Raw genomic sequence first — 42,421 nt, forward strand, 5'->3', positions numbered from 1 at the left:
CACGACTCGGCAAAACGCTGGCGCTCGGGCGCGACGGCCCGCTTCGTGGCTCAGGCCCTCGCCGCTCGCAATTCGGAGAACCGACCGGCGGTCAGGTCCTCGCTACTTCTCGACGGGCAACAGCGCCACCCGTTCACGGACGGCGTCGGCGAGCGTCCCGTCGGTCGCCGCGAGTTCGGCGTCGCTCACGTCGAAGAACGACCGCACCCGCTCGGGGTCGTACTCGTCGAGCGTCTCGCCGGATTCGAGGAGGGCCTGTAGCGCCTCGGCCGCCCCGGCCTCGTCGCCGCCGACGACGACGGCGACGACCGGGCACTCGCCCTCGCTGACGCCCATCGCCAGCGCGCGGTTTATCTGCCGGCGGCCGGCCGCGTACAGCAGTATCTCGACGCCGAAGTCGTCGGCGATGGTGTCGCCACGCTCTCGGGCCCGTTCGGCCAGCGCCACGGCCCGTTCGAGGTGGGAACGGTCGACGACGTAGCGCGCGTCGAACGCCTGTACGGTCGCGTCGTATCGCTCGCCGATAGCGTCCAGTTCCGTGACGAACTCGGCCACGTCCTCGATGGTCGCGATGCCGTCTACGACCTCCATCAGAAATCACCCAGACTGGACTGGTCTTCGCCCGTCTCGACGCCGTCCTCGTCGCGGTCCCGCGGGTCGTCGTCGAGGACGTCGACGTCCGAATCCGGTTCGACGCCCTCCATCGACGGGTCGCGGTGGCCCGCGTTCTCCAGCACGTTCTCGGCGGTCTTCCGACGGCCGCGGAGCGCCGCCAGCACGACTGGCTTGGCGGCGTCGCGCAGTTCGGCGCGGTCGCCGATGCCGGCCTCGAACAGGCGGCGAGCGCGTTTCCGTCCGACGCCGCGCACGCCCGCGAGGTCGACCAGTTCCTCGCGCACCCCGTGCTCGACGCGAATGCGGGCCTCGCTGACGGCGCGGGCGGCGTCCGTGTCGATTTCGCTGGCCAGCGACTCGGCGGCCCCCAGCAACCACTCGGCCGTCTCGACCTTCCCGCGGATGTCGCCCGGGCCGACGCCGTACCGTTCGGTGATGGTGTCCTCCTCGACCTCGTCGGCCCAGTCCTCCAGCAGGCGGGCGGTCTTCAGCGCCGACAGCCAATCCTCGAAGCGGTCGTCCTCGAACTCCGAGGGCGTCGGTCCGAGCAGTTCGTCCTCGCGTTCGTACAGTTCCATCTCGTACTCCTCGCGGTCGCCCGAGCGCAGGTAGAGCTGGTACATGTCCGGCGTCCGTGAGACGAGGTGGTACAGGCCCAGTGCGGAGATGTCGTCGGGATCGGCCTCGCCCGCGGCGGCCTGTTCGTCGGCGAGTTCGCTCGCGGTGGTGAACCCGCCGTCCGAATCTGCGGTCGTCGACTCGGCGGCCGACCGCTGCCAGTCCCGGAGGCCGTCGATGATTTCGGCGGCGCTCATCGGGTCCAGATAGAGGCTGGAGACGGTGTGGCCCAGCGACGTCGCATCCAGTTCGTCTCGCGGCTCATCGCCGCTCGACTTCGAGGCGCTCCGCGCCTCGCCATCCCCGCCGTCGATTTCGAGGAACTCGTTCCGTTCGAGGTAGGTCAGCATGTCGTCGACGACCCGCTCCAGCCGTCCCGTCTCGTCGGTCTGACTGGCATAGAGCGTCTCTTCGAGGAACTCAAGTAGGCCCGACCGGGAGCGAGCGAACCCGGAGGCGACGGTGGCGAGGATGTGGGTCCGCATCGCCGGCTCGGCCGCGAGTTTCGACCGCACCGGCTCCGGGTCGGCCCAGACGTAGCGCTCGAACAGTTCGTCCAGTTCGTCGTGGCTGTTGGCGACGAGGACGGCCTCACCGTAGGGGTCCATCCCCGGCCGCCCGGCCCGGCCCATCATCTGGTGGACTTCGAGAACCGACAGGGGTTGCATCCCGCCCGCAGTCCCGTCGTAGCGTCGCCAGTCCCGGACGACGACCCGGCGTGAGGGCGTGTTGACCCCGGCCGCGAGGGTCGGCGTCGCACAGACCACCTTGACGAGTCGGTCGCGAAACGCGTCCTCGACGAGTTCGCGGTGGCCCCGGGCGAGGCCGGCGTGGTGGAACGCCGCGCCCTGTTCGACGGCGTCGGCGAGGTCGTCGCTCGTCTCCGTATCGCTCACGCCCCGAATTTCGGCGGCGACGTCGGCGAGTTCGGCTTCCTCCTCACTCGTGAGGTGTGGTCGGACCGTACTCCCCAGTCGCCCGGCGGCCGCCTCGGCGTTGCGCCGGGAGTTGACGAACACGAGCGAGGATCCGCCCGCTTCCACGAGGTTACCGTCCTCGTCGTAGTCGTCTTGCAGGGTATCTCGGACGACGGCGGCGGTCGGTTTCTCGTTGTTCTGGACCGCCAGCCGTCGCTGACTCCCGTCTTCTACGTGCAAGGCCTGCCCGTAGTGGACGCCCTTCTGTAGCTCGATGGGGCGCCAGTCCGAGTCGACGAGTTCGGCGTCCAGCCACGTCGCCAGTTCGTCGGCGTTGCCGATGGTCGCCGACAGCGCCACCGTCTGTAAGTCGGGGTTCAGGCGGCGGAGTTTCGCGAGCGTCACTTCAAGCGTCGGGCCGCGCTGGCCATCGTCGACGAGGTGGACCTCGTCGCTGACGACGCAGGTCAGTTCTTCGAGCCACGGCGCGTCGTTTCGCACGAGGGAATCTACCTTCTCGCTGGTAGCGACGACGATGTCTTTGTCGCCCAGCCACCCGCCGTCGGACTCGTAGTTGCCCGTCGAGACACCGATTTCGAGGCCGTACTGCTCGAACTGTTCGAACTCGGCCTGCTTCTCGCTGGCGAGCGCCCGCAGGGGGACGATGTAGAGGGCCTTGCCGCCGCGGGCGACGGCCGAGAGCATCGCTAGCTCCGCCACGAGGGTCTTGCCGCTGGCGGTGGGTATCGCCGCCACGATGTTCTGTCCCTGAGTGACCCCCGCGTCGACGGCCTCGGCCTGTGGGGGGTACAGTTCCTCGATGCCGTCGTCGCGCAGGTGGTCGGGTAGCCAGTCGGGGACTCCCGGCAGGTCCGCAACGTCCATTACGCCCCCGTTGGGCCCCGCTCCGATTTAAACTGTCGTCATGGCCCCAACTGCTTTCAGGCGCGCGGTCTATGTGTGGGGGTATGGGTGACGTGGGTAAGGGGCCGGGCACTGGCGTCGAGACCGGTGTCCCCGAAACCATCCGGGTGGTACTCGTCGACGACGAACCGGACCTGGCGGAGGTAACCGCACTCCACCTCGACCGTCGCCGCGACGCGTTCGACGTAACTATCGTAACCAGCGGACAGGGCGCCCTTGAGGCCGTCGAACGCGGTGACGTCGACTGTCTCGTCAGCGATTACGAGATGCCCGAGATGGACGGGTTGGCGCTCCTGCGAGCGGTACAGGAGCGAGCGCCCTCGATTCCGTTCATCCTCTACACCGGGCGGGGCAGCGAAGAGATAGCGAGCGAGGCTATCTCCGCCGGCGTCACCGACTACCTACAGAAGCGAGTGACCAGCGACCAGTACGACGTGCTTGCCAACCGCATCGAGAACGCCGTCGCGCGTCGCCGCTCCGAGGAAGCGCGCAAGGAGACAGAATTCCGGTATCGGACGCTCGTCGAGGCCTCCCCGCACGCGATTCTGGTCCACTTCGGGGAGCGCGTGGTGTACGCCAACGACACCATGGCCCGACTGCTCGACTTCGACGACCGGACCGAGATATACGCCGCCTCGCCACTGGCGTACGTCCACCCCGAGGACCGCACGCGGGTCCGCGAACGGATGCGAACGGTCCTCGACGGCAGCCGAGAGAACACCGACTGGCTCCCGTGGCGCCTCCAGCGTGACGATGGGACGGTGCGACACGTCGAGAGCCGAGGGACGCCGGTCGTCTACGACGGGAAGCCGGCGGTACAGGTCGTCATCCGCGACGTGACCGAACAGCACCGCCACGAACGCCACCTCGAAGCCCTCAACGACGCGACGCGGGACCTCTTGACGGCGGACTCGCCGGAAGCCGTCGCACAGACCGCCGCCGACGTCGTCTCGGTGGTCCTCGACGAACCATTCGCCGGTATCTTCGAGTACGCCGACGAGACGCTCGTTCCGCTCGCTGCGACCGATGCCGCCACCGACCGGACGGCGGTCTCCCGGGACGAATTCGACCGCCTCCGCCTCGCCGATGGGACGGTCGAACTGGCCGCGTTCCACGAAGGGACACCGCGCGTCGTCGAGGACTACGGGTCGCGCGAGGACACGCTCACGGACGCCTTCGAGACGGTCTTTCTGTACCCGCTGAACGAACACGGCCTGCTCTCGGTCGCGTCGGTGGAGGCGAACACTTTCGACCAGAGCGACCGCGACCTGTTGGAGATTCTCGGTCAGTCCGTCACCGTCGCGCTGGACCGCCTCGCCGAAGAGTGACCGCGCGAGGGGAACGCCTTTGGCCGTCACGGGTCAACGCACGTGTATGTACGTCGAATACGACCGTGACACCTGTATCGGGATGTTCCAGTGTGTCGCGGAGTGGGACGCCTTCGAGCGAGACGAGGACGCCGGAAAAGCGGTGCTGGCGGACAGCGAGGAAGAATCTGCGGACCTGTTCGTGCGCGAGATACCCGAAGACGCGGAGTTCGACGCGAAGTTCGCGGCCCGTGCCTGCCCCGTCGAGGCCATCACCGTCTACGACGACGACGGCGAGCAGTTGGTTCCCTGACGACGAAACTGACAGGGGCCTGCCGCCCTCAGTCCCGGTAGATGGTCCGCCGTCTCTTCAGCCGACTCGTACAGGGGGTGCCGGCCGTGCTTGCCCGCGCCGGACTGGTCGACCGCCGGATGGCCACCGAGGCGACCGACCTCGCCGCGCCGGTGATGGTCACGGGCGGCCTCCGCATCCTCCTGCGACTGGCGGACTTCCTGATGGTCGGCATCGCACTCGGCGACGCCGCCATCGCCGGCCTCGAACTGGGCTTTCAGTACTACTTCGTCGGCTTCGGCCTCTCGCTGGCGGTGTCCTCGGGCACCATCAGCGTCGTCTCCCGGTTGCAGGGGAGCGACCAACCGGCCCGTGCGAACCTCGCGGTCAAGCAGTCGCTGTGGATCGCCCTCCTCCTGTCGGCGCCGCTGACGGCCGTCTCGTGGCTCTATCCGGACGTACTCGTCGGTGTCCTCGCCGACGACGCCGCCACTATCGACTTCGGGGCGGCGTACCTCTCTATCGTGATGCTGTCGATGGCACCCCGATTCTGGAGCATGGTCGCCTCGCGGGCGCTCGCGGGGAGTGCCGACACCCGGACCCCGATGTACGTCCGTCTCCTGACGCTGCCGACCAACGTCGTCCTCAACGCCGTCCTCATCTTCGGACTCGGCCCGTTCCCGCGGCTTGACATCGCCGGGGCGGCCATCGGGACGGCCGTCGCCAACACGCTGGCGGCGGCCATCTTCTTCGGACTGTTGGCCTCCGGGCGGTACGCGGTGCGGTTGCCCCTGCGAGGCCCGCAGTTCGATCTCAGTCTGTTGACCGAAATCGTCCGTGTGGCGCTGCCGCTGTCGGGGATGCGCCTGCTCCAGACGTTCGCGCGGTTCCCGTTCCTGTTCGTCCTCGGGGTGCTGGGGACGCCGACGCTCGCGGCCTACGCCATCGGCCGCCGGGTGATGTTGCTGGCGCTGATGCCCGCGTGGGGGTACGCGACGGCGGCGTCGACGCTCGTGGGCCAGCACCTCGGGTCGGGCGACGAGTCCTCGGCGGCCGAGTACGGCTGGCAGACTCTCCGGGTGGCACTCGCCGTCCAACTCGCCATCGGCGCCGTCCTCGTCGTCTTCGCCCGGCCCGTCGTCTCGCTGTTCGGCACCGAATACCCGGCACTCGCGGCGCAGTTCGTCCGGGTGTTCGGCCTCATCGTCGCCGGCTTCTCCGTCTCGCGGACGATGCGGGGGAGTCTCCGCGGGGCCGGCGACACGCGCTGGCCGCTGTACGGTGCGATTCTGGGCGGCTACTGTTTCCGGCTCCCGGTCGCGGCGCTCGCGCTCCCGGCGTCGTTCGTGGCGACGGTTCCGCTCGTCGGGGTGACCGTCTCGCCGGGTCTCGGCCTCGGTCTGCCCGCAATCTTCGTCGCCCTCGTCGGTGACTTCTACCTCAAGGCGGCGGTCAACACCGGCCGATTCTGGACGGGCAAGTGGCGCGACGTGGCCCGGCGGTCCGGCGTCGGCGTGGCCGACGATTGACTACTCCAGCACCGCTTCCGCTTCCACCTCGACGACGGCCCCCTCGGCCGCCAGCCCCGACACCTCGACCATCGTCGCCGCCGGCCGAACGTCGCCGAACACTTCCTCGTGAGCGCGGCCCACTTCCGTCTGGTGGTCCATCTCGGTGACGTACATCCGGGTGGCGACCACGTCGTCGGCGCTCGCACCGAGATCGTCCAGCGCGTCCGTGACGATGCCCAGCGCGTACCGCGTCTGCTCGTAGGGCTGGTCGGGCGCGACCACTGCCCCGTCGTCGTCCGTGGCGATGGTTCCGGCGACCCGGACGGTGTCGCCGGCCCGTATCGCCCGCGAGTAGCCGACCTGCGATTCCCATTCGGTCCCGGTCGAGACGCGCTGTCTATCCATACCGGCCGTGAGGTCCGGCAAGCCGATAGTCGTTTCTCAAGGTTTAATGCGGGGCCTGCGATAGAGTCTCACATGAGTACGGCAACGAAACTCGTCCTCGGAACTATCGCCGCATCGGCACTGCTGTCACTCGCCATCGTCGCCAACCTGATTCTGTTCTCGGCCTGATGTTCACCGAGCGCACGCTAGAGGGGGAGCTACCCGACGTTCGGGCCGAGTACGCCCCCGACGCGCTCGTGTTGAACTGCCAGCGGGACTTCGAGACGCTGGACTCGGCCGTCGCCGAGGAACTCCTGCTCGTCACCGACTCGGTCGACCCGCTCTCGTACGACTCGTCGTGGGTCCCCGAGAACGCCCCGGACCCGCTCCGTCGCTTCGCCGGGAGCGACCTCACTATCGGGATGCCCGGCGACGGCGGCGTCGCCTGGACTCACCAGACCGGGCCACCCTGCGTGTTCGTCAAACCGCGCCTCGAAACCTCGCCGTCGGCGTTCGTCGACTTCCTCGTCGCCGAGGCGCTCGTCGAAGTGGGGCTGGACGAACCCGAACACTTCCTCGGCTTCTTCGGCGAGCGCTATCCCGAGTTCGCCCGCGTCACCGACCCGCGACTCGGCCCCGCCGACACCTATCAACTCGCCACGGCGCTGTACGACGCCTACCTCGGTATCCAGACCCGCGCCGAGTTCAGCGGGTGGGCCGAGGATTACCCCGACCTGTACGACGCGTGGGCCGACGCCGGCGAGCGCCTCGAACCCCGCCTCTCGGACCTCGCGGGCGAGATCGCCCGCGGCCAGACCGGGTTCGCCGCGGCCGCGGAACTGGCTTGCAGCGGCGTCAAACACGGTCTCGACCTGCCCGCCCCGTTCGCTGCACTCGATACGGAGGCCTACCGCGAGTACGGCGCGGACTACGCGATTCAGTGGGTCGAGACGACCTTCGAGAAACTCGACTGACAGCGTCGGTTCGGAGTTGGAAGAGAGTCGATACAGATGCTACCCGAACTCGGCACAGAGTCGGCCCGAACTTCGAAAAACGGCCTTTTACTCCTCGCTCGTCGTCCCAGTCGGGAGGTACCCGCCTCCCGTGACTCCATGGACGAGCCAACACCGACCCGACGACGACTCCTCCGCACGACCGGGGCCCTCGCGATGGCCGCGGTGGGCGTGGGCGCTACCGACGCCGCGGCCGCCGGTAGCGGTACCGACCACGGTAGACAGTTCGGTCGCGTCTACGCCAACGACGTGCTGTGGCGGACGAACGTAGTGCGGGAACTCGACGAGCGACCCGACCCCGAGGACAAACTCTACTTCCTCCACGACGGCGACGTCCCCATCGTCGCTACCGAGGACGTGAGCGAGGACCAGTTGTCCCCCTTCGTCTCCGAATCTGGCCCCGGTGACCAGGACTGGAACGGCGGTATGTGGACCACCTACAGCGCGACGGTGACGGACGTCGACGCGTTCAACGACGACGCGCCGCTCTCGAACGACGAGGACATCCTCGCCGCCGACTACATCGAGACGAGTCTCGGAAACCCCGGCTTCGGCCCGCCGAACTACTTCATCTGCCCGCTGAACGGCCGCGCCTGAGGCCGTTCGGCGGCACTCGCCGCGGTGCGTGTACGCCGACCGACAGCGTATTACACCCGGTCCAGCACGGCGTCGGCGTCGTAGTTGAGCGTCAACTCGCGGGACCGACCGCGGCCCTCGACGTCGGTGTAGTCGGCGTCGATGATGCCTAACTGGTCGAGTTTGTTGATAATCTCGGAGTAGCGAGTGTACCCCAGTCCGCTCGCGTCGTTGAAGGCGTCGAAGATGTCGCCGGCGCGTTTGCCGTCGTGTTCGGCGATGACCTCGACGAGCGCCGTCTCAGAGTCGGAGAGTTCCTGCAACCGCCGCGAGAGGTGGACGTATTTGGACTTGTCGTAGGCCGACTCGACGTCCTCCAGTTCGACCGACCGGGACGCTCGCATCTCGGCGTTCATCCCGGCCCGTCGCAGGAGGTCGATGCCCACTCGCAGGTCACCGCCCTGTTCCTCGGTGAGTTCGGCGACGCGGTCCAGTACCGCCGGGCCGACGACCCCCTCGTTGAACCCGCGTTCGACCCGTTCGTCGAGGATGTCGACGATCTCGGTCTGGTCGTACTTGTTGAAGTACACTTCCTCGGGGCGAAACACCGACTGCACACGCGTATCGAGCGCCTCGATGACGTCGAGTTCGAGGTCCGAGGAGACGCAGATGACGCCGATTTTCGCGCCCGAGTGGGCCTCGTGCGCTCTGAGAAGGGAGTACAGCGTGTCGCTGGCCTCGGACTCGTAGAAGAGGTAGTTCACGTCGTCCAGCGCCACCGCCAGCACCTCGTCTTCCTCGACGAGTTTGTCGGTTATCTGTGAGAACAGCTTCTTGAAGGAGATACCCGAGGAGGGAGGTTCGTAGTCGAATATCTCGGCGAACAGCCGCGAGAAGACGGCGTAGCGCGTCGAGTCGACCTGACAGTTGACCCGCACGGCGCGCACGTCCGTCTGGGCGGACAGTTCGTCGAACAGAATCTGGGTCGCCGTCGTCTTGCCGGTGCCGGGCGGGCCGCGAGCGATGACGTTGAGCGGGCGCGACCCCCGGACGGCGGGGCGGAGCGAGTACTTCAGCGTCTCCATCTGACTCGACCGGTGTTTGAACGTCTCCGGGAGCCAGTCTATCTCGAAGACGTGCTCGTCCCGGAACACGGACTCGTCCCAGCCGAGCATCCCCTCCTCGGGGTCGTCGCTCATCACTTTCACCGAGCTTCCCGGACCACTTAACCATTTGCCACCGATAGTGAAAGTGGAACTGGCTGCGAGCACGTCTGATCTGCTCAAACGCCGGACGACTCAGGATACGGAAAACAGCGATCGAAGGACGTTGGCACTCAGCGACGTAATCCACCAGAGCGGGTTACGCGGTAAGATAGATGACCGTGCGGACGAGCGTGAAACTGACAGCGAGAACGATATAGCCTACGGAAAGGGCTGTTGGTGCGAACGAAACAAGAAGCCCCAATCCAATACCAACTGGGAGCGTTATACTGGCTCGAATCCATTTACTCTCTGGCCAGCGCTCTCGCAATCCGGGACGCATTAGAAGTGATAGGAGAGCTAAACTGAACACCAATCCGAGTACGATACCACTGAGATACTGTTCCATCGATAGCGTCGTTAGCGTCGGTTCTTCTGTGGCTATTCCAAACCAATAGAAGGCGATAGCGAACCCACTCACAGTGGACGAGGTAATTAGCAGACCGACTGTACTTTCTCGGCACCAGATTCGTTCACGAATCAGGTTCCTGAGTGACATATGGTCTCCGAGAGAACTCCTTCATCCCACTCCCAATTCGATAGAGGAAAACAATAAATCCATCTACAAAACAGAAAAATGCACGGTACTGATATGGATTTAAATATGGGATTTGTGCTATGATTGTACGATTATCACGTTGAGGCCGGATAGGCAGTCTGCTGTCTACCGGGCATTAGAACTTCTCCAACAACCCCGCGTAGAAGCCGTCCTCGCCGTCGTCGTCGGCCAGTTTCTCGACGATGAGTTCCGGCGTCGAGCGGGCGAGTTGCCCCTTCACGGGCGAGCGGTTCACCCGCAGTTCGCCGTCGACCAGCCCCGCCGCCTGGATGCCGTCGATAGCGAGGTCGGCGTCCGACGCTTCCAGGATGTCCTCGGCGAGGTGCGAGACGAAGACGCCGGTCGCCTCGCGCTCGGTCAGCGATTCGAGGATGCCGGCGATGATGGTCGCCGCCGCGCCGGGTTCCGTGATGGATTCGAGTTCGTCGACCAGCACCATCACCGGCCGGTCGGCCGTGATGTCGGTGACCAACGCCCCGAACTCCCGCAGGGTCGACTCGAAGGCGCCAGCGTCGAGTGTTCCCTGCGTTTTCGCGTGGTAGTGCAGTTCGGCGACGCGGCCGATGCGAGCGGACTCGGCGGGTACCGGCAGCCCCATGTGTGCCAGCGTCGTCACCAGCGCCACCAAATCGAGCGTGGAGGTCTTTCCGCCGCTGTTGACCCCCGAGAGGACGGTGACGCCGTCGACGCCGTAGTCGACCGGTTCGACGGCCTCGAAGGGGACGTCGAGTAGGGGCGAGCGTCCGCCCTCGATGTCGAACCCGCGGTCCTCGGTGATCTCGGGCAGCGTACAGTCGAAGTCGGCGGCAAAGCGGGCGACGGCCAGTTCCACGTCCAGTTCCAGCGCGTTGGCGACCAGTCGCTCGGCGTCGCCCCGCACGTCGGCTAAGTCGTCGGCCAACTCGCGCTTCTGTCGGGTCGCTCGCCGGTCCCGGGCGGCGGTCAGTTCCTCGCGCAGGCGACTCACCACGTCCTCCTGTCGCTCGACGGGGTAGGTCGGTTCGTCGGGGAACGCCCGGCGAGCCATCGTCTCGGTGTCTCGCAGGTCCAGCGCGTCGACGAGGTGGTCGCGGGCCTGTTCGACGGCGGCGGCGTACTCGTCGGCCAGTTCCCGACCCAGCAGCGAGTCGACGCCCGCGCCGCGTTCGACCAGCGAGAGGAGGTCCGTCCCCTCGATGGTCACGTCCCGCTCCTCGATGGCCTCCCGGAGGTGGTCGTTGGCGACGCTCTCGGCCGTGGAGACGGCCGCGTCTAAGTCGTCGACGGCCGTCGCCAGTCGGTCGAGTTCGTCGTCGCCGCGCACGCTCCCGTCTTCCTCCAGTCTGTCGAGTGCGTCGGCGAGCGCGTCGAGGTCACAGGGGGCGTCGAGGCCGGCGACGCGGTGGACCGCCGCGGCGGCGGCCACCCGGTCGCGATTGCGCGCGAAGAAGGTGAGGACGCGCTCGGGGACGACCGACGCGGGCTCTTCCAGCGCGTTCGGTTCGACGCGTACGTCGCCCTCGACGTCGACGCCGGCGAAGGCCTCGTCCAGCGCGACCACCGTCGAGTACGAGCGCGCCAGTTCGGCGAGTTGGCGGGCGTCGTCGACGACTTCGACGCTGACCTCGGGGACGGCCTCTTGGGCCTCGGCGTAGCGTTCGGCGTCGCTGGTCGCCAGACAGCGGTCACGGACCCGCACGTCGCCGGGGTCGGAGAGCGGTTCGACGCCGGAGAGTGCCGCTCGAACGTCGGGGTCCGGTTCTCGGTCCATCGCTCGCTCGGTGAACGCCCGGACCTCCTCGATGCGGCTTCGGACCCCGCTGGGGTACAGCGTCTCCAGTCGCTTCGCGGCGTAGTCGGTGACGGTCCGGGACTGGAGGAGGCCGAGCGCCTCGCGGAAGATCTCGCGGGCCCGCGGCGTCGCGGCGAACCCGCCGGGGTCGTCGTGGTCGGCCCGGATGGCGCCCCGAGCGATGCGGGCGGCCCGCCCCTCGCTGATGCCCGGTGCCTGCGAGAGGGTAGCGACGTCGCCATCGCGCAGGGCTCGTTTGGGGTCGTCGAGTTCCCGCAGCGCCGTGGCCGTCTTGGCCCCGACGCCCGGCACCGATTCGAGTTCCATCTGTCGGCTCATTCGACGCCGACGAGAAAAAACCCCGCGTCGCTCGCTCTCTTCGTCGACGCCGCCCCGCGGCGCGGGCCAAACGAGAAAGGTTATAGTGTTTAGGCAAACCTAAACGAACTGTCGAAGATGGAACCGCAGGCCACGACTGTCGCTGCCGACACGCCGGAGCGTGACGCCGACTCGTCGCCGCAGGTCACGGCGCAGGAGACCGTTCCGGGGCAAGTAGTGTTTACGGCGACCGACAACACGGACGGGTGGATCGCGACCGACCTGACGGTCGACCCCGCGGACGCCCGCTGACTCGAACAGTTCGACAGGCGCTCGACCATCCGAAAGCGAACGACTACCCATGACAGAGACGACAGACGATACGACGACCGACACGGAGAAGACCACGATTACGACCGGACGGAACTTCGAAGAGGAGTACCGACTGCGCGCGGCCGACGCAGGCGAGTTCCTCGTCGACCTCGGCGAGCAACTCCAGGAGAACGACGAACTCACCATCGAGGGCGACGAGTGGGAACTGCCCTTCGCCTTCGGCGAACCGGTGACCGTCGAAATCGACTTCGAGGGCGTCGACGACCCGGAACTCGAAATCGAGATCGAACTCCCCGGCAGCACCGACGAGACCGCGCCCGACGTCAGCTAACGACCGGTCGTCTTTTCGGCCGCTATCGCGTCGCGGATTCGAGGACGAGCGTGTCGTCTTCGAGGTAGTGGTCGATGACGTGAGCGTGTTCCTCTAAGTCGAGGAGTTGCTGCCGGAGCATCTCCCCCGTGGCGTGGTCGCCGAGGTTCTCGGCCAGTCCGATGTGGTCGCGGTAGCTCTCGATGATGTCGCCGTACATCTCCAGATCGTTCGCCAGCGACGTCCGGATGTCGTAGACGTCTTCGTCTTCGGCCTCGACGGTCGCGGCCTCCGCGAGGGCCGGCATGCCGGCGTGTGGGACGCCGCCGAGCGCCTGAATCCGTTCGGCCACGTCGTCGGCGGCCTCCTCGACGTCCTCGTAGGCCTCCTGTAGCCAGACGTGGATGTCGTGGTGTTCGGCACCCTCGACGTTCCAGTGATGCTTGTGCAGCTGGTGGTAGAGGACGTACGCGTCCGCGAGGTCCCGATTCAGCGCGCCGACGATCTGTTCGGCCTTATCGGTATCGAGGCGGACCGGGTTTTCCTCGACGGTGTCTGCGGTTCGACGGGTGAGTCGTTCCGTTGCCATGGCAAATGTCAACAACACACTCAGAACACTAAACAGTTCTGTGCGGCTCGCCTCGTGCGGTTTCTCCTTCGGGTCGGTTCCGTGCGGGAGACGTGCATTTGCTGGCCACGACCGCGGTCAGTGGTGCCCACGTCCGACCGGGCCGACGGGTGATGCAGAAAACATATGTCGGCGTTGGCCGCCTTGAGAGATAGATGGCGACAGACGCCACCGACGTTCGCGGCCCGGTCCGGACCTTCGCGGAGGACTACGGCCTGCTCGTCGTCGCAGGCCTCTTTGCCGTCCTCGGCGTCGCCGGCATCGCGCTGTACGTCTTCGGCGATACGGCCTACGCCCAGCGATTGCTGGAGCGCTACGGGTTACTGGCGCTGTTTTTCGTCTTCGTCCTCGAAGGCGCGATGTTGCTCTACTTCGCCCCCAGCGAGGGGCTCGTTCCGGCGGCCGTCGCCGTCCTCGCGCGGACCGCTGGCGGCTACGACTTCCCGGCCGTCGCGGCCATCCTCCTCGTGGCCGTTCTGGGCGCCACGGCCGGCCAGACCGCGCTCTTCCTGTTGGCGAAGCGCGGCGGCCGCGAGTGGCTCTTAGACCGGCCGTGGTTCCGCGTCGACGAGGCCCAGATGGACCGCTTCGGGGCGATGTTCGACCGCTTCGGCCTGCTTGCGGTGCCGCTGTCGAACACGCTCCTGTTCACGCGCGGGATGCTGACGGTGCCCGCCGGCGTCGCCGGGATGGAGACCAAGCGATTCGTCCCGCTGTCGGCGCTCGGCACACTCTCGTTCGAGATACTCCTCGCCGCGGCGGCGATGGGCGTGCTCGAACTGCTCTAATCGACCGTCTCGATGCGTTCGTAGAGCCACGCTGCCGCCCGTTCGACGCTCTCGGGGTCGTCGCCGGTCACTTTCACCCGGCCCGGCGTGTCGTCGTTCCGGGGGTAGCTCCCGACGGCGACGCCGAACCGCTCGCGGGCCTCTGTGACGACGCCGACGACGGCGCCCTCGGGGGCGGGCGTGTGGAGCGTCTCGGTGGTCCGGTCGCCGCCGAACTCCTCGGCGACGGTGGCGAACATCGCCTTCAGTTCCTCGGGGATGCCCGGCATGACGTAGACGCCGTCAAGCACACAGCCAGCGGCGAAGCTCTCGTCGGTCAACAGCGGTTCGGCCCCGTCGGGGACGCTCGCCCACGCGTCCAAATCGAGGTCCATGTCGTAGCGGTCGACCATCTCGGGATTCTCGTCGGCGAACCGCTCGGCCTTCGCTTCGAGGTGAGCGCGGACGTCCTCGGGGACGACCACCTCGCGGTCGAACGCCCGTGCGACCGCCGCCTTCGTCACGTCGTCGGGGGTCCCACCGATGCCGCCGGTGACGACGACGGCGTCGAAGGCGTCGTGATACCGGGCGACGGCGTCCGCGATGACAGCCTCCTCGTCGGGAACCGTAAGCACCCGCGTGACCGTCGCGCCCGCGTCGCTCAACTGCCGGGCCAGCCACGTCGCGTTCGTGTTCGCCGTATCGCCCGAGAGCAGTTCGTCGCCGACGGTGACCAGCGCTACGTCCATATCGGTCGGTGGTGCGCGAGCGAAGTAAGGGTTGGCTCGGGCGGCCGGCGTCGAGCGTTGTGTTCTGTCCGAGTGCGGTTAGTTTTTCCCCCCGGGCGAAAACGACAAACTTGAGATGGTCAGCGTCATCCTGCCGACCAGAGAGTGGACCGACGCCTGTGCGGACCTCGCCGACCAGGTCGGCCCCGACGACGAACTGCTCGTCGTCTGTGACCACGCTTCGGACCCGGTCGCCGAGCGGTCGACGCCCGCCAACACCGACGTGCTGATCGCCGGCGACCCGGAGGGCTGCTCGGGGAAGTGCAACGCCGTTGCGACCGGATTGGCGGCCGCGACGGACGACGTCATCGTCTGTACCGACGACGACTTCGACCACGGGCCGGGGTGGCTGGACCACGTTGTCGCGGGCGTCGAGGAGCACGGTGCGGTCACGTCCGTGCCAATGTTCGCGAGCGAGGGGTTGTTCGGGCAGTTCCTCGAAGGGCCGAGTCACCTCCTCCACCTCCCGGTGTTCCTGCTGGGAGCGGAACTGTGGGGCGGCACCGCCTGCTTCCACCGCGACGAGGTGGACGTACCGGCCCTCGTCGCGGACCTGCGCCGGACCGTCAGCGACGACGTCCTCATGGGCGAACACATAGACGCCGTCCACGGCGACCTCTCGCTGGCCCGCGAGATAACCGTCGAGGGGTCCGTTCGGAGTTCGCTCCACCGCTCGGTTCGCTTTACCCGGAACATGCTGTTTACCGATCCGCTGGCGCTCGTCGCGATGTTTCTGGTCGTGGCACTCGTCGCCGTCGGCACGGTGCTCGTGCCACTCCTGACGGGTGTGATCACGACTGCCGTCGTCGGGGCCGCCTACGCGGTCGCGGGGTTCGACCGCTGGACGTTCCTGCTCGCGTGGCCGGGCTTTCTCCTCCTCGGCGCCTGTCTCGCCTACGGCGTCGTGCAACCGGAGTTCGAGTGGGGCGGCCGGCGCTACCGCTGGACCGGCCAGTTCTCCGTCGACGTTCTCGATTGATACGCACCGGTACGGTTTAATACAACTCTATCGAATTATAACTGATGTCTGAGATCCCGTCCGACACGTCGGCGGCGGCAGTCGAGGACGCCGTCACGGCGGCACGTACGGCGCTGTTCGAGGCCTCGTCGTATCGGAGCGACCACTGGGAAGCGGACTGCTCGCTCGGCCCAGACGGTATCGGGGACGTCCGCTTTACGATTCACTACGCGCTTACGCTTACGCGACTCCGCGTCGACGCGGCGGCGCGTGACCGCGCCGTCGAGTACGCCCTGTCCCGACGGGCCGACGACGGCGGGTGGGGCGATGCGGCGGCGAACTTCGGCGGTCGGCTGTTACTGGACGTGCTACCGGGCGACTACGGGGACGAACGCGCGGCCGTCGAGGCCGAAATCGAACGCGAAGGGATGCGGCTGGTCCCCGAGGACCCCGACGACCTGACGTTCCCGCTGTTTCGGATGCAGCGGTTCTACGCCCTGATGAGCGACGAGTACGCCGTCGAGACGCTGTTCCCGAACGACGAACACCTCCAGATCGGTCGCATCCTCTGGCAGACGCCGGGCATCGACGACGGCGGCGTCGACTACGAGCGCCACACCGTCCACCCTCACGCCATCGACGCGTTGCTGGTGACGGCCGTCCTCGGCGGAGCCATCGAGTCCCAGCGCCCCGACGGCGAGGACGTCGACACCGACCTTCCGGTCGAGGTGCTACTCGACCGACGGCTCCGCTCGGGCAACTGGAAGACGAGTCCGGACAACGTCTTCGCGGTGCTGGCGCTGTCGGAGGCCGGCTACGACCCCGACGGCCCCGAACTCCGGCCGGCGCTTGACTGGCTTCGAGAGCAGCGACTCACCGACGAGGGATGCATCGTCCAGTACCGGCTCTCCGTCTGGGACACGGCGTGGGCGCTCCAGGCGTTGTTCGAGGCGGGCGCCGACCCCGAAACCCCCGAGGTGGCCGACGCACTGGACTGGCTCGAAGACGCCACATCGACCGACGAGGCTGTACTCGACCGCGACCCGGCGCAGTTCCGCGAACACTTCGGGTCCGGGTGGGGGTTCCGCCCGGCGATGTACGCCGACTGGGACGACACCGCGGCGGCGCTGACGGCCCTCGCCCGCGGCGACCGGCCCGTCGACGACGCGGCCGTCCAGTTCCTCGTCGAGGCCCAGCGGAGCGACGGCGCGTGGTCGGGGTTCCTCACGGACTTCGACCCGCTCCCCGACGCTATCGCCGAGGTGCTCCGTCAGCAGGCCGGCGAGGAGACGTACGAACTCCTCTTTGCCAGTCCGGCCTGTCCAGACGTCACTGGTCACGCGCTAGAGGCACTCGGCGAATACGGCTACACTGCCGCCGACGCCGTCGTCGCCGACGCCCTCGACTATCTGGAGCGGTCGGTCACCGACGCCGACATGTGGATGGGCGTCTGGGGTGACGGCTACACCTACGGGACGAGTCGCGTCCTCGTCGGACTGGACGCCGTGGGTGAGACCGACCGCGACGTGGTCGCCGACGCCGTCGACGCCCTCCTCGCCGCCCAGAACGACGACGGCGGGTGGGGCGAGCGGTCGAACTACTCGCTGACCGCCGACGTGGACGCCCTCGACTACCGCGTGGCACCGTCGACGGCGGAACAGACGGCGTGGGCGGTACAGGGCCTCCTCGCGGCAGGCGTCGACGCCGACCACTCTGCGGTCCGCGCCGGCGTCGAGTGGCTACTGTCTGCACAGGGCGAGGACGGGCGGTGGGAGCCGACACGAGTGATGTACAACAAGGGAGCGCCCCGCTATCTCGCGCCGGCGGTCACGCAGACGGCCGCGTTGCAGGCGCTCGCGGCGTACGACCGCGCCCGGTAGGTCACTGCTTCCGGACGTACCCGTGGGCCTGATTCTCGCCGCAGGCGAGGACGGCGACCTCCTCGGGTCTGTCGGCGAAGAACTCGTCACAGGCCTCCTTGACGCCCGGGAGGATGTCGTGGTGGTCGAGCACCGACGGGTCGACGTAGTCGTCGACGACGACGATGGCGCCCTCCGCCAGCCGCGGATAGACGGCCTCCAGACTCGTCAGCACGGAGTCGTAGAAGTCGCCGTCGAGGTGGGCGTAGGCGATGGTTTCGGGGAGTTCCTCGGGGAGCGTCTCCTCGAACCACCCCTCGTGGACCGTCGGGTGGGCGGCGTCGAACGCGTCGAACCGGTCGCGCAACTCCTCGACCGTCGCATAGCAGAACCCCTCTTCGAGCGGCGCGTCGCCGTCGGCCTCGCTTTTGGGCGGTAGCCCCTCGAAGGAGTCGTAGACGTGGAGGTCCCGGGCCGGCGCGTAGTGGGCCAGCACTCGCTGGAACAGGACGGCGCTCGTCCCGCGGAAGCAACCGAGTTCGACCACGTCCCCGGGCACGTCGGCGAGGAGGGTCTGCCGGAGCAGGTGGAAGTGGTTGCTGAGCTGGGCCTCGTTGGTCATCGCCATCTCGTCGGCGTCGGCCAGGTCTTTGACGACCACGCTGTCCATCGACGGTGCCGGCTCTGCGGCGGTCTTCATACGCCGTGGTAGTCGGTGACTCCCAGATAATTCCACCGGATACTGCCGGGGTACAACGTCTGGCTTCACGATCGAAAACTTTACTCTATCTAGAAAAAAGTTTAAAGTAACAATCACGACGACGTGGATATATGTTTGTCGGGATAGACCACTCTACGACCGGTATGAAGGTCGCTGTCGTCGACGAAGACGGCGAGCGGACAGGTTCGTTCAAGATAGAGCGCTCGGCGGACGACCCGTTCGACTGGTCGTTCCTCGACATCCTCGCCGACCACGTCGCCGTCGAGGACGTCGAGATGGCGGCTATCGGCTACAGTTACGGGGACGGGTTCTCCTCGATCACCGACATCGAGTCCATCGAGGGTCGCGGGGTGGTCGACCACATCGGCGCGGGCCACAGTTTCGGCACCGGGACGCTGGTCTACGACGAACTGAAACGCTCTGCCGTCCCGACGGTCTGTTTCCCGGGGGTCCACGACGACCTCCCCTCGCTCCATCCGTACTTCCGGCACTACTCGAACCTGACCGGTGCCGATAAGGTCGCGATGACGCGCTACGCGAAACGGCGTCTCGACGAATGGGAGGACGGCGCCGACCACTTCATCGCCGCCAACACGAGTTCCTCCTCGATGGCGACGCTGGTTCAGGACGGCGAGATTCGGGGCGCGTTCACGTGGCTGGCGCTCATCCACGCCCACCCGGACATGGAGATGCTGCGACGACTGCGCGACGGCGATCAGGACTACCACGACTGTTACATGCAGTCCGGGGTGTTGGCACAGCGTGACTACGACTTCGAGGCGGTGAAGGGGACGCCCGACCCGGAACTGCTGGAGATGGCCTACTGGGCGACGCTGAACCACGTCTACGCCTGCCTCCCGTTCGCCCGCCACGTCCACGACGACCCGCTCGAAGCCATCGTCCTCAGCGGCCGCCTCAGCCGAATCGAGGACCCGATAGACGTTCGTGGTCGTCTCACCGACGCCTTCGAGGACATCGCCCCGACCCACGTCTCCGAGCGGTTCGGCACGGCGACGGGGGCGGCGCTCATCGCTCGGGACGCTGCCGTCGGCGCCGACGACGTGCTGGGCATCCCCGTCGGCGAAGTCCCACGGCGGGCGGAGGTATCGGTATGACCGAGGTGTTCCTCGCCGGCCCCATCGACTTTCAGGACGTAGAGACCATCGTCGACTACCGCCTGACTATCCGCGACCGGTTGCGCGAGGCGGGGTTCGAACCGGTCGATCAGTACTCCGCGGCGCTGGAACTGGTCGCCGAGACGGACGGCGTGGCCGAGATCGGCGAGCGGTTGGACGAGTTGCCCGACGAGCCCTACCTCGACGCCGTCTCCCACGCTGTCGCCGCCACGTCGTTCGAGGACGTCCTCGCCGACCCGTCGCTCGTCCCCGAACACACGCCCCCCGAGGTGGTCACCGACATCGTCGAACGGGACCTCTCACTGGTCGCCGACAGCGACGCCTTCCTCGCGTATCTCCCCGACCCGTCCTGTGGCACGATGGCCGAACTGCTACACGCGGTCCGGTGTGACCATCCGACCGTCGTCGTCAGCGAGACGCCCCCGCACTTCGTCCAGTACTACGCCGATGCGACCTGTCCGACTGCCGAGGAGGCCATCGAGACGCTTTCGGAACGGCTCGCGACGGTCTGACTACGTGCCGGCGTCGACCGCCTCAGCCAGCAGTTCGGTGAGGCCGACGATTTCGATGTCGTCTTCGTAGCCGCCGGTCTTGCGGCCGTCCTCGTACATCGTCATGCACATCGGGCAGGCGACGACGAACTTCTCGACGCGCTCGCCGGCGTCCGTGTCTTCGAGCGCCTCGCGCAGGCGTTCCTCGCTGGGTTTGGTCTCCTCCTCGAAGTCCATCCACAGGCCGCCGCCACCGCCACCACAGCAAAACGAATCGGCGCGGTTGCGCGGCATCTCGTAGCGGTCGCATCCGGTGGCGTCCACGAGGTCACGCGGGGCCTCGAACACGTCGTTGTACCGTCCGAGGTGACAGGGGTCGTGGTAGGTGACGGTGTAGTCGAGTTCGTCGCCGCGGAGGCCCAGCGAGCCCGATTCCGCGAGGTCGGCGACGACCTGCGTGTAGTGGAACACGTCCGACTCGTCCCACTCGCAGGCCTCGAACTCGGGGTACTCGTTCGTGAAGGTGTTGTAGGAGTGCGGGTCAGTCGTCACGATGGACTCGAACTCGCAGTCACCGATGGCGGCGGCGTTGTCCTCGACGAGCATCTCGTAGAGACCCTCTTCGCCGACCCGTCGTACGTCGTTGCCGTCGGTCTGTTCGGCCTCGTAGAGGATGCCGTACTCGACGCCGGCCGCCTCGAAGACGCGGGCGAGCGCTTTCGCCACCTGCTGGTTGCGCTCGTCGTAACTCGGGTAGTCGCCGACGTACCAGAGGTACTCCACCGACTGGTCACGGGCGTCTGGCACGTCGAAGTCCAGGTCGTCGGTCCAGTCCGGGCGCTTGCGTTCGGGGTCGCCGAAGGTGTTGCCGTGCTGGAACACGTTCATCATGGCGTCCTGTACGTGTTCGTCCATCTCACCGGACTCGGTGAGCCGTCGGTTCATCTCGGTGAACTGCGTGACGTGTTCGATGTCCACCGGACAGGCGTCCATGCAGGCCATACAGGACATACAGGACTCCATCGTGTGGGCGTCGATGACGCTCGTCCCGCCGTCGGCGACGATGGGGACGTCCTCGCCGCCGGCGTCCCGGTCCTCGCGGTACCGTTTCAGGTCCAGAATCACGTTTCGGGGGTCCAGCGGCCGTCCCGCCTCCTTCGCGGGACAGACCGACGAACACCGGCCGCACTTCGTGCAGGCGTCGTGGTCCAACAACTGCTTCCACGAGAAGTCGTCTATCTCGCTGGGACCGATGTCCTCGGGGGCGGCGTCGGCGGGCACACCCGGCAGGCGGACGCCGGCCTTCTCGTCGCGGGCCACGAGATTCCCGAACGACGAGAGCATGTGGAACGGCTTGGCGTAGGGAATCCACGCGACGAACCACAGGGCGACCAGCGAGTGACTCCACCAGACGAAGGGGTAGGCCCCGGCGGCCATCTCGGGGGTCATGCCGGCCAGTAAGAGCACGTCTCTGACGAACCACCCGACGAAACTCACCGTCTCGAAGGAGACGTCACGCACCGTCGACGTCCCCAGTATTCGGACGCCCTCGGTGAGGTAGCCGCCGACGCCCAGCACGAACAGCGCCCCCAGAAACAGGTCGTCCTCGCGGGAGGTGTGCCGGTCGTGGAGTCGCTCCATCCGGCGGCCGTAGCGCCGCCAGAGGGCCACGCCGACGCCGACGACGAACAGCAGGCCCATCGCGTCCATCACGAAGGAGTACGAGAGATAGAACCGACCGACGAAGAACGAGTCGCCGGTCAGCGGCCGGTAGAGGTCCATGTCGATACCGAGAATCGTCGTCCCGATGAGCAGGGTCAGAAAGCCCCAGACGACGAAGGCGTGCATCACGCCCGCCACGGTGTCCCGGTCCAGTTGCTTGCGGTTCGAGAGCGCCAACCGGGCCGCCGTGAACACCCGGTCCGGGAGGTTGTCCACTCGGTCGAACGGGTCCTCGCTTCCGCGTGCGTATCGAGAGACGCGGCCGTAGACGCCGTACAGGAAGACGAGAATCGACAGCGCGGCCAGATAGTAAAAGAGGACCTTCCCCACGGGACCGATACGCCAGAACGTCGGCCGCGTGGTCGTCTGCAGCGCGAATGACATACCCTACCACGAGACACGCTGACACTTGAAACTTGGCACGAACCGCCGCCGTCTCCGAGAATTTATAAACGGTTGAAAGTTTCTGGCAGAATCCCGTCGCCCACCAAACAACTATATACCTCGGCGGTGGAAGGTACCGGTCCGATGGACGAGAAGACCGAAGAACTCCGTGACATCTTCATGGACGTCGCCGAGGAGGGGACGGTCACGGAGTCCCAAGAGGCCACACACGGGTCGCTGACCGACGTCGACGAGTCGACGGTCGCGGACCGACTCGCGGACGTGGTCGCCCGGATGCGGGACCGCTATGCGTTCCGCACCGACCTTGACGACGACGCGCTGGTATCGATCGTCCGGGGTTTCTACGACGGTGACGGGGACGACGACATCGCGGCGGACCTCGGCGTCGGCGAGTCGGCGGTGTTCGAGGCCCGTCTCGATCTCCACCTCCTGCGCGAGGCCGACGACGCCGACGTCGAGTTCGACATGGCGGCGTTCCGCCGGCAGGCCGTCGACGGCGCGACGGTGGACGAACTGGCCGAGACGTTCGCCGTCGACGCCGACACTGCCGCCCACTACCGCCGCATCGTCGAGACACAGGCCGCCAGTCGTCAGGTGAGTCACCGCTTCCAGAGCGAGTTCGAGGACGTCCTCACCGACGCCGGCCTCGCGACACAGATGACCGCCGCCGTCCGCGAGAGCGGCCTCGACGAGGCGACCGAGGACATCGACTCGCTGGACTCGGACGCCGACATCTCGATGTAGGCCGGCGAAGCTTTTTGACCGAACACGGGGCCAGCGGCGGCTATGGCCGACCACACCTTCCGTGAGTTGGAAACCGCGGCCTACTGCCCGCGAAAGCTCTACTACCGCCGCCGCGACGGTCCGCCGGACGTCCCCGAGGGCGTCGGCGCGATACGTGACCTCGCGTTCGACTACGACCGACTCCTGACCGACGACGCCGCACTGCTGACCGCGCCTATCGAGGTCGACCCGACCACCGTCCGGGAGCGTCTCCGTGCCGCTCGCGACCGTCTCGACGACTGGGACGCACTCGCCGACCCCGCCGACCGGGACGTCTACCTCTCGGGGACGGACGCTCGCGGCGTCGCGCACAAACTCGTCCGAACGGACGCCGGCCCGGTCCCGTCGCTCGTCTTCGCCGGGAAGCCGCCCGAACAGGGCGTCTGGGAGCCACAGACGGTTCGACTGGTCGCGGCGGCGAAGGCGCTCTCGTGGGGCTGTGAACGGCCCGTCGAGCGTGCGTACGCGGAGTACCCCGCCCACGGTATCGTCCGGGACGTCGAACTGACCGCTCGGCGAACGGGAATCTACCGACGGGCGCTTCGGACGGCCCAGAGCATCGATGGACCACCCGCCCGGACCGACAATGACGCGAAGTGTGGCCCCTGCGAGTACCGCGAGGACTGCGGGGTGCGGACGCGCTCGCTCCGCTCGCTGCTGTGAGTCAGTGCTCGGCCAGCCACGTCTCGACGGCGTCGGCGCGGACGCCTCGACGGTGAATGGTCCCGGCCGACACGTCCACGACGGTCGACCCGGTACCGCCGGGCGTCTCGCCCGCGTCGAGGACGACGGCGGCCTCGTCCCGAATCGCGTCTAACTCCTCGACGATGCGGGCGCTGGGGTTGCCAGAGACGTTCGCGCTGGTCGCCGTCAGCGGCGCCACTCGCTCCAGCAACGCCAGCGCGACCGGGTGGTCCGGCACGCGCACCCCGACCCGCGACTCGCCAGCGGTCAGCACGTCCGGCACCGCCTCGCGGCGCGCGACCACGACGGTGACGGGGCCGGGGAGGAACTCACGCATGAACCGTTCCTCGCGCTCGGTCGGGCGGGTGTACTCGAGTGCGGTGTCCACGTCGGGCACCGCCATAGAGACGGGCTTGTCCCGCGCCCGCCCCTTCGCCTCGAACACTCGCTCGACGGCATCGGAGTCGCTCGCGTCGGCGGCTAGCCCGTACACCGTCTCCGTCGGGTACACCACGAGGTCGCCGTCGCGGATAGCCGCCGCTGCGGCCTCGAAATCGTCCTCGTCTGGTTCCTCGGACATGTTACAACTGGGCTTCGACTGCGTCGTAGTCGGGGAAGGAGGGCCACTCCTCGCCGACCCACGCGTACTCGATTGTCCGATCCGAGTCGAGGACGAACACGGCCGGGCGCGGTTCCGCGAGGCCCGTCATCCCGTCTAAGTCCATGGCGATACCGTACTGCTCGGCGACGCCGTTGGCCGGGTCCGAATAGAGCCGATGGTCGCCCTCGATGTCGCGCTCTTCGAGCAGGTCCTTGTGGGCGTAGGGCGTCGAGATGGAGAGGCCGACGACGGTGGCCTGCTCGTGCCACCCGCGGTCGCGAATCTCGTTCCAGACGTACGTCGCCGGGAACGCGCCGTCCATCGCGTGGAACACGAGGACGACGGGCCCCTCGCTTTCGGCGCACAGCTCCGAGAGGGCGACGTCTTCCCAGAACTCGTCGTTGACCAGCGGCCGGGTGAACTCCGGCGCTTTCTCGCCTTCCGCGGGGTGGTCGGCTTCGCCCAGGCCGACGACGTCGAAGTCGAGGTCCATCTAGACACCCCCCTCCCCGCGCTCGCTTTGTGGCCGCTCCCCGTACGTCCGCTCCAGATACTCGACGATGTTGGCGCTCTCGCTCATCGTGACGCCCGTGTTCTCGTCGACGATGGCGGGGACCGTCCGTTTCCCCGAGAGGCGCTTGACCACGTCCCGTTCGGAGTGCATCGGCTCGATGAACCGCGAGCGATACTCCAGCCCGTGTTCGTGGAGTTTCCGTACGACGCGTTCACAGAACGGGCACGCCTGCAACCGGTAGAGCGTGATGGTGGGGTCGCTCATATGGCGCTGCTATGCCGGAGAGTCGGGTAAGGGCTTCGGCGAGTGGGCCATGACAAGCCTTAATCCCCGGGACTGACAATTTCGACCGTCGATGGCCCTGGACCCACCTGTGACGTTCGCGCTGTCCGATACGATGCTCCAGACCTACGAGGTCGCCGGCATCGGAATTCCGCAGAGTGCCGTATTGGTCGGTGGCGTCGTTTCGATCTTCTTCCTCATCTTGCTCTCGGCGTTCTTTTCGTCCTCGGAGATCGCCATGTTCTCGCTGCCCGCCCACCGGACGGAGGCGCTCGTCGAGGACGGCGTTCCCGGATCGAAGACGCTCAAACACCTCAAGTCCGACCCGCACCGACTGTTGGTGACCATCCTCGTCGGCAACAACATGGTCAACATCGCGATGTCTTCCATCGCCACGGGGCTGCTCGCGATGTATCTCACGCAGGGGCAGGCCGTCGCGGTCGCCACCTTCGGTATCACCGCCATCGTCCTCCTGTTCGGTGAGAGCGCCCCGAAGAGCTACGCCGTCGAGAACACGGAATCGTGGGCGCTGACCATCGCTCGCCCGCTGAAAGTTGCCGAGAAGGCGCTGCTCCCGCTCATCCTGCTGTTCGACTACCTGACTCGCGTCGTCAACAAGATCACCGGCGGCCGCTCGGCCATCGAGACCTCCTACGTCACCCGCGAGGAGATTCAGGACATCATCGAGACGGGCGAACGCGAAGGCGTCCTCGACGAGGAGGAACGAGAGATGCTCCAGCGCACCCTCCGGTTCAACGACACTATCGCCAAGGAGGTCATGACGCCACGACTCGACATGACCGCCGTCGCGAAAGACGACTCGGTGCGCGAGGCGCTAGAGACCTGTATCCAGAGCGGCCACGCACGCCTGCCGGTCTACGAGGGGAGTCTGGACAACGTCATCGGCGTCGTCCACATCCGCGACCTCGTTCGTGACCTCAACTACAGCGAGGCCATCCCCGAGGACATCGTCCTGGAGGACCTCATCGAACCAACGCTGCACGTCCCCGAGTCGAAGAACGTCGACGACCTCCTGACCGAGATGCGGGCCGAACGGATGCACATGGTCATCGTCATCGACGAGTTCGGGACCACCGAAGGCCTGGTCACGATGGAGGACCTCACCGAGGAGATCGTCGGCGAGATCCTCGAAGGCGAGGAAGAAGAGCCCATCGAGTACGTCGACGACGACACGGTGACGGTCAAAGGCGAGGTCAACATCGAGGAGGTCAACGAGGCGCTGGAACTGGACCTCCCGGAGGGCGAGGAGTTCGAGACCATCGCCGGCTTCATCTTCAACCGTGCCGGCCGCCTCGTCGAGGAGGGCGAGACCATCACCTACGACGGCGTCGAGATTCGCGTCGAACAGGTCGAGAACACGCGCATCATGAAGGCCCGCGTCGTCCGCCTCGACGAGGAGGAAGCCGACACAGACGTCGACGGCAACACCGAGGAAGCCCAGCCGGAGTAACTCAGAACAGCGCGGTGACGCCGACGAACACGCCGTAGCTCACACCGAACGCCAGCACGAGCGACCCGACCCACGCCAACACCGTCTTGGCCATCTTCTCGCGACTCACCTCGCCGCCGCCGGCGGCCGCACCCGACCCGACGATAGCCGAGACGATAATCTCGTTGAACGAGACGGGGATGCCGAAGAAGACGGCGGCCTGCGCGATGACGAAACTCGGGATGAGCGCCGCGATGGAGCGACGCGGCCCGAGCGAGGAGTAGTCCTGTGAGAGCGCCTTTATCATCCGCGGTGCGCCGGTCCAGGAGCCGATTAGCAGGCCGACGCCGCCGAACAGGAGCACCCCCGTAATCGGGATGGCCGCCGTCGGCCCCTCACCCAGCAGCGGGAGCAAGGGGCCGAGCGCCAGACCGACCTGACTCCCGCCTGCCGAGAACGCCACGAGGCCGCCCAGCACCAGCAGGAAGTGCCGTTGCCCGGCTGCGGCGTCGGCACGCACGTCTCGGTAGAGCAGGCCGCCGCCGAGGGCAGCCGCGACCAGCGTCAGGCCCACGACGGTCGGGAGCGGCGGCGTCCCCAGCGTCTCGGCGGCGGCGCCAGCGACCGACGCCTGCTGGGCGCCGGGCGCCAGCAACACGAACCGGACGTTTGCCAGTAACGCGGCCACGAGACCGCCCAGCACGGGCACGAGCAGTCGCTCGGGCGCGGCCTCGTGGCGAAGCAGCCACGCCGTGGCGAAGGCGATGCCGCCGCCGACGAACGGAGTGGCGACCCACAGCGCGACGATTTCGACGTACTTCGCCGTGGCCGGCTGGCCGCCCATCGCCAGCCCCACGCCGACGACGGCGCCCGTGACGGTAAACGCCGTCGCGATGGGGTAGCCGGTGAAGATACCGATTGCCACGAGGACGGCGGCGGTGAGCAACGCGACGATGGCGGCGATAGCGGAGAGACCGCCGCCGTCCGGGAAGAGGACGAGGCCGCCCCCGACCGTCTCGGTGACGTTTGCACCCTGTAACACCGCGCCGGCCAGTCCGAGAATCCCGACGAAGAAGCCGGCCCGCATCACCGAAATCGCGTTCGCCCCGACGGCGGGCGCGAACGGCGTCGATCCAGAGGACCCGGCACCGATAGCCCACGCCATGAACAGACTCGCCATCGACGCGACCACGAGGGTCACCAGCACATTCGTCGCTACCATCTACACCCGCGTTTGCCTTTGCCCCCAATGAGGCTACCGCTCGCGCCGTCGCGTATCTCCACCCGAAGTGAAGGGGTATGACAACGAACAACATGGGGGCCGGGTGCATCGCTTTCCGTGCGTACGCACCCTCTCGTCTCGACGATGCGACCGTTCGAACGACTCCCGTCGCGGGACGGTAGCAGTGGTCTGCGACGACGCTGCCGGCCCCAGAGGATAGTTCCCGAGCAGGCCGGTGTCGCCATACTATGGGGTGCCGTGTCGGTGAGAACGGTTAATTGACACCCGGTCGAACACCCGTCGATGCCCTCCACGCGATCCTCTCTCACAGCCGAGCGACTGCTCGTACTCGGCGTGTCGGTCCTGCTCGTGACGACGCTCTTCGCGGGGCCAGCATACGCACAGAGCGACGAGCGGTCGGCACCGTCGGTCGACACGTCACGCTACGGCACGCGGTGTGTACAGCCATCTGTGATGGAGACGCCGACCGCTCGCCGTGGCGCCACACCGCCCGCGTCGGTCCCGGTCGTAAACGAGACCGACGACCGTCGCGTCCCCCTCGGTGACGTCGCCGCGGTCCCGCTGTCGGTGCCGGCCGGCGCGAACGTCTCGGTTTCGGTCGGGGCGGATCGGACCGACTCGACAGCACTGGCGATTCGGGACGACGGCGACGGACAGGTCGTCCTCGTCGTGAACACGTACCTCGCCGCGCACGCAGGCACGGACGCCGGCACCTATCGTGTCCGTGGTAATGATACGGTGACGGTCACAAACTGGTCACGTGCGCCGCTCCAGCCCGGTGACTACGCCGTCCGTGCGACGCAGACGGGGACCGCGGTCGCCGAGCGCTCGCTCCGGGTGACGACGCCGGAGATCGGCGGTATCACCGTCCAACGCGCGGCGCCGCAGGTGTTCGAGTCGGCCACGGTCGCCGACGTTCGTGCGGCCAACCGGTCTGGCCTCCTCCGGTCGGGGACCGAGTCGCATTCGATTCCGACGGTCACCGAGGGCGAGACGGCCGTGCTCCGCATCGACGCGCCGAGCATTGTCGGCGCGGTAGCCGCCGCCAACGGTACGACGACCGACCGAGTACTCTCGCTCCGCGCGGACGACATCGAGCTAGAGATATTCGGTCCCTGTGGCGGCATCTTGCTCCGCGAGAGTGCGACCGAACGGGGGTCTGTTCGGGCCCTCGTCGACGCCGGCAACGGGACCCTCTATCTCCTCCTCGACACCGCTCGCCTCGAAGGAGTGCTCGCCGCCGAGCAGACTCTCGACCTCGAAATCGAGGAGACGTCGGTGATAGCGAACCGGGACGTCGAGGCCGAACAGTCGTTCGAGGTGGCGGACGCGTCGCTCAGTGTCGACGGCGTCCGTGCCGAGACAGTCGACGTGCAGGCCGGTAACTGGACCACGATCTCCGGACGGACGGCAATCATGCCGGGGTCGCGGTTCGGGATCTCGCTCGTCTCACGACAGGACCCGACCGTCTCGCGGCGGGCGACTGCGACTGTCCACGCGAACGGCACGTTCCAGACGACGCTCGACACGCGGTCCCTCTCGTCGCCCGGCCTGTACGACCTGACCGTGTTCCACCGCCAGTACCGGAGCGGGGCGGGGGACCCGCCGTCGATATGGTGGGACGCCCACCCCGGCTACCGAGGCGAGACCACGACCACCGTCTACCTCGACGACGTATCACTCCCGAAAGGCGGGTTCCTCGTCGCCTACGAGTACGACGAGACGCGGGACGCGTTCCACCCCGTCGGGACGGCTACCGAGATGGACGACTTCGAGTTGCCGCGTACTGTCGACGATCACGTCCTCGTCGTCGCCCATCGCGACGGCGACGACGACGGACGATTCGACGGGCCGGTAACCGACCCGGCGTACCGCCTGAGCGGACACCCGGTACAAGCGTGGACGGCGACGGTCGAGAGCGTCTCGACGCCGGTCCCGAACGTGTCGTTCGCGGGGCCAGAGAGCGCGGTCGACGGGCGGTCGACGTCGACGGCCACGGTGACCGAGTCACCGACAGCGGTGACACGGACGCCAAACACGCCGACTGCGGCGGTACGGACCACCGACTCCTCGACGGGGGCTGTGACAACCGGGGACCGGCAAACCGGTGCGACCGGTGTCGGTTTCGGTCCAGTGGTCACGCTCCTCGCACTGGTGGTCGCGGCGCTTCTCGCACGCCGACGTTAGTCGTTCGGACAGTGGTCCGGAACGTGGTTGTCGTTACTGTCGAGCGGTGAGGAGGTGGGGATCCGCGGTGGCGTCGACGCCGTCCACTTGTTCACGACCAGCGAGTCGCCGTCCTCGTTCTGCAGAATGATCCAGTACGTCCGACCCTCACAGATGGGTTCGAGGACGGCGTCGCTCGCGAACCCGTCGATGTGGACGTACTCCCCGGCGTGGACCTTCGGCCCGCCGGTCCACACGTCGTCCCAGTAGATGCTGTTGCCCGCGTCGTCCTTGATCAGCACGTTGTCGGCGTCGACGGTCCGGCCGACCTCGTGCGTGATGACGACGTACGGTCGGTTGTCCGTGTTCCCCTCGCCCGAGGGCGCGTACTCGCGGTCGAACCCGCCGCTGGGGGCGGGTTCTTGGAGTTCGCCCTCGAACCCGACCGCGAGCGACGCGACCACCGCCGCGAGGACGACGACGATGGCCGCCATGAGGATGACGCCGACGACGGGGGACACCGCACGACTGCTGTTTGGTCCGCTGTGAGGGCTAGCGTACGACATGGGAACCTTCTGTTTCGCTATGCGCCGTATAAAAATAAATGGAGTGGTGCTGTTTCAGACGCTGAAACAACCGCTGGCCGTGTCACACCCGCCGCCGAGTCGGCGACACGAACGCCGCCTCAGTTCGTCTTCGCATCGGTCTCTTCACCCGGTTCCGTCGCCTCGACGCCCTCGGCGGCCTCGACGGCCTCGGTCACCTTCTCGGTGTCGACGTGCCAGCGGTCGACCGATTGGTCGTAGTCGGCCAGTCGGTTCGAGACGCGCATCTTCAGGTCGTCGTCGTTGACGTTGACTTCGAAGACGTACTCGGGGCGGTCCTCGTCGCCGATGCGCCGGAGGTTCGCGCTGACGAGTTCGTTGTCGAAGTAGTACGGCGCTATCTGTGTCATCACGTTGCGGTAGACGGCGTCCTCGACCTTCCGGAGCGCTTTCCGGCCGGCGGAGTCGGCCGCACGCGCGACGTAGTCGACGGACTCGCCCCACTTGTCGATGGCCTCGTCGGGTTCGTCTAAGTTCTCGTAGGACTCGCTCAACTTCTCGCCGGCCGTCTGGAGGTCCTCGTCGGGGTTCTTGCCCGCCTGCTCTCCCTTCCCTTCGTCGACGCTCGCCTGCTCTGCGGTCTTCTCGTTGACGTCCTCGTCGAGTCGCTCGTGGCTCTTCGGGCGCCACTCGTCGAACTCCGAGAGGGCGCCGTCGTCTACCTCTGCGGTCTCGTCGTCGACGAGGTCTTTCAGTGCTTGCGTGATTCGCTCGCCGTGTTCGACCACGTCGACCCAACCACCCTGTGTCTTGAATCCGGAGACGCTCTCTTCGATATCTGCCATTGTAGAACGAGTTCGTGGTGCGGACGGTCTGGTACCGTGCTTGAAACGTCTTGTCGCTCCGGCCGGTTAAGCGTTTCCGCCCCGGTGGCCGGCGGCCACTTATCAGGATTGACCGTGTACCATGTCGTGATGCCATCCGCACTATTCGTAGTCAGCGAGCACGGCTACTGGGGCGAGGAGTGTATCGAACCGCTGACGACGCTGACAGATGCCGGCGTCGACGTCACCGTTGCCACGCCGTCGGGCGAGAAACCGGTCGTCGACGAGCGCTCGGTCGATCCCGAGGAGGTCGGCGAGGAGACCGCAGCGCACGTCGTGGAGGTCCACGAAACCGACGAGCGACTCAACGACCCGACGCCCATCGCTCGGACCGACGCCGCCGATTACGACGCCGTCGTCTTCCCCGGCGGCCACGGGACCGCGTGGGACGTCAATCAGGACAGCGACGCGCGCCGACTCCTGCGCGACGCCGTCGAGAGCGACAGTGAGAAAGCGCTGGTCGTCTGCCACGCCGTCGGTATCCTCGCGTTCACCCGCGACAGCGACGGTGGATTCCTCGCGGCGGGCCGGTCGGTCACCGGGTTCCCGAACGCGTGGGAGGAGGGCATCGTCGACGAGGACGACCTGATGCCCGACGGTCGCAAACTCCCCTACTGGGTCGAGGACGAGGTCAAAGCCGTCGGCGCCGAGTGGGACGCCGAACTCGACGCCGACACGAGCGTCACCGTCGACGGCGACCTGATCACCGCCCGTGGCCCGCCCTCCTCGGCGGCGGCCGCTCGGACGCTACTCGAGGAACTGGGCGTCGAAAGCCCCGCCTAACCCGAGTACGCTACCCATTCCCTCGCTCGGTTTTCGGCCGTCCCGTCGCGCCCGCGGAGACCTGCTTTTTCCTCCGGAAGGGGCGCTGTAACCTGTGTATATCTTAGTGCGTAGCAGGGGAGTTTCAATGGACGTATGTCAGAAGACCCTACGCGGAAATCCACCCGACGGCGCTTCGTTCGAGCGGCCGGACTGACAGGTGTCGTCGCCCTCGCAGGCTGTGGCGGCGACGGCGGCGACGGCGGCGATGGCGGTGATGGTGGGGCCGAAACCGAGACTACCGCCATGGGCGACGGCGGTGATGGCGAGACCGAGACCACCGGGGACGGCGGCGATGGCGGTGGACAGACGGAGACGCGCCTTTCCTGGCACGCCGGCGGGACCGGTGGGACGTACTTCCCGCTCTCGAACGAGTTCAAGACCATCGTCGAGGCAAACACCGAGTTCACGCTGAACGTCCAGTCGACGGGCGCAAGCGTCGAGAACGTCGGCAACCTCGCCAGCGGGGACGCCGACTTCGCGCTCATCCAGAACGACATCGCCTCCTTCGCGAAGAACGGGACCGGCATTGACGCGTTCAAGGGCAATGCCGTCCAGAACCTGACGGGGGTCGCGACGCTGTACCCCGAGACCATCACCGTCGTCACGCTGGCCAACACCGGCATCACGCAACTGTCGGATCTCTCCGGGAAGACGATCAACACCGGTGACCTCGGGTCGGGCACGCAGGTCAACGCCCTCCAGATTCTGGAGGCTGTGGGTATCTCGAACTTCACCGAACAGAACGCCTCCTTCTCGCAGGCGGCCGACCAGTTACGGAACGGCGACATCGACGCGGCGTTCGTCGTCGGCGGGTGGCCCGTCGGCGCCATCGAGGACTTAGCGAACACGAACGACCTCGTCATCGTCCCCATCCGGGGCCAGAACCGACAGGCCGTCAAGGAGGCGGCGTCGTGGTTCGCCGACGACACCATTCCCGGTGGCACGTACACCGGTGTCGGGAACGACGTCCAGACGGTCGCCGTGCAGGCGATGATTGCCACCCGCAGGGAACTGTCCGAATCGACGGTGGAGACCGTGACGGCGGCTATCTTCGACAACGTCGACCAACTCACCATCAAGACGGACTTCATCAGCAAGGAGTCGGCCCAGGACGGCATGTCCATCGAACTCCACCCCGGGGCGGCGGCGTACTTCGACGCCTGACCCGACCCGTGGTGCCAGCATCGCCCGCTACCCACGCTCGCCGGACGCCCACGACATGACTCGGCGCGTCGCCGTCGCACTCGCGTTCGTCGCGTTGCTCGCACTCGGGACGGCCGCGGCGGTACCGACCCAGCGGGTCCTCGTCGTCGAGGACGCCGAGAACGGAGAGCCGTACCTGACGGCCCCCGTCGAGAACGGGACGACGGTGGCGCTCGAATACACCCACAGCGTCGAGAAGACCCGCGTCTACGACGGCTACACCGTCAGAGGCGACCGACTCGTCATGACCCGGATGGAGTTCGAATCGTACGGCTGGGGGCTGCCCAGCGGCGCGAACGTCACCCGGGAGAACGGGACGCTCGTCTACGACCCACCGGGGGCCTACACGCGATTCACCGTCGCACCCGGTGCCGTTGCAGGTCACCGCCTCCACGTCGGCGACCGGACCTACGATCTGGTCGCACTGAGCGACGAGCGCTCCGTGACCCTCCACCTCACCCGGCGGTCGGCGCTCGCGGCCGCTACGGATTCACTCGATACATGACCACGACACCACCCGGAGACGACACAGTGGACTCGCCCGAGGACGCCGCCGTCACCGACGAGGAGGTCGACGAAGTCCTTCAGGAGATAGAGCGCAAGCGGTCGTTGCAGGGCGCTGCGGCGGTTGTCGTCGCCATCGTCGGCATCACCTTTTCGGTGTTTCAGATGTGGCTGGCAGCGAAGGGGTTCGTCCTCTCCGTCGACCTGCCGGGTCTCGGCACGGTTCAGTTCGCGGCCCTGCAGTTGCTCCAGATAAACGCCGTCCACGTCGCGTTCGGACTCGTACTCACCTTCCTGCTGTATCCGACCTCGACCGGCGACGGGCCGCTGTCGGGACGCGCCGTCGCGCTGGCGGCGTGGCTCGACGACCGACTCGGGGCCGACCACCCCGTGACCCGCACGGTTCGCGCCGTCGGCGGCGCGCTCGCGTGGGTGTTCGTCGACCCCGACTTCGACCGCGTGACGCCGCTCGACGTGGTGTTGATGGGTATCTCGGTGCTGGCGGCGGCGTACTTCATCACCGACTTTCAGGAGATACAGCGGATGCGCGCGCTCGGACTGGAGTCCGGCCGACCCATTCAGGGAGTGTTCACGTTCCTCGAACCGATTGCGGGACTGCTCGGACCGCTCGCGGACACCTCCTACGCGTTCGTGTTGGGCGTCGTCGGCGTCTTGCTTGTGCTCGAAGCCACTCGGCGGGCCATCAGCCTCTACCTGATGGTCATCGTCGCGGCGTTCGTCGTCTACGCCCGCTTTGGCTTTCTCATCCCGCAGAACACGGCGTACGTGGGCGTCCTCTCTATCCCGCCGCTGGCGTGGGACTCCATCATTCAGAACCTCTGGTACAACACGGAAAACGGCGTGTTCGGCATCCCGGTGACCGTCTCGGTGCAGTTCATCTACATCTTCATCCTCTTTGGGGCGTTTCTGGAGATGTCCGGGGCCGGCCAGTGGTTCATCGACCTCGCGTACGGCGCGACGGGGACCCGGCGGGGCGGCCCAGCGAAGGCCTCGATTCTGGCCAGCGGGTTCATGGGGACCATCTCCGGGTCCTCTATCGCCAACACCGTCACGACGGGCGCGTTCACGATTCCGCTGATGAAGCGGTCTGGCTACCGCCCCGAGTTCGCCGGCGGCGTCGAGGCCTCGGCGTCGTCCGGCGGGCAGATTCTCCCGCCGGTGATGGGCGCCGCCGCGTTCCTCATCGTCCAGTACACGGTGACCCCGTTCCGCGACGTCATCATCGCCGCCACCATCCCGGCCATCGTCTTCTTCTTCGGCATCTGGGTGATGGTCCACTTCGAGGCGACAAAGCGCAACATCGGCGGTTTGGACCCCTCCGAACTGGTTGACATCCGCCAGCACCTCACGACCGGGTGGTTCTACCTCGTCCCCATCGGCCTCCTGCTGTACTACCTCATCATCGAACGGCTCTCGGTCGCCCGGTCGGCGTGGTTCACGCTCATCGCCATCGGGGCGCTCGTCGCCCTCGTGGCGGCGTACAGCGACGAGACGCGGGGACGACTCGTCGCTATCTTCGGCGCCCTGTTCGTCGCCAACTTCGTCGCGCAACTGCTCGCGGGCGTCGGATTCCTCGGTGCGCTGCTCGGTGACGGTACCGGCGGCCAGTCGGCACAGGCGGCGTTTGCGGCCACCGTCGGCGGCCTCGGCGGAATGGCGATCGTCGCGGGCGTCCTGACGCTGGCGACGCGCCCCGCTCTCGACTCGCCCATCCTCTCGTTCGACGACGCCGTCGACGACGCCGCCCAGACGACGGCCGACGCTCTCGGCCGGTCCGAACTGGCGAGTAACGGGGTCTACCGACTCACCGTCTTCCTCGGGAAGTCGATGGAGAGCGGCGCTCGGACGGCGGTGCCTGTCGTCATCGCCGTCGCCGCGGCGGGCATCATCCCCGGCGTCATCAGCGTCTCCGGTCTCGGGCCGAATCTGGTGGCGCTCATCCGCGCCGTCGCCGGCGGGTCGCTGGTCCTCCTGCTTCTGGTCACTGCCGTCGCCTCCATCATCCTCGGGATGGGGATGCCGACCACCGTGACGTACATCATCCTCGTCTCGTTGCTCGCGCCGGCGCTGGTGGGGTTTGGCGTTCCGGAACTGGCCGCGCACCTGTTCATCCTCTATTTCGGCGTCATCGCGGACATCACGCCGCCGGTGGCCGTCGCCGCCTACGCGGCCTCGGGGGTGGCGAAATCCGACGCCTTCCAGACGGGCATCGAGGCGTTCTCGCTGTCGCTGAACAAGGCTATCGTCCCGTTCGCGTTCGTCCTCGCACCCGGCATCGTCCTCCTGCGACGGAAGGCCAACGCCGACGAACTCCCCCTCGGCGAGCAGTACCGCGTGGTCCAGCTGACGGACTTTTTGGACCCCGGCTTCGCCATCTTCGAGGTGTTCATCCCCGTCGCCGGGGTGTTCGTCGGTGTCGTCGCGCTGGCGGCGACGGTCATCGGCTACGTCTCGGCCCCGGTCTCTCGCAGCCAGCGGGGGGCCTTCGCGGTCAGTTCCCTCCTTCTGATGGCGCCCGGACTGGCAGTCTCCGGGCTGTACGATCTGTTGGGACTGATCGGCGTCGGCGTCGGCGGCGGCGAGGTGTCGCTGGTCGTCGACATCGGCCTCCGGGCGGTCGGTCTCGTGTTGTTCGTCGCGCTCATGCTGGAGAACCGCCGGCGCGGGGAGGCCGTCGCGGAGTCGGCCGCCGGGGCGGAACCGGCGTGAACTGACGGTGGGCCGCCGCGACACGGCCACTCGAATGTCGTCACAGTTTAATCGGCGCGCACCGACGGGCCGGTATGACTATCGAAGAGCGCGGCGACGCCTCGCTCGTCACGCACGCCCTCGCGAAGGACGAACTGTCGCGACTGCGCGACGTCGAGACCGAACAGGTCGAGTTCCGCAAAGGACTGGTCCGACTGGGCCGCATCTGCGGCTACGAGATCATCGACGGTCGGATGGAGACCGAGTACACGGAGATCCAGACGCCGCTAACGACGACGATGGGCGAACGCGTGAAAGGACTCGACGACGTCGTCATCGTCAACGTCCTCCGGGCGGCGACGCCGTTCGTCGAGGGCCTGCTCAAGGCGTTCCCGCGTGCCCGACAGGGCGTCATCTCCGCGAGTCGCGACGAGTCAGCGGGGATGAACGAGGACGGCGAGTTCCCCATCTCCGTCGAGTACGAGAAGATGCCCGACATCAGCGAGGACGACACCGTCATCGTCGCCGACCCGATGCTGGCCACCGGGTCGACGATGTGTACGGTCCTCGACCACATCACGAGCAACGGGCCCGACCCGGAGCGACTCATCGTCCTCTCGGCGGTGTCGGCCCCGCCGGGCGTCGTCCGCGTCGCCGAGGCGTTCCCCGACGTGGACCTCCTGACCGTCGCAATCGACGACGAACTCGACGACGACGGCTTCATCGTCCCCGGACTCGGCGACGCCGGCGACCGCGCGTTCCGTACGGACTGAGCGCGACCCGAAACCCGTATAAGCGGGATGCCACAACAGCCGTGACGTCCCGAGCCCCCTCGACGTTTTCGTCGGCTGTCGAACCCCTTCACTTCAGTTGGAAAACGACAGACAGCTATCGAATTCACTTCCACACGAAACGGTGTCTGACGCACGCATGACGAGTCAGGTGCTCGCTGGTGTCGTCGGCTGTCGAACCGTCATTCGGGGTCGCTCGCGTCGATACTCGCTCGGCCGCTGGTCGCACTGCGGATGCGGTCTCTGAGGGCCGCCCCCTCCGCCGTCGGGACGCGGACGGCAAAGCGCACCTCGGCCTCGTAGTCGGCCTCGAACTCCACGTCGGCGGATTCGAGCAGTCCCCGGACGCTCCCGGAGTCGTCGTACTCGACGGTGACGGTAAAGCGCTCGTGGGGGACCGACTCGACGACGCCCGCGGCGTCGACGCCCTCTTTGACCGCCCGACCGTACGCCCGGGCCAACCCACCGACCCCCAGATTCGTCCCGCCGTAGTAGCGAGTGACGACGGCGACGACGTTCTCTAACTCCTGTTGCTGGAGGACGTTCAGCGCCGGTTTGCCCGCACTGCCGCTCGGTTCGCCGTCGTCGCTCGCGTACTCCCGAAACGGGGAGGCCCGAACGCGGTAGGCCGGCACGTTGTGGGTGGCGTCGGCGTACGTCTCGTAGATTTCCTCGACGAACGCTTCCGCCTCGTCGACGGTCTCGACGGGGGCGACGTGACCGATGAACTCCGAGCCCTGCACCTCGAAGCGGGCCTCCGCCCGTTCCGCGACGGTCAGATAGCTCTCTGCCACGCCGGTCGGTACTCCCGGCGGGCGAATAGCCCTTATCCTTCGCCGGACCCGCCGCCGGTCTCGCGCCCGCCCCACACGCGCTTGTCGAGTACCTGCACCCGCATCCCGTCCCGGACTCGTAGCTGACAGGACAGTCGCGGGTAGCCAAAGCGGTCGGCGAGGTCGTCGTGCCAGTGGTCGGGGTCGGGGGTCTCGGCCAGTCGGACCCCACAGGTCGCACAGAGGCCGCGCCCGCCGCAGTTGAGACGACGGGCGTAGCGACCATGCGGGCTGATCCCGGCGTCGAGGAGGGCGTCCCGGAGGACGCGCCCCTCCTCGGCGACCACCTCGTGAACCGCGCCGTCGGGCGTCTCGACGGTGACCGTGACGGGATAGCGCATACGGCCCGGTCGGGCCGCGAAGTGAAAAGGACTCAGGCCAGTTCGATGGTCCGGACGAACGGCATCGCCCGAATCTCGTTGATGAGGTCCCCCGGCAACGCCTCGTCGGTGATGACGTACAGGCGCGGTTCGTCCGTGAACTCCGGGTCCTCGGAGAGGACCTGCCGGATGGAGATGTCCCGGTCGGCGATGGCGCCCGTGACCGTCGAGACGATGCCCGACTCCTCGGCCGACCGCACGGAGACGGTGATGGCGGTGAGGTCCAGCACCGGTGCCAAATCGAGCAGACTCGGGACCGAAGAGATGTTGCGGAAGATGCGGCGCAACTCCTCGTCCTCTAAGATGGCGTCCGTCGTCGCGTTCACGACCCGGCGGTCGACGCCGGCCTCGCGGGCGATGCCGGTGTTCGGAATCTCGATGCCCCCCGAGACGACCCGGCCCTCCTCGTTGACCGAGAACCCCCGCTCCAGCAGGAGGCGGATGACCGCCTGCTGGCCCGGCGAGTCCTCGAACTTCGCCATTATCTCGTCGAACATCGGCGCTACAGTTCGCCCTTCGTGCTCGCGACGTCGCTCCGTCGCTCGTCGATGCGGGTGGCGTCGTCCAGCGCCCGCGCCAGTCCCTTGAACAGCGCCTCTATCTCGTGGTGGGCGTTCTCGCCGTCGACGCCGCAGTGCAGCGTGAGACCGGCGTTGGTCGAGAGCGAGCGCCCGAAGTGTTTCGCCATGTGGCTGGTCATCTCACCGACCTCGCTCTGGGAGAACTCGCCGTCGAAACTGTAGTACGGCCGGCCCGAGATGTCCACGACGACGCTGGCGACGGCCTCGTCCAGCGGGACTCTCCGGTCGGCAAAGCGGGTGATACCGCGCTTCTCGCCCAGCGCTTCCTCGAAGGCCTGCCCCAGCGTGATGGCCACGTCCTCGACGGTGTGGTGGTCGTCGACGTCGAGGTCGCCGTCGCAGTCGACGGTCAGGTCAAAGAGGCCGTGCGTCGAGAAGGAATCGAGCATGTGGTCGAAGAAACCGATACCGGTGTCGACGGTCGAGTCGCCGTCGCCGTCGATATCGAGCGTCACCTCGATGTCCGTCTCGGCTGTCTCGCGGGTGACGGCCGCGGTGCGGTCGCTCATACGTTGCCTCTGACGGGCCGTCTATATGGGAATTGCGTCCGCTCGGTGTCGCTGGTGCTCCGCTCGGGGTCGGCACTGCTGTCGCGCACACCCGGAAAGCCCCCGGCCGCTGGGCTACTGCAACTCGCTGTGTGTCCTTCGCGCCTCGGTCCGGTGCTCGCGTCGTTTCGAACGCCCAGCGACCGGCCCCGTTCGGTCCCACGCGACAGTTCTCCAACCGGCAGACAGTGGCTGGTTCGTCGCCGTCAGGACTCCTGTACGCGCCCGGTCGTGTACCACGCCACGAGGAGGAGGGCGAGGAGCGCACACAGCGGCAGCAACAGGAGGCGCATCGCCTGGACGACGTCCGAGCCGCTGATGACGAAGCCCATGATGGCGGGGACGGCGGCGAATCCCGCCGAGGACGTGACGGCGGCCGTCGAGTTGACCGGGGTGCTGTGTTCCGGCATGCCGTCGACGCCGTAGGCGACCAGCGTCGGGTACAGGCCCGAGAGCAACAGACCGAAGGTGAAGACGCCCGCGAGGAGGCCGTACCCATCGGCGACGAAGAACGTATACCAGAACGTCGGAACCGAGAGCGCGACGAGACCGGCGCTCAGGCGGAGGTAACCGAACCGCTCCGAGAGGCGTCCGGAGACGAACCGACCGGGGACGTACGCGGCGAGCAGCACCGACAGCGACGCCGTCGCCAGCGTGTCGGAGAGACGACTCTGTGCGTAGGTGGTCAGCCACGTGAAGATACCGCCCTCGAACCCGGAGACGAGGAAGACGCCGGCGGCCATCGCCAGCACTTCGGGCCGGCGGACGAGACGCCGGACCGCGGTCAGGTCCATCGGGTCGTCGCCGCCGCCGACCGCGGGCGTCGGCAGCGAGTGGACCAGCAGGAGGAGCGGAACGAACGCCACGGCGAGCGCGAAGTAGGCGTAGCGCCAGTCGCCCGCGAGGAGCGCCCCGGCTACGAGCAGCGGGCCGATGGTCGCGCCGACGGCCCACATCATGTCGTAGTAGCCGAACAGCCGCCCCCGCTGGCTGGGGTAGAGGTGGCTCAAGAGCGGGCGGGCGCTCCCGCGGCCGACGCCGGTGAACATCCCCCGACCGAACAGCGCCGCGAGAAAGAACAGGAACGAGGGAGCGACGCCCATTACGAGGATGCCGGCGCCGGTGCCGACGACCGCGAGCAAGAGCAGGCGTCGGGTGTCGAACCGGCCGCCGACCGCGCCGACGAGCATCACCACCACGAGAAAGCCGACGGTGCCGGCCGGCGCGACCAGTCCGAGTTGCCACTCCGGCGCGCCGAACTGCTGTTGGAGGGCCGGGATGACCGCCCCGCGCATCTGCAGGCCAGCGCCCTCTAGCGCCATGTACGCGAACGCGACGACCGTCCACCACCGTCGGCTCGTCCGCTCGGTGTCGCTCTCGTGGTCCGTCTCGGCCGCTGTGGCGGTGGCCGTCTCGCCCATACTCTGGTCTGAGCGCCCTATGGGAAAAATATTTTGTATGTAGTAGAATAACTCTCTACCATGTCTGCGGAGGCGCTGCGCGAGCATCTCGCGACGTTCGGACTCTCGGAGAAGGAGATAGCGGCGTATCTGGCGGTGCTGCGGGTCGGCGAGGCGACGACTGGCGAGGTGTCGGCGGCCGCGGACGTCTCCCAGGGCTACGTCTACGAAATCGCTGGATCGCTCACCGAGCGCGGACTGGTCACCATCGACGAGACGGCCAGTCCGACGGTCCTCCGGGCCCGACCGCCCGAAGAGGCGCTGGGCTCGCTCGCCTCCCGCCTCGACGAGGTGCGCGAGAGCGTCGAGACGCTGTACACTGCGCCGGCCGACGACGGCCCGGCGCTCGAAGTCGTCCACTCCCGGTCGACGGTCCGAAAGCGGGCCACGCAGTACCTCGCCGCCGCCGACCGGGAGGCGTTCCTCGTCCTCCCAGCCCCGGAGGTTTCCCACCTCGACGACGCCCTCGCCGAGGCCCGGGACCGCGGCGTCTTCGTCTATCTGCTCGCCGTCGCGCCCCTCTCGGCTGAGACGCTAGACGTGGACTGGAGCGCGTGTACTGACGTCGTCAGGACGTGGGACGCCGCGCCGCCGGTCCACGTCCTCGTCGACGACACGACGGGGCTGTTCGGGGCGCACGGCATCCTCTCGGGTCGACACGGCGAGGAGTACGCGCTTGCGTTCGCCCAGCGAGAGGTCTGGAGCGGCTTCTTCGGCAACGCCGTCGCCAACTTCTGGCCGATGGGCGAGGACCACTACGTCACCGACCCCGACCCGCTTCCGGCCACCTACGGTCACCTCCGGACGGCGGCGACCAACGCTGCGCTCCACCGGGCGGCAGGCCGGGAGTTGCTGGCCGACGTCACCATCGAAGACGTCGAGGCCGGGACCGAACGCCGCTACGAGCGGGTCCCGGTCGTCGCGGTGCGCCAGAACCTCGTCGGCGACCCGACCAACGACTTCCCGATGGAGAACAGCATCGTCTTCGAGACCTCGGACGGTCGCATCGCCGCGGGCAACACCGACGGCGGTATCGGGCCGTTCTACGAGGGGTACGGCGCCCGGTCGGTGACGCTGTATGAGGGCTAGCGAGGGCCGCGACCGACGGTCGCGGCCCTCGGAGAAGCGCAGCGGTGACTGGCAGGAACCGCGAGCAGGCGGGGTGGTGTGGGCTGTGCGGATGGGACCGACGGTCGCGGCCCTCGGAGAAGCGCAGCGGTGACTGGCAGGAACCGCGAGCAGGCGGGGTG

At 67.3% G+C, this 42,421-nt stretch carries 43 protein-coding genes; 23 read left to right on the plus strand and 20 right to left on the minus strand.

What is annotated here, in order from left to right:
* Positions 1–102: 102 nt before the first annotated feature.
* Both cgi121 and IEY28_RS19815 read right to left on the minus strand, forming a co-directional pair.
* Positions 103–591 carry a KEOPS complex subunit Cgi121 gene (gene cgi121 / locus IEY28_RS19810; RefSeq protein ID WP_189001893.1) on the minus strand — a complete coding sequence of 163 codons (489 nt, stop codon included), beginning with the start codon at positions 589–591 and terminating at the stop codon, positions 103–105.
* Entirely contained in the window at positions 591–3,035 is a 2,445-nt protein-coding gene (locus IEY28_RS19815; protein ID WP_189001895.1) for an ATP-dependent DNA helicase, read from the minus strand. Before IEY28_RS19815 ends, cgi121 begins: the two co-directional genes overlap by 1 nt.
* 83 nt (positions 3,036–3,118) lie before the next feature.
* Between IEY28_RS19815 and IEY28_RS19820 the strand changes: the two genes are divergently transcribed.
* From IEY28_RS19820 to IEY28_RS19830, 3 genes are read left to right on the plus strand one after another with little or no spacing between them, the layout of a single operon-like run.
* Positions 3,119–4,402, plus strand: a complete 1,284-nt coding sequence (locus IEY28_RS19820; RefSeq protein WP_189001897.1) for a response regulator — start codon at positions 3,119–3,121, stop codon at positions 4,400–4,402.
* Between the two features lie 46 nt (positions 4,403–4,448).
* Positions 4,449–4,694 carry a ferredoxin gene (locus tag IEY28_RS19825; RefSeq protein ID WP_189001899.1) on the plus strand — a complete coding sequence of 82 codons (246 nt, stop codon included), beginning with the start codon at positions 4,449–4,451 and terminating at the stop codon, positions 4,692–4,694.
* A gap of 41 nt (positions 4,695–4,735) precedes the next feature.
* On the plus strand, positions 4,736–6,202 hold the full coding sequence (locus tag IEY28_RS19830; RefSeq protein ID WP_189001901.1) for an MATE family efflux transporter: 1,467 nt from the start codon (positions 4,736–4,738) through the stop codon (positions 6,200–6,202).
* On the opposite strand, the gene IEY28_RS19835 is transcribed toward IEY28_RS19830, so the two are convergent.
* Positions 6,203–6,589 carry a RidA family protein gene (locus IEY28_RS19835; protein WP_189001903.1) on the minus strand — a complete coding sequence of 129 codons (387 nt, stop codon included), beginning with the start codon at positions 6,587–6,589 and terminating at the stop codon, positions 6,203–6,205.
* 72 nt (positions 6,590–6,661) lie between these two features.
* Here IEY28_RS19835 and IEY28_RS21035 point away from each other — a divergent pair, with 72 nt between their 5' ends.
* From IEY28_RS21035 to IEY28_RS19845, 3 genes are all read left to right on the plus strand, one after another.
* Positions 6,662–6,757: a hypothetical protein gene (locus IEY28_RS21035; protein WP_420842332.1), complete on the plus strand. Its 96-nt coding sequence runs from the start codon at positions 6,662–6,664 to the stop codon at positions 6,755–6,757.
* Positions 6,757–7,542: a DUF7089 family protein gene (locus IEY28_RS19840; RefSeq protein ID WP_189001905.1), complete on the plus strand. Its 786-nt coding sequence runs from the start codon at positions 6,757–6,759 to the stop codon at positions 7,540–7,542. The genes IEY28_RS21035 and IEY28_RS19840 overlap by 1 nt, the downstream gene beginning before the upstream one ends.
* Before the next feature lie 138 nt (positions 7,543–7,680).
* On the plus strand, positions 7,681–8,178 hold the full coding sequence (locus IEY28_RS19845) for a hypothetical protein (protein ID WP_189001907.1): 498 nt from the start codon (positions 7,681–7,683) through the stop codon (positions 8,176–8,178).
* Between the two features lie 50 nt (positions 8,179–8,228).
* Here IEY28_RS19845 and IEY28_RS19850 read toward each other — a convergent pair whose 3' ends face one another.
* Positions 8,229–9,356, minus strand: coding sequence for an ORC1-type DNA replication protein (locus tag IEY28_RS19850; protein WP_166967488.1), 1,128 nt, complete (start codon positions 9,354–9,356; stop codon positions 8,229–8,231).
* Between the two features lie 737 nt (positions 9,357–10,093).
* Positions 10,094–12,076 carry a MutS-related protein gene (locus tag IEY28_RS19855; protein ID WP_189001989.1) on the minus strand — a complete coding sequence of 661 codons (1,983 nt, stop codon included), beginning with the start codon at positions 12,074–12,076 and terminating at the stop codon, positions 10,094–10,096.
* Between the two features lie 129 nt (positions 12,077–12,205).
* On the opposite strand from IEY28_RS19855, the gene IEY28_RS19860 reads away from it, so the two are divergent.
* Positions 12,206–12,379: a hypothetical protein gene (locus IEY28_RS19860; RefSeq protein ID WP_166967489.1), complete on the plus strand. Its 174-nt coding sequence runs from the start codon at positions 12,206–12,208 to the stop codon at positions 12,377–12,379.
* A 49-nt stretch (positions 12,380–12,428) separates the two neighbouring features.
* Positions 12,429–12,731, plus strand: a complete 303-nt coding sequence (locus tag IEY28_RS19865; RefSeq protein WP_189001909.1) for an amphi-Trp domain-containing protein — start codon at positions 12,429–12,431, stop codon at positions 12,729–12,731.
* 22 nt (positions 12,732–12,753) lie between these two features.
* Here the strand turns inward: IEY28_RS19865 and dpsA are convergent, their stop codons facing one another.
* Positions 12,754–13,299, minus strand: coding sequence for a DNA starvation/stationary phase protection protein DpsA (gene dpsA, locus IEY28_RS19870; RefSeq protein ID WP_166967492.1), 546 nt, complete (start codon positions 13,297–13,299; stop codon positions 12,754–12,756).
* Positions 13,300–13,493: 194 nt separating this feature from the next.
* On the opposite strand from dpsA, the gene IEY28_RS19875 reads away from it, so the two are divergent.
* Complete coding sequence (locus tag IEY28_RS19875; RefSeq protein WP_189001911.1) at positions 13,494–14,126, plus strand: DedA family protein; 633 nt, start codon at positions 13,494–13,496, stop codon at positions 14,124–14,126.
* Here the strand turns inward: IEY28_RS19875 and IEY28_RS19880 are convergent.
* Positions 14,123–14,854, minus strand: coding sequence for a competence/damage-inducible protein A (locus IEY28_RS19880; RefSeq protein ID WP_189001913.1), 732 nt, complete (start codon positions 14,852–14,854; stop codon positions 14,123–14,125). The genes IEY28_RS19875 and IEY28_RS19880 overlap by 4 nt on opposite strands.
* Before the next feature lie 115 nt (positions 14,855–14,969).
* Here IEY28_RS19880 and IEY28_RS19885 point away from each other — a divergent pair, with 115 nt between their 5' ends.
* Together IEY28_RS19885 and IEY28_RS19890 are read left to right on the plus strand one after the other, a co-directional pair.
* On the plus strand, positions 14,970–15,872 hold the full coding sequence (locus IEY28_RS19885; protein WP_189001915.1) for a glycosyltransferase family 2 protein: 903 nt from the start codon (positions 14,970–14,972) through the stop codon (positions 15,870–15,872).
* A gap of 44 nt (positions 15,873–15,916) precedes the next feature.
* Entirely contained in the window at positions 15,917–17,731 is a 1,815-nt protein-coding gene (locus IEY28_RS19890) for a prenyltransferase/squalene oxidase repeat-containing protein (RefSeq protein ID WP_189001917.1), read from the plus strand.
* A 1-nt stretch (position 17,732) separates the two neighbouring features.
* Here IEY28_RS19890 and IEY28_RS19895 read toward each other — a convergent pair whose 3' ends face one another.
* Positions 17,733–18,410: a TylF/MycF/NovP-related O-methyltransferase gene (locus tag IEY28_RS19895; RefSeq protein ID WP_189001919.1), complete on the minus strand. Its 678-nt coding sequence runs from the start codon at positions 18,408–18,410 to the stop codon at positions 17,733–17,735.
* Between the two features lie 131 nt (positions 18,411–18,541).
* Here IEY28_RS19895 and IEY28_RS19900 point away from each other — a divergent pair, with 131 nt between their 5' ends.
* Positions 18,542–19,546: a methanogenesis marker 12 protein gene (locus IEY28_RS19900; RefSeq protein WP_268239461.1), complete on the plus strand. Its 1,005-nt coding sequence runs from the start codon at positions 18,542–18,544 to the stop codon at positions 19,544–19,546.
* On the plus strand, positions 19,543–20,079 hold the full coding sequence (locus tag IEY28_RS19905) for a hypothetical protein (RefSeq protein ID WP_189001923.1): 537 nt from the start codon (positions 19,543–19,545) through the stop codon (positions 20,077–20,079). The genes IEY28_RS19900 and IEY28_RS19905 overlap by 4 nt, the downstream gene beginning before the upstream one ends.
* On the opposite strand, the gene IEY28_RS19910 is transcribed toward IEY28_RS19905, so the two are convergent.
* Positions 20,080–22,164 (minus strand): (Fe-S)-binding protein, encoded by a 2,085-nt coding sequence (locus IEY28_RS19910; RefSeq protein WP_189001931.1) that lies wholly within the window; start codon positions 22,162–22,164, stop codon positions 20,080–20,082.
* Positions 22,165–22,308: 144 nt separating this feature from the next.
* Here IEY28_RS19910 and IEY28_RS19915 point away from each other — a divergent pair, with 144 nt between their 5' ends.
* Complete coding sequence (locus IEY28_RS19915) at positions 22,309–22,929, plus strand: conditioned medium-induced protein 4 (RefSeq protein ID WP_189001932.1); 621 nt, start codon at positions 22,309–22,311, stop codon at positions 22,927–22,929.
* 42 nt (positions 22,930–22,971) lie between these two features.
* On the plus strand, positions 22,972–23,631 hold the full coding sequence (locus IEY28_RS19920) for a CRISPR-associated protein Cas4 (RefSeq protein WP_189001934.1): 660 nt from the start codon (positions 22,972–22,974) through the stop codon (positions 23,629–23,631).
* 1 nt (position 23,632) lies between these two features.
* Here IEY28_RS19920 and IEY28_RS19925 read toward each other — a convergent pair whose 3' ends face one another.
* From IEY28_RS19925 to IEY28_RS19935, 3 genes are read right to left on the minus strand one after another with little or no spacing between them, the layout of a single operon-like run.
* Positions 23,633–24,232, minus strand: coding sequence for an L-threonylcarbamoyladenylate synthase (locus tag IEY28_RS19925; protein WP_189001942.1), 600 nt, complete (start codon positions 24,230–24,232; stop codon positions 23,633–23,635).
* A 1-nt stretch (position 24,233) separates the two neighbouring features.
* The gene (locus tag IEY28_RS19930; RefSeq protein WP_189001944.1) at positions 24,234–24,746 is read right to left on the minus strand and encodes a redoxin domain-containing protein; all 513 of its coding nucleotides are present in this window, start codon (positions 24,744–24,746) and stop codon (positions 24,234–24,236) included.
* Positions 24,747–25,031 (minus strand): glutaredoxin family protein, encoded by a 285-nt coding sequence (locus IEY28_RS19935; protein WP_189001946.1) that lies wholly within the window; start codon positions 25,029–25,031, stop codon positions 24,747–24,749.
* A 91-nt stretch (positions 25,032–25,122) separates the two neighbouring features.
* Here IEY28_RS19935 and IEY28_RS19940 point away from each other — a divergent pair, with 91 nt between their 5' ends.
* A complete protein-coding gene (locus IEY28_RS19940; RefSeq protein ID WP_189001948.1) occupies positions 25,123–26,520 on the plus strand; it encodes a hemolysin family protein in 1,398 nt (465 codons plus the stop codon).
* Position 26,521: 1 nt separating this feature from the next.
* Here the strand turns inward: IEY28_RS19940 and IEY28_RS19945 are convergent, their stop codons facing one another.
* Complete coding sequence (locus tag IEY28_RS19945; protein ID WP_189001950.1) at positions 26,522–27,721, minus strand: inorganic phosphate transporter; 1,200 nt, start codon at positions 27,719–27,721, stop codon at positions 26,522–26,524.
* A 303-nt stretch (positions 27,722–28,024) separates the two neighbouring features.
* On the opposite strand from IEY28_RS19945, the gene IEY28_RS20710 reads away from it, so the two are divergent.
* On the plus strand, positions 28,025–29,929 hold the full coding sequence (locus tag IEY28_RS20710; RefSeq protein ID WP_229783186.1) for a PGF-CTERM sorting domain-containing protein: 1,905 nt from the start codon (positions 28,025–28,027) through the stop codon (positions 29,927–29,929).
* Here the strand turns inward: IEY28_RS20710 and IEY28_RS19955 are convergent.
* Both IEY28_RS19955 and IEY28_RS19960 read right to left on the minus strand, forming a co-directional pair.
* Complete coding sequence (locus IEY28_RS19955; protein ID WP_189001951.1) at positions 29,926–30,474, minus strand: type IV pilin domain-containing protein; 549 nt, start codon at positions 30,472–30,474, stop codon at positions 29,926–29,928. The two genes, IEY28_RS20710 and IEY28_RS19955, sit on opposite strands and share 4 nt — an antisense overlap.
* A 119-nt stretch (positions 30,475–30,593) precedes the next feature.
* Positions 30,594–31,298, minus strand: a complete 705-nt coding sequence (locus IEY28_RS19960; RefSeq protein WP_189001953.1) for a DUF5828 family protein — start codon at positions 31,296–31,298, stop codon at positions 30,594–30,596.
* 129 nt (positions 31,299–31,427) lie between these two features.
* Here IEY28_RS19960 and IEY28_RS19965 point away from each other — a divergent pair, with 129 nt between their 5' ends.
* The 5 genes from IEY28_RS19965 to upp all read left to right on the plus strand — a co-directional run bounded on the left by IEY28_RS19965 (position 31,428) and on the right by upp (position 37,351).
* Positions 31,428–32,120 (plus strand): type 1 glutamine amidotransferase domain-containing protein, encoded by a 693-nt coding sequence (locus tag IEY28_RS19965; protein WP_189001955.1) that lies wholly within the window; start codon positions 31,428–31,430, stop codon positions 32,118–32,120.
* Positions 32,121–32,255: 135 nt separating this feature from the next.
* On the plus strand, positions 32,256–33,326 hold the full coding sequence (locus IEY28_RS19970; protein ID WP_189001957.1) for a TAXI family TRAP transporter solute-binding subunit: 1,071 nt from the start codon (positions 32,256–32,258) through the stop codon (positions 33,324–33,326).
* Between the two features lie 55 nt (positions 33,327–33,381).
* On the plus strand, positions 33,382–33,870 hold the full coding sequence (locus IEY28_RS19975; RefSeq protein ID WP_189001959.1) for a DUF1850 domain-containing protein: 489 nt from the start codon (positions 33,382–33,384) through the stop codon (positions 33,868–33,870).
* A complete protein-coding gene (locus IEY28_RS19980) occupies positions 33,867–36,599 on the plus strand; it encodes a TRAP transporter permease (protein ID WP_189001960.1) in 2,733 nt (910 codons plus the stop codon). The genes IEY28_RS19975 and IEY28_RS19980 overlap by 4 nt, the downstream gene beginning before the upstream one ends.
* A gap of 74 nt (positions 36,600–36,673) precedes the next feature.
* Positions 36,674–37,351 carry a uracil phosphoribosyltransferase gene (upp, locus tag IEY28_RS19985; RefSeq protein ID WP_166967530.1) on the plus strand — a complete coding sequence of 226 codons (678 nt, stop codon included), beginning with the start codon at positions 36,674–36,676 and terminating at the stop codon, positions 37,349–37,351.
* Positions 37,352–37,551: 200 nt separating this feature from the next.
* On the opposite strand, the gene IEY28_RS19990 is transcribed toward upp, so the two are convergent.
* From IEY28_RS19990 to IEY28_RS20010, 5 genes are all read right to left on the minus strand, one after another.
* On the minus strand, positions 37,552–38,163 hold the full coding sequence (locus tag IEY28_RS19990; protein WP_189001963.1) for a YigZ family protein: 612 nt from the start codon (positions 38,161–38,163) through the stop codon (positions 37,552–37,554).
* Between the two features lie 32 nt (positions 38,164–38,195).
* On the minus strand, positions 38,196–38,543 hold the full coding sequence (locus IEY28_RS19995) for a 2Fe-2S iron-sulfur cluster-binding protein (RefSeq protein ID WP_189001965.1): 348 nt from the start codon (positions 38,541–38,543) through the stop codon (positions 38,196–38,198).
* 32 nt (positions 38,544–38,575) lie between these two features.
* The gene (trpY, locus tag IEY28_RS20000; protein WP_189001967.1) at positions 38,576–39,079 is read right to left on the minus strand and encodes a TrpY family transcription regulator; all 504 of its coding nucleotides are present in this window, start codon (positions 39,077–39,079) and stop codon (positions 38,576–38,578) included.
* A gap of 5 nt (positions 39,080–39,084) precedes the next feature.
* Complete coding sequence (hisB, locus tag IEY28_RS20005; RefSeq protein ID WP_189001970.1) at positions 39,085–39,672, minus strand: imidazoleglycerol-phosphate dehydratase HisB; 588 nt, start codon at positions 39,670–39,672, stop codon at positions 39,085–39,087.
* 245 nt (positions 39,673–39,917) lie between these two features.
* The gene (locus tag IEY28_RS20010) at positions 39,918–41,132 is read right to left on the minus strand and encodes an MFS transporter (RefSeq protein ID WP_229783187.1); all 1,215 of its coding nucleotides are present in this window, start codon (positions 41,130–41,132) and stop codon (positions 39,918–39,920) included.
* 60 nt (positions 41,133–41,192) lie between these two features.
* On the opposite strand from IEY28_RS20010, the gene IEY28_RS20015 reads away from it, so the two are divergent.
* Entirely contained in the window at positions 41,193–42,260 is a 1,068-nt protein-coding gene (locus tag IEY28_RS20015) for a TrmB family transcriptional regulator sugar-binding domain-containing protein (protein WP_189001972.1), read from the plus strand.
* The last annotated feature ends 161 nt before the right edge of the window (positions 42,261–42,421 follow it).

Source organism: Haloarcula pellucida, from assembly GCF_014647235.1.
GTDB lineage: Archaea > Halobacteriota > Halobacteria > Halobacteriales > Haloarculaceae > Haloarcula > Haloarcula pellucida.

What these genes read in the sequence shown, in the direction of transcription:
- cgi121 (WP_189001893.1), bottom strand. Translation starts at nt 591, where the DNA reads ATGGAGGTCGTAGACGGCATCGCGACCATCGAGGACGTGGCCGAGTTC.
- IEY28_RS19815 (WP_189001895.1), bottom strand. Translation starts at nt 3,035, where the DNA reads ATGGACGTTGCGGACCTGCCGGGAGTCCCCGACTGGCTACCCGACCAC.
- IEY28_RS19820 (WP_189001897.1), top strand. Translation starts at nt 3,119, where the DNA reads ATGGGTGACGTGGGTAAGGGGCCGGGCACTGGCGTCGAGACCGGTGTC.
- IEY28_RS19825 (WP_189001899.1), top strand. Translation starts at nt 4,449, where the DNA reads ATGTACGTCGAATACGACCGTGACACCTGTATCGGGATGTTCCAGTGT.
- IEY28_RS19830 (WP_189001901.1), top strand. Translation starts at nt 4,736, where the DNA reads ATGGTCCGCCGTCTCTTCAGCCGACTCGTACAGGGGGTGCCGGCCGTG.
- IEY28_RS19835 (WP_189001903.1), bottom strand. Translation starts at nt 6,589, where the DNA reads ATGGATAGACAGCGCGTCTCGACCGGGACCGAATGGGAATCGCAGGTC.
- IEY28_RS21035 (WP_420842332.1), top strand. Translation starts at nt 6,662, where the DNA reads ATGAGTACGGCAACGAAACTCGTCCTCGGAACTATCGCCGCATCGGCA.
- IEY28_RS19840 (WP_189001905.1), top strand. Translation starts at nt 6,757, where the DNA reads ATGTTCACCGAGCGCACGCTAGAGGGGGAGCTACCCGACGTTCGGGCC.
- IEY28_RS19845 (WP_189001907.1), top strand. Translation starts at nt 7,681, where the DNA reads ATGGACGAGCCAACACCGACCCGACGACGACTCCTCCGCACGACCGGG.
- IEY28_RS19850 (WP_166967488.1), bottom strand. Translation starts at nt 9,356, where the DNA reads ATGAGCGACGACCCCGAGGAGGGGATGCTCGGCTGGGACGAGTCCGTG.
- IEY28_RS19855 (WP_189001989.1), bottom strand. Translation starts at nt 12,076, where the DNA reads ATGGAACTCGAATCGGTGCCGGGCGTCGGGGCCAAGACGGCCACGGCG.
- IEY28_RS19860 (WP_166967489.1), top strand. Translation starts at nt 12,206, where the DNA reads ATGGAACCGCAGGCCACGACTGTCGCTGCCGACACGCCGGAGCGTGAC.
- IEY28_RS19865 (WP_189001909.1), top strand. Translation starts at nt 12,429, where the DNA reads ATGACAGAGACGACAGACGATACGACGACCGACACGGAGAAGACCACG.
- dpsA (WP_166967492.1), bottom strand. Translation starts at nt 13,299, where the DNA reads ATGGCAACGGAACGACTCACCCGTCGAACCGCAGACACCGTCGAGGAA.
- IEY28_RS19875 (WP_189001911.1), top strand. Translation starts at nt 13,494, where the DNA reads ATGGCGACAGACGCCACCGACGTTCGCGGCCCGGTCCGGACCTTCGCG.
- IEY28_RS19880 (WP_189001913.1), bottom strand. Translation starts at nt 14,854, where the DNA reads ATGGACGTAGCGCTGGTCACCGTCGGCGACGAACTGCTCTCGGGCGAT.
- IEY28_RS19885 (WP_189001915.1), top strand. Translation starts at nt 14,970, where the DNA reads ATGGTCAGCGTCATCCTGCCGACCAGAGAGTGGACCGACGCCTGTGCG.
- IEY28_RS19890 (WP_189001917.1), top strand. Translation starts at nt 15,917, where the DNA reads ATGTCTGAGATCCCGTCCGACACGTCGGCGGCGGCAGTCGAGGACGCC.
- IEY28_RS19895 (WP_189001919.1), bottom strand. Translation starts at nt 18,410, where the DNA reads ATGAAGACCGCCGCAGAGCCGGCACCGTCGATGGACAGCGTGGTCGTC.
- IEY28_RS19900 (WP_268239461.1), top strand. Translation starts at nt 18,542, where the DNA reads ATGTTTGTCGGGATAGACCACTCTACGACCGGTATGAAGGTCGCTGTC.
- IEY28_RS19905 (WP_189001923.1), top strand. Translation starts at nt 19,543, where the DNA reads ATGACCGAGGTGTTCCTCGCCGGCCCCATCGACTTTCAGGACGTAGAG.
- IEY28_RS19910 (WP_189001931.1), bottom strand. Translation starts at nt 22,164, where the DNA reads ATGTCATTCGCGCTGCAGACGACCACGCGGCCGACGTTCTGGCGTATC.
- IEY28_RS19915 (WP_189001932.1), top strand. Translation starts at nt 22,309, where the DNA reads ATGGACGAGAAGACCGAAGAACTCCGTGACATCTTCATGGACGTCGCC.
- IEY28_RS19920 (WP_189001934.1), top strand. Translation starts at nt 22,972, where the DNA reads ATGGCCGACCACACCTTCCGTGAGTTGGAAACCGCGGCCTACTGCCCG.
- IEY28_RS19925 (WP_189001942.1), bottom strand. Translation starts at nt 24,232, where the DNA reads ATGTCCGAGGAACCAGACGAGGACGATTTCGAGGCCGCAGCGGCGGCT.
- IEY28_RS19930 (WP_189001944.1), bottom strand. Translation starts at nt 24,746, where the DNA reads ATGGACCTCGACTTCGACGTCGTCGGCCTGGGCGAAGCCGACCACCCC.
- IEY28_RS19935 (WP_189001946.1), bottom strand. Translation starts at nt 25,031, where the DNA reads ATGAGCGACCCCACCATCACGCTCTACCGGTTGCAGGCGTGCCCGTTC.
- IEY28_RS19940 (WP_189001948.1), top strand. Translation starts at nt 25,123, where the DNA reads ATGGCCCTGGACCCACCTGTGACGTTCGCGCTGTCCGATACGATGCTC.
- IEY28_RS19945 (WP_189001950.1), bottom strand. Translation starts at nt 27,721, where the DNA reads ATGGTAGCGACGAATGTGCTGGTGACCCTCGTGGTCGCGTCGATGGCG.
- IEY28_RS20710 (WP_229783186.1), top strand. Translation starts at nt 28,025, where the DNA reads ATGCCCTCCACGCGATCCTCTCTCACAGCCGAGCGACTGCTCGTACTC.
- IEY28_RS19955 (WP_189001951.1), bottom strand. Translation starts at nt 30,474, where the DNA reads ATGTCGTACGCTAGCCCTCACAGCGGACCAAACAGCAGTCGTGCGGTG.
- IEY28_RS19960 (WP_189001953.1), bottom strand. Translation starts at nt 31,298, where the DNA reads ATGGCAGATATCGAAGAGAGCGTCTCCGGATTCAAGACACAGGGTGGT.
- IEY28_RS19965 (WP_189001955.1), top strand. Translation starts at nt 31,428, where the DNA reads ATGCCATCCGCACTATTCGTAGTCAGCGAGCACGGCTACTGGGGCGAG.
- IEY28_RS19970 (WP_189001957.1), top strand. Translation starts at nt 32,256, where the DNA reads ATGTCAGAAGACCCTACGCGGAAATCCACCCGACGGCGCTTCGTTCGA.
- IEY28_RS19975 (WP_189001959.1), top strand. Translation starts at nt 33,382, where the DNA reads ATGACTCGGCGCGTCGCCGTCGCACTCGCGTTCGTCGCGTTGCTCGCA.
- IEY28_RS19980 (WP_189001960.1), top strand. Translation starts at nt 33,867, where the DNA reads ATGACCACGACACCACCCGGAGACGACACAGTGGACTCGCCCGAGGAC.
- upp (WP_166967530.1), top strand. Translation starts at nt 36,674, where the DNA reads ATGACTATCGAAGAGCGCGGCGACGCCTCGCTCGTCACGCACGCCCTC.
- IEY28_RS19995 (WP_189001965.1), bottom strand. Translation starts at nt 38,543, where the DNA reads ATGCGCTATCCCGTCACGGTCACCGTCGAGACGCCCGACGGCGCGGTT.
- trpY (WP_189001967.1), bottom strand. Translation starts at nt 39,079, where the DNA reads ATGTTCGACGAGATAATGGCGAAGTTCGAGGACTCGCCGGGCCAGCAG.
- hisB (WP_189001970.1), bottom strand. Translation starts at nt 39,672, where the DNA reads ATGAGCGACCGCACCGCGGCCGTCACCCGCGAGACAGCCGAGACGGAC.
- IEY28_RS20010 (WP_229783187.1), bottom strand. Translation starts at nt 41,132, where the DNA reads ATGGGCGAGACGGCCACCGCCACAGCGGCCGAGACGGACCACGAGAGC.
- IEY28_RS20015 (WP_189001972.1), top strand. Translation starts at nt 41,193, where the DNA reads ATGTCTGCGGAGGCGCTGCGCGAGCATCTCGCGACGTTCGGACTCTCG.